Annotated in this window: 48 protein-coding genes (1 of these 48 running past the window's edge); 24 read left to right on the top strand and 24 right to left on the bottom strand. The window is 68.0% G+C overall.

Translation table 11 applies throughout. The annotated features are described in order from the left end of the window. The 10 genes in view from VI08_RS15125 to VI08_RS15080 are tightly spaced (at most 30 nt apart) and all read left to right on the top strand, a layout consistent with a single transcriptional unit that may run on beyond the window. Positions 1–4,529 carry the 3' portion of a non-ribosomal peptide synthetase gene (locus VI08_RS15125; protein WP_052697988.1) on the top strand. It extends 1,858 nt beyond the left edge of the window, so 4,529 of the gene's 6,387 nt are visible here — the last part of the coding sequence; the start codon falls outside the window, past its left edge; it ends in the stop codon at positions 4,527–4,529. A gap of 30 nt (positions 4,530–4,559) precedes the next feature. After that, positions 4,560–5,690: a glycosyltransferase family 2 protein gene (locus tag VI08_RS15120; protein WP_045830442.1), complete on the top strand. Its 1,131-nt coding sequence runs from the start codon at positions 4,560–4,562 to the stop codon at positions 5,688–5,690. A 5-nt stretch (positions 5,691–5,695) separates the two neighbouring features. Further along, positions 5,696–6,793, top strand: a complete 1,098-nt coding sequence (locus VI08_RS15115; protein WP_232309565.1) for a polysaccharide deacetylase family protein — start codon at positions 5,696–5,698, stop codon at positions 6,791–6,793. Then, complete coding sequence (locus tag VI08_RS15110) at positions 6,781–8,040, top strand: O-antigen ligase family protein (RefSeq protein ID WP_045830440.1); 1,260 nt, start codon at positions 6,781–6,783, stop codon at positions 8,038–8,040. Before VI08_RS15115 ends, VI08_RS15110 begins: the two co-directional genes overlap by 13 nt. After that, complete coding sequence (locus tag VI08_RS15105) at positions 8,037–9,392, top strand: phenylacetate--CoA ligase family protein (RefSeq protein WP_045830439.1); 1,356 nt, start codon at positions 8,037–8,039, stop codon at positions 9,390–9,392. The genes VI08_RS15110 and VI08_RS15105 overlap by 4 nt, the downstream gene beginning before the upstream one ends. Further along, positions 9,389–10,507 (top strand): glycosyltransferase, encoded by a 1,119-nt coding sequence (locus VI08_RS15100; RefSeq protein WP_045830438.1) that lies wholly within the window; start codon positions 9,389–9,391, stop codon positions 10,505–10,507. The genes VI08_RS15105 and VI08_RS15100 overlap by 4 nt, the downstream gene beginning before the upstream one ends. Continuing rightward, positions 10,504–11,676: a glycosyltransferase family 4 protein gene (locus VI08_RS15095; protein ID WP_045830437.1), complete on the top strand. Its 1,173-nt coding sequence runs from the start codon at positions 10,504–10,506 to the stop codon at positions 11,674–11,676. The genes VI08_RS15100 and VI08_RS15095 overlap by 4 nt, the downstream gene beginning before the upstream one ends. Continuing rightward, positions 11,673–12,311, top strand: coding sequence for a polysaccharide deacetylase family protein (locus VI08_RS15090; protein ID WP_045830436.1), 639 nt, complete (start codon positions 11,673–11,675; stop codon positions 12,309–12,311). Before VI08_RS15095 ends, VI08_RS15090 begins: the two co-directional genes overlap by 4 nt. Further along, positions 12,308–13,552, top strand: coding sequence for a glycosyltransferase (locus VI08_RS15085; protein WP_045830435.1), 1,245 nt, complete (start codon positions 12,308–12,310; stop codon positions 13,550–13,552). The genes VI08_RS15090 and VI08_RS15085 overlap by 4 nt, the downstream gene beginning before the upstream one ends. Further along, complete coding sequence (locus tag VI08_RS15080; protein WP_045830434.1) at positions 13,549–14,754, top strand: hypothetical protein; 1,206 nt, start codon at positions 13,549–13,551, stop codon at positions 14,752–14,754. Before VI08_RS15085 ends, VI08_RS15080 begins: the two co-directional genes overlap by 4 nt. On the opposite strand, the gene VI08_RS15075 is transcribed toward VI08_RS15080, so the two are convergent. After that, complete coding sequence (locus VI08_RS15075) at positions 14,751–15,635, bottom strand: hypothetical protein (protein ID WP_045830433.1); 885 nt, start codon at positions 15,633–15,635, stop codon at positions 14,751–14,753. The genes VI08_RS15080 and VI08_RS15075 overlap by 4 nt on opposite strands. A gap of 278 nt (positions 15,636–15,913) precedes the next feature. Here VI08_RS15075 and VI08_RS15070 point away from each other — a divergent pair, with 278 nt between their 5' ends. Continuing rightward, on the top strand, positions 15,914–16,708 hold the full coding sequence (locus VI08_RS15070; protein WP_045830432.1) for a hypothetical protein: 795 nt from the start codon (positions 15,914–15,916) through the stop codon (positions 16,706–16,708). Between the two features lie 111 nt (positions 16,709–16,819). Here the strand turns inward: VI08_RS15070 and VI08_RS15065 are convergent, their stop codons facing one another. Next, positions 16,820–19,237, bottom strand: a complete 2,418-nt coding sequence (locus VI08_RS15065) for an autotransporter outer membrane beta-barrel domain-containing protein (RefSeq protein ID WP_045830431.1) — start codon at positions 19,235–19,237, stop codon at positions 16,820–16,822. A gap of 292 nt (positions 19,238–19,529) precedes the next feature. On the opposite strand from VI08_RS15065, the gene VI08_RS15060 reads away from it, so the two are divergent. The 3 genes from VI08_RS15060 (at position 19,530) to VI08_RS15050 (ending at position 25,580) form a co-directional block, all read left to right on the top strand. Next, a complete protein-coding gene (locus tag VI08_RS15060) occupies positions 19,530–21,494 on the top strand; it encodes a hypothetical protein (protein WP_045830430.1) in 1,965 nt (654 codons plus the stop codon). 20 nt (positions 21,495–21,514) lie between these two features. Next, positions 21,515–23,584, top strand: coding sequence for a hypothetical protein (locus VI08_RS15055; protein WP_045830429.1), 2,070 nt, complete (start codon positions 21,515–21,517; stop codon positions 23,582–23,584). Between the two features lie 103 nt (positions 23,585–23,687). Next, on the top strand, positions 23,688–25,580 hold the full coding sequence (locus VI08_RS15050; RefSeq protein WP_045830428.1) for a hypothetical protein: 1,893 nt from the start codon (positions 23,688–23,690) through the stop codon (positions 25,578–25,580). A 19-nt stretch (positions 25,581–25,599) separates the two neighbouring features. Here VI08_RS15050 and VI08_RS15045 read toward each other — a convergent pair whose 3' ends face one another. From VI08_RS15045 to VI08_RS14995, 11 genes are all read right to left on the bottom strand, one after another. Beyond that, on the bottom strand, positions 25,600–26,424 hold the full coding sequence (locus tag VI08_RS15045) for a TIGR04325 family methyltransferase (RefSeq protein WP_052697987.1): 825 nt from the start codon (positions 26,422–26,424) through the stop codon (positions 25,600–25,602). Positions 26,425–26,649: 225 nt separating this feature from the next. Further along, a complete protein-coding gene (locus VI08_RS15040) occupies positions 26,650–27,783 on the bottom strand; it encodes a GNAT family N-acetyltransferase (protein ID WP_045830427.1) in 1,134 nt (377 codons plus the stop codon). Further along, complete coding sequence (locus VI08_RS15035; RefSeq protein ID WP_045830426.1) at positions 27,780–29,327, bottom strand: oligosaccharide flippase family protein; 1,548 nt, start codon at positions 29,325–29,327, stop codon at positions 27,780–27,782. The genes VI08_RS15040 and VI08_RS15035 overlap by 4 nt, the downstream gene beginning before the upstream one ends. Further along, entirely contained in the window at positions 29,324–31,018 is a 1,695-nt protein-coding gene (locus VI08_RS15030) for a hypothetical protein (RefSeq protein WP_052697986.1), read from the bottom strand. The genes VI08_RS15035 and VI08_RS15030 overlap by 4 nt, the downstream gene beginning before the upstream one ends. Then, complete coding sequence (galE, locus tag VI08_RS15025; protein WP_045830425.1) at positions 31,015–32,016, bottom strand: UDP-glucose 4-epimerase GalE; 1,002 nt, start codon at positions 32,014–32,016, stop codon at positions 31,015–31,017. Before galE ends, VI08_RS15030 begins: the two co-directional genes overlap by 4 nt. Then, the gene (locus VI08_RS15020) at positions 32,013–32,849 is read right to left on the bottom strand and encodes an alpha/beta fold hydrolase (protein ID WP_232309564.1); all 837 of its coding nucleotides are present in this window, start codon (positions 32,847–32,849) and stop codon (positions 32,013–32,015) included. Before VI08_RS15020 ends, galE begins: the two co-directional genes overlap by 4 nt. After that, positions 32,846–33,622 (bottom strand): serine aminopeptidase domain-containing protein, encoded by a 777-nt coding sequence (locus VI08_RS15015; RefSeq protein WP_052697985.1) that lies wholly within the window; start codon positions 33,620–33,622, stop codon positions 32,846–32,848. The genes VI08_RS15020 and VI08_RS15015 overlap by 4 nt, the downstream gene beginning before the upstream one ends. A gap of 5 nt (positions 33,623–33,627) precedes the next feature. Then, positions 33,628–34,995 (bottom strand): outer membrane beta-barrel protein, encoded by a 1,368-nt coding sequence (locus VI08_RS15010; protein ID WP_045830423.1) that lies wholly within the window; start codon positions 34,993–34,995, stop codon positions 33,628–33,630. Between the two features lie 23 nt (positions 34,996–35,018). Further along, the gene (locus VI08_RS15005) at positions 35,019–35,777 is read right to left on the bottom strand and encodes a polysaccharide biosynthesis protein (RefSeq protein WP_045830422.1); all 759 of its coding nucleotides are present in this window, start codon (positions 35,775–35,777) and stop codon (positions 35,019–35,021) included. 12 nt (positions 35,778–35,789) lie between these two features. After that, positions 35,790–37,322: an XrtA system polysaccharide chain length determinant gene (locus VI08_RS15000; protein WP_045830421.1), complete on the bottom strand. Its 1,533-nt coding sequence runs from the start codon at positions 37,320–37,322 to the stop codon at positions 35,790–35,792. A gap of 10 nt (positions 37,323–37,332) precedes the next feature. Continuing rightward, positions 37,333–37,956: an XrtA/PEP-CTERM system exopolysaccharide export protein gene (locus VI08_RS14995; RefSeq protein ID WP_084621545.1), complete on the bottom strand. Its 624-nt coding sequence runs from the start codon at positions 37,954–37,956 to the stop codon at positions 37,333–37,335. 158 nt (positions 37,957–38,114) lie between these two features. On the opposite strand from VI08_RS14995, the gene VI08_RS14990 reads away from it, so the two are divergent. Next, the gene (locus VI08_RS14990; RefSeq protein WP_198148964.1) at positions 38,115–38,825 is read left to right on the top strand and encodes a YdcF family protein; all 711 of its coding nucleotides are present in this window, start codon (positions 38,115–38,117) and stop codon (positions 38,823–38,825) included. Between the two features lie 9 nt (positions 38,826–38,834). Here VI08_RS14990 and VI08_RS14985 read toward each other — a convergent pair whose 3' ends face one another. Next, positions 38,835–39,149, bottom strand: coding sequence for a lipoprotein (locus VI08_RS14985; RefSeq protein ID WP_045830419.1), 315 nt, complete (start codon positions 39,147–39,149; stop codon positions 38,835–38,837). Positions 39,150–39,248: 99 nt separating this feature from the next. On the opposite strand from VI08_RS14985, the gene VI08_RS14980 reads away from it, so the two are divergent. After that, on the top strand, positions 39,249–40,784 hold the full coding sequence (locus VI08_RS14980) for a cation:proton antiporter (RefSeq protein ID WP_045830418.1): 1,536 nt from the start codon (positions 39,249–39,251) through the stop codon (positions 40,782–40,784). Positions 40,785–40,815: 31 nt separating this feature from the next. Here VI08_RS14980 and VI08_RS14975 read toward each other — a convergent pair whose 3' ends face one another. Next, positions 40,816–41,106 (bottom strand): hypothetical protein, encoded by a 291-nt coding sequence (locus VI08_RS14975; RefSeq protein ID WP_045830417.1) that lies wholly within the window; start codon positions 41,104–41,106, stop codon positions 40,816–40,818. Between the two features lie 114 nt (positions 41,107–41,220). Between VI08_RS14975 and VI08_RS14970 the strand changes: the two genes are divergently transcribed. Then, positions 41,221–41,601 (top strand): hypothetical protein, encoded by a 381-nt coding sequence (locus VI08_RS14970; protein ID WP_045830416.1) that lies wholly within the window; start codon positions 41,221–41,223, stop codon positions 41,599–41,601. Here the strand turns inward: VI08_RS14970 and VI08_RS14965 are convergent. Beyond that, positions 41,598–42,428: an aldo/keto reductase gene (locus VI08_RS14965; protein ID WP_045830415.1), complete on the bottom strand. Its 831-nt coding sequence runs from the start codon at positions 42,426–42,428 to the stop codon at positions 41,598–41,600. The genes VI08_RS14970 and VI08_RS14965 overlap by 4 nt on opposite strands. Positions 42,429–42,500: 72 nt before the next feature. Beyond that, on the bottom strand, positions 42,501–43,757 hold the full coding sequence (gene ispG, locus VI08_RS14960) for a flavodoxin-dependent (E)-4-hydroxy-3-methylbut-2-enyl-diphosphate synthase (protein WP_045830414.1): 1,257 nt from the start codon (positions 43,755–43,757) through the stop codon (positions 42,501–42,503). A gap of 178 nt (positions 43,758–43,935) precedes the next feature. Here ispG and VI08_RS14955 point away from each other — a divergent pair, with 178 nt between their 5' ends. Continuing rightward, entirely contained in the window at positions 43,936–45,405 is a 1,470-nt protein-coding gene (locus VI08_RS14955) for a phospholipase D-like domain-containing protein (protein WP_045830413.1), read from the top strand. A 122-nt stretch (positions 45,406–45,527) separates the two neighbouring features. On the opposite strand, the gene VI08_RS14950 is transcribed toward VI08_RS14955, so the two are convergent. Genes VI08_RS14950 through VI08_RS14940 form a run of 3 tightly spaced genes read right to left on the bottom strand, consistent with a single transcriptional unit; the run spans position 45,528 to position 47,904 of the window. Further along, complete coding sequence (locus VI08_RS14950) at positions 45,528–45,821, bottom strand: DUF6587 family protein (RefSeq protein ID WP_045830412.1); 294 nt, start codon at positions 45,819–45,821, stop codon at positions 45,528–45,530. After that, complete coding sequence (feoB, locus tag VI08_RS14945) at positions 45,818–47,662, bottom strand: ferrous iron transport protein B (RefSeq protein WP_045830411.1); 1,845 nt, start codon at positions 47,660–47,662, stop codon at positions 45,818–45,820. Before feoB ends, VI08_RS14950 begins: the two co-directional genes overlap by 4 nt. After that, complete coding sequence (locus VI08_RS14940) at positions 47,659–47,904, bottom strand: FeoA family protein (protein WP_045830410.1); 246 nt, start codon at positions 47,902–47,904, stop codon at positions 47,659–47,661. The genes feoB and VI08_RS14940 overlap by 4 nt, the downstream gene beginning before the upstream one ends. 122 nt (positions 47,905–48,026) lie before the next feature. Between VI08_RS14940 and VI08_RS14935 the strand changes: the two genes are divergently transcribed. Then, the gene (locus VI08_RS14935) at positions 48,027–48,812 is read left to right on the top strand and encodes an enoyl-CoA hydratase-related protein (RefSeq protein WP_045830409.1); all 786 of its coding nucleotides are present in this window, start codon (positions 48,027–48,029) and stop codon (positions 48,810–48,812) included. 119 nt (positions 48,813–48,931) lie between these two features. Further along, the gene (dacB, locus tag VI08_RS14930; protein WP_198148963.1) at positions 48,932–50,287 is read left to right on the top strand and encodes a D-alanyl-D-alanine carboxypeptidase/D-alanyl-D-alanine endopeptidase; all 1,356 of its coding nucleotides are present in this window, start codon (positions 48,932–48,934) and stop codon (positions 50,285–50,287) included. A gap of 73 nt (positions 50,288–50,360) precedes the next feature. On the opposite strand, the gene VI08_RS14925 is transcribed toward dacB, so the two are convergent. Continuing rightward, a complete protein-coding gene (locus VI08_RS14925; protein ID WP_045830408.1) occupies positions 50,361–50,843 on the bottom strand; it encodes a glutathione peroxidase in 483 nt (160 codons plus the stop codon). Between the two features lie 95 nt (positions 50,844–50,938). Between VI08_RS14925 and VI08_RS14920 the strand changes: the two genes are divergently transcribed. Genes VI08_RS14920 through VI08_RS14910 form a run of 3 tightly spaced genes read left to right on the top strand, consistent with a single transcriptional unit; the run spans position 50,939 to position 53,474 of the window. Then, positions 50,939–51,943, top strand: coding sequence for a methionine ABC transporter ATP-binding protein (locus tag VI08_RS14920; protein WP_045830407.1), 1,005 nt, complete (start codon positions 50,939–50,941; stop codon positions 51,941–51,943). Next, positions 51,940–52,614 carry a methionine ABC transporter permease gene (locus VI08_RS14915; protein ID WP_045830406.1) on the top strand — a complete coding sequence of 225 codons (675 nt, stop codon included), beginning with the start codon at positions 51,940–51,942 and terminating at the stop codon, positions 52,612–52,614. Before VI08_RS14920 ends, VI08_RS14915 begins: the two co-directional genes overlap by 4 nt. A 50-nt stretch (positions 52,615–52,664) precedes the next feature. Beyond that, entirely contained in the window at positions 52,665–53,474 is an 810-nt protein-coding gene (locus tag VI08_RS14910; protein WP_045830405.1) for a MetQ/NlpA family ABC transporter substrate-binding protein, read from the top strand. Between the two features lie 151 nt (positions 53,475–53,625). On the opposite strand, the gene pncB is transcribed toward VI08_RS14910, so the two are convergent. Next, positions 53,626–54,804: a nicotinate phosphoribosyltransferase gene (gene pncB / locus VI08_RS14905; RefSeq protein WP_045830404.1), complete on the bottom strand. Its 1,179-nt coding sequence runs from the start codon at positions 54,802–54,804 to the stop codon at positions 53,626–53,628. Next, positions 54,801–55,184 carry a thioredoxin family protein gene (locus VI08_RS14900; protein WP_045830403.1) on the bottom strand — a complete coding sequence of 128 codons (384 nt, stop codon included), beginning with the start codon at positions 55,182–55,184 and terminating at the stop codon, positions 54,801–54,803. Before VI08_RS14900 ends, pncB begins: the two co-directional genes overlap by 4 nt. Before the next feature lie 90 nt (positions 55,185–55,274). On the opposite strand from VI08_RS14900, the gene VI08_RS14895 reads away from it, so the two are divergent. Next, positions 55,275–56,072, top strand: coding sequence for a c-type cytochrome (locus VI08_RS14895; protein WP_045830402.1), 798 nt, complete (start codon positions 55,275–55,277; stop codon positions 56,070–56,072). Between the two features lie 120 nt (positions 56,073–56,192). Here VI08_RS14895 and VI08_RS14890 read toward each other — a convergent pair whose 3' ends face one another. Next, positions 56,193–57,458: a dicarboxylate/amino acid:cation symporter gene (locus VI08_RS14890; RefSeq protein ID WP_045830401.1), complete on the bottom strand. Its 1,266-nt coding sequence runs from the start codon at positions 57,456–57,458 to the stop codon at positions 56,193–56,195. Positions 57,459–57,671: the final 213 nt, after the last annotated feature.

The raw sequence follows: 57,671 nt of genomic DNA, 5'->3' as shown, positions 1-57,671 counted from the left end.
AGGCGGCGACCCCCGATTCCGTCGCCTATGTGATCTTCACCTCGGGCTCCACGGGCCGCCCCAAGGGCGTGCGCGTGCCGCATCGCGCGGCCGCCAACTTCCTCACCAGCATGCAGCGCGTGCCCGGCATCGCGCCGGACGACCGCCTGGTGGCGGTGACGACGCTGAGCTTCGATATCGCGTTCATGGAACTGCTGCTGCCGCTCACCAGCGGCGCCGAGATCGTGGTGGCCGGCCGCGACGACGTGCGCGACGGTGCGCAGCTGCGCCGGCTCATCGAGGATGTGGACGCCACGATGATGCAGGCCACGCCAGCGGGCTGGCGCCTGCTCGTGGACGCGGGCTGGCATGGCCGCCCGGCGTTCCGCGCCGTCTCCGGCGGCGAGCCGCTGCCGGTGGACCTGGCCGAAGCCCTGCTCGATCGCTGCGGCGAGGTGTGGAACGGTTACGGCCCGACCGAAACCACGGTGTATTCCACCTACTGGCGCGTCTCCGACCCGCGCGAAGGCATCTACATCGGCCGCCCCATCGCCAACACCACGGTGCACATCCTCGACGAGCAGGGCAACCACTGCCCGCTCGGCGTGCCGGGCGAGATCCACATCGGTGGCGCGGGCGTGACGCTCGGCTACCTCGAACGCCCCGACCTCACCGCCGAGCGCTTCGTGCCCGATCCCTGGTCCGAGACGCCCGACTCGCGCATGTACAGGACCGGCGACCGCGGCCGCTGGCTGGCCAACGGCCTGCTGGAGCACCTGGGCCGCCTCGATTTCCAGGTGAAGGTGCGCGGCTACCGCATCGAGCCGGGTGAAATCGAATGCGTGCTCGCCGACGTGCCTGCCGTGGCGCGCGCCGTCGTCATCGCCCGCGAGGACCGCCCCGGCGATGTGCGCCTGGTCGCCTACGTGGTGGCGCGCGAGGGCATGCCGCTGGACGAGGACATGCTGCGCGGCGCCACCCGCGCCCGCCTGCCGGATTACATGGTGCCGCAGCACATCATGCTGCTCGACGCGATCCCGCTGCTGCCCAATGGCAAGACCGATCGCAAGGCGCTGCCGGCGCCCATGGCGCACTCGCTGGCGGAAACCGGCGAGCGCGTGGCGCCGCGCAACGAGGATGAACGCCGCGTGGCCGCGGCGATGGAAGCGACGCTGTGCCTGCCGGATCTCGACGTGCGCGACGACTTCTTCGCCCTGGGTGGGCACTCGCTGCTGGCCGCCCAGCTCACCGCGCGCCTCAACCGCGAGTTCGGCATCACCCTGTCGTTCCGCACGCTGTTCGACGCCCCCACCATCGAGCAGCTGGCCGCGGCCATCGGTTCGCAGGTGGCCGCGGGCAACACGCCGCCGGCCGAGCCGATCATCCACCGCGACGAGCAGGCCCAGGTGCAGGCGCCGCTGTCACTGATGCAGCGCCGCCTGTGGGCGCTCGAGCGCCTGAACCCGGGCCGCGTCACCTATAACGCGCCGTCGGCCCACCGCCTGCGCGGCACGATGGACGAGCACGCCTTCGACATGGCCTTCCAGGCCCTGATCCAGCGCCAGCCCAGCATGCGCACCGCCATCCGCGACATGGGGGCGGACGTGATGCAGGTGGTGCAGGCGCAGCTCACCTACCCGCTGTTCCCGGCCGAGGACCTCAGCCACCTGGAGCCCACCGCGCGCGAAGAGAAACTGGCCGCGCGCCTGCGCGAGCTCACCGACACGCCGTTCGACCTGGGCACCGCGCCGCTGTTCAGCGCCCGCGTGTTTAAGCTGTCGGCCACCGAGCACGCGATGTTCTTCATGCCGCACCACATCATCTGGGACGGCTGGTCGTTCGATATCTTCTACAACGAGCTCTCGGCCCTGTACCGCGCGTTCGCCGCGGGCCAGCCTTCGCCGCTCGCACCGCTGCCGGTCACCTATGGCGATTACGCGGAGTGGCACGCGCAGTGGCTCGATTCACCGGCGTTCCAGACCCAGCTCTCGTTCTGGCGCGACCGCCTTGCCCAGGTGGGTGACGTACGCGCGCTGCCGACGGACTACCCGCGCCGCCCCGGTATGTCGGGCCTGGGCCGCACCGAGTGGATCCATGTCTCGCGCGAGCACACCGATGCGATGCACGACGTGGCCCGCCAGGCGGATGCCACGCTCAACATGACCCTGCTCGCCCTGTATTTCGCCATGCTCTCGAGCTCGGCGGGCCAGCGCGACCTGGTGGTGGGCACGCCGGTGCGCGCCCGCAACCAGGCCGAAGTCGAATCGGTGATGGGGTATTTCAATAACCTGCTGCCGCTGCACGTGCACGTGGACCCGGGCCTGTCGTTCCTGGAGTTCGTGCGCCATGTGAAGCGCACCGCCATCGATGCCTTCGGCTGCCCCGACGTGCCGCTGGAATACCTGCAGCGCGAGCTGAAGGTGGGCCATGGCGCCGGCGCCACGCTCTACCAGGCGCTGTTCTCGTTCCAGGATGCGCGCCAGCGCGCCGTGGATTGGGGTGGCCTGGACCACGAGCAGATCCTGCTGTTCCAGAGCGGCGCCACCGAAGACCTCGGCATGTGGTTCCTCGAGAGCCAGCGCGGCATGGTCGGCGGCGTCACCTATAACGCCGACCTGCTGCAGTCGAGCACCGCGAAGCTGATGCGCGAGCGCTACCTCGACATGATGCACGTGGTATCGCTGAACCCGCACATCGCCGTCGGCCAGCTCACGGCCGCCAGCACGCTCGAGCGCGACCGCATGCGCACCTGGAACGCGGGCTGCGGCGGCTCGCCGCTGCCGGCCGACCTGTTCGCGATGGTGGATGCGCAGGCGAAGGAAAGCCCGGATGCCACGGCCGTGATGCACGGCGTGCGCAAGCAGGGCTACGCGCAGCTGGTGGCGCATGCCTTGCGCATGGCCACGCTGCTGCGCGAGCGCGGCGCGGCCAACGGCTCGGTGGTCGGCTTGTGCGTCGAGCCTGGCGTCGACCGCCTAGCCGGCCTCCTCGCCATCAGCCTCACCGGCGGCACCGCCCTGCTGCTCGATCGCAACGACCCGGCCGCCCGCCTGCGCGACATCGTCACCGATGGCCGCATGACGGTGCTCATCGGCGACAGCGCGCTCGAGGCCTCGCTCGACTGGCCGCGCGCCTGCGCGCTGTGGCTGGATGCGCACCACGCCGAGCTCATGGCGGTGGAAGTGGATGCCAGCGCCTTCGGCAGCCGCGCCTGTGCCGACGCACCCGCCATCGCCTTCCACGTGCCGGGCCCCGACGGCCGCGCCGTGGGCGCCTCGCTTTCGCACGCCGCCATCGCCGGCATGGTGCATGGCCTTACCGATGGCCTGGCCATCGACGCGGGCCAGTGCCTCAGCGGCGACGCCATGCCGGCCGACCCCATGTCGGTGATCGAACCCCTGCTCGCGCTCAGCACCGGCGCGACGTGGCGGGTGCCGGCGCCACACGACCTCGCCAATGGCGAGTTGCCCGACCTCGATTGCTTCATCGCCTCGCCGGAAACCTGGAATACCCTGTTCGAAAAGGGCTGGGCGGGCGACGGCCAGCTGCGCGCCGCCATGCTCGGCGGCACGCCGACCCGCGAAACGGCCAGCCGCATCGCTGATGCCACGGCCGGCCTGTGGACGCTGTTCGGCGATGCGATGACCGCGCCGGCCGCCACCTGCGGCCGCGTCGAGCGCGCCGCCGATGCCATGCATGAAGGCCGCCCCATCGGTGGCAACTACATCTGGATCCTCGACAACGACGGCGAGCCCTGCCCCATCGGTGCCACGGGCGAGATCGCCCTGGCTGGCGAGGCGCTGTCGCAGCGTTTCGGTACCCGCGCCACGGCCGACCACGCGCCCGGTGCCGAGCACCTGCTGCGCACGGGCTACCGCGGCCGCTGGCTGGCCGAGGGCCAGGTGCAGGTGCTCGACCGCGAAGACCGCCGCATCCGCCGCCATGGCCTGGATATCGAACCGGCCGCCATCGAGGCCGTGCTGCTTGCGCAGGCGGGCGTGGTCCGCGCGCTCGCGGTGCCACGCACCAATCGCCTGGGCGAGCAGCGCATCGATGCCTACGCGGTGGGCGCGCCCGGCTTCCAGCTCGACCCGGACAGCCTGCGCGCCGCCCTTGCCGGCCAGCTGCCGGCATGGTCGATGCCCGCGCACCTGATGCTGCTCGACGCCATGCCGCTGCTCGCCACCGGCGAGCCCGACGTGGACGGCCTGCCGCTGCCGGAGGAACGTGCCGCCGCGAACGATGCCGGGATGGTCAGCGTCGAGCCCACCACCGACAGCGAGCTGCTGCTGGCCAGCGTGTGGCACGAGTTGCTGGGCATGACCCGCATCCGCACCAGCGACAACTTCTTCGACGTGGGTGGCCATTCACTGCTTGCCGTGGACATGGCCCAGCGCGTGCAGAAGCTCACCGGTATCCAGATGAACCTGCTCGACATCGCCAACGGCACGCTGGGCACCCTGGCCGCCGACCTGGCGCTGGCGACGCCGGCGGGGCCACCCCCCGCGAAACGAGGGGGCCTGTTCGGCAGGCTCTTCGGGCGCGGTTGAGCGCGACGTCGCAGGAAGGGGGAAGACGTCATGACACATCTCGCGTGGTTGGCCTGCTGGGGCTCGGCGCTGTTGCTGGTGCATGTGTTCGCCGGGTACCCGGCGATCATGTGGCTGCTGGCCCGCGTGCGGCCGCGGCCCGTGGCGAAGCAGGCGTGGCTGCCTACCGTCAGCATCGTCATCGCCGTGCACGACGGCGAGCGCTACATCCGCAACAAGCTGGCCAACCTGCAGGCGCTGGACTACCCGCCCGAACTGATCGACATCGTCATCGCCTGCGACGGCTGCCACGACCACAGCGTGGCGACGGCCCGGCGCAGCACCGACCCGCGCCTCACCGTGCTCGATTTCCCGAACCGCCGCGGCAAGGCGGCCTGCGTGAACGACGCCGTGCGGCTTACGCGCGGCGACGTGCTGTTGATGACCGACATCCGCCAGCGCCTCTCGCCCGGCGCGCTGAAGGAGCTGGTCGCCAACCTCGGCGACCCCAGCGTCGGCGCCGTGGGCGGTGAACTGCACATGGAGAATGTGCGCACCGGCTTCGCCCAGGGCGTGGATTTCTACTGGCGCTACGAGAAGCTGATCCGCCAGGCCGAGAGCAGCACCGGCTCGATGGTCGGCGTCAGCGGCGCGCTGTACGCCATGCGGCGCTCGCTGTTCACGCCGCTGCCGCCGGGTACCGTGCTCGACGACGTGCTGGTGCCCATGCGCGTCGCGGCGCAGGGCAAGCGCGTGGTGTTCGAGCCGCGCGCCATGGCCTGGGACGAACCCTCGCAGGAACCCGAGGCCGAGCGCCGCCGCAAGATCCGCACGCTGGCCGGTAATTTCCAGCTGGTGCAGCTGGCGCCGTGGCTGCTGGTGCCGTGGCGCAACCCGCTGTGGTTCCGCTTCGTGAGCCACAAGCTGCTGCGCCTGGTGGCGCCGTGGCTGATCGTGGCGCTCACCCTCGCCACGGGCTACCTGTTCAACCACCACCCGATGTACGCGCTGGCCTTCTGCGGCCTGGCCGCGGCCGCCCTGCTCGTGGGCGTGGCGCGGATGCGCCCCGGCGTGGGCACGTGGCTGCCCGCGCGCATCGTGGTGGCCTTCTTCTACCTCAACCTTTTCGCCGCGCAGGCCCTCCTGGCCTTCGCACGCAACCGCAGGCTCCACCTATGGTGATCGAGATGAACCAACGAGGCGCCCCCGGCATCCGGGGCAGGCTGGGCGAACTTTGCTACTCCAGCGGCCTGCTGCATTCGCTGCAACGCGTGCGCTCCTGGTGGCAGCGCGACCTGCGCATCCTCGCGTACCACCGGGTGATGCCGATCCCCGATCCGGCCACGTACGAGTTCGACATGGAGCTCATCAGCACGCCGCCCGAGGAATTCCGAGAGCAGATGCGCCGGCTGAAGAAGTACTTCCGCCCCATGCGCCTCACCGACATCGTCGCCGCGCTGGATGCGGGCGAGGCCCTGCCGCCGGACACGGTGGCGGTGACCTTCGACGACGGCTACGACGACAACTACCGCATCGCCGCGCCCATCCTTGACGAGGTAGGCGTGCCGGCCACGTTCTTCGTCTCCACGGGCCACATCGACTCGGGCGAGCCGTACTCGTACGACTGGCTCGTGCACATGATCCTGCTGACGAAGGCGCCACGCCTCGTGCTGCCCGAGCTCGGCATCGACGTGCCGCTGCCCGACGACCGCCTGCTCCGCCGCCGCATCGCCGGCAACGTGCTGCTACGCATGAAGTGGCTCGATGCCCATGGCCAGAGCAGCATGACCGAGCGGCTCGAGCAGGAGTGGAACATGCCGTCGGCCAGCGCCCGCCCGGTGGATTGCCGCCCCATGACCTGGGACCAGGCGCGCGAGATGGAGGCGGCGGGGCTGGAGTTCGGCTCGCACGGCGTGCACCACCGCATGCTGGCCCGCCTGCCCGTCGAGGAGATGGAAGCCGAGATCCTGGCCTCCAAGCGCACGCTGGACCGCGAGCTGCGCAACCCGGCGGTGCTCATGTCCTACCCGGTGGGCGGCGACCGCGCCTGGAACGAGGCGGTGATCGACGCGACGCGCAAGGCCGGTTTCCAGCTGGCCTGCAGCTATATATGCGGCACCAACCCGGAGCCCTCCGAGAACCGCTATTCCCTGTACCGCCTGCCGGTGGAGGCCAACATGGGCCCGGGCTGGTTCGCGGCCATGCTGGCCCTGCCCCAGCTGATGAGCTACCCCACGGCGGCGCACGAGGCGCACGGGCCGCAGGAGCAGGCATGTTCCCCCTGATCCTCCTGTATGTGGTCCTCACCATCATCCGCCCGCAGGATTACGTGCCCGGGCTGGACCTGGTGCCCATCCTGCCGGTGGTGCTGGGCCTCGCCTTCCTGGCGTGGCTTGCCTCGCGCGACAAGACGTTCGAAGCCCCGCAGTTCATCATCCTGCCCTGCTTCCTGCTGATCCTGATGGTGTCGCAGGTGAGCAACGGCTGGACCGGCGGCGCGCTCGACGAGCTGGCGCATTTCGGCCCGGTGGTCATCGCCTTCTTCGTGCTCGGCGCCTGCTGCACTACGCAGCGCCGGGTGCGCGTGGCCATGGGGGTCATCGTGGCGTGCTCCGCGGTGCTGGCCCTGCACGGCGTGGGCCAGGCCCAGACGGGCATGGGCTGGACGGGCATCCCCATCGGCGAGGGCAACCGCATCCAGTACGTCGGCATCTTCAACGACCCGAACGACCTGGGCCTGTTGTTCGCCGCCGCGCTGCCCATGGCCGTGTTCCTGGGCCGCAAGGGGGCACGCGGCCGCTGGCTGTGGCTGGCCGTCGCGGTGCTGCTGCTGTACGGCACCTACCTGACCAACTCGCGCGGCGCCATGCTGGCCGTGCTGGTGACCGCGGGCTGCTACATCTGGTACCGCAAGGGCATCGTGGTGGCCGGCACGCTGGGCATCATCGGCCTGGCCGCCCTGAAGGTGCTGTCCTCGCGCATGGAAGAGCTGGACGCGGGCGAGGAATCGGCCGCGGGCCGCGTCGACGCCTGGTACGCCGGCCTGGAGATGTTCCGCGACAGCCCCCTGCTGGGCGTGGGCCCGGGCAACTTCACCGAGTACAACGAGCTCACCGCGCATAACTCGTTCGTGCTGGCACTGGCCGAGACCGGCTTCCTGGGCTTCATCCTATGGCTAGCCTTTGTAGGCTACGGCTTCTGGATGATGTTGACGATCGTCCGCCATCCGCATACTGCCGCCAACGAACCGGGGCGGGAGGCAGAGTGGGCCATGGAGAAACAGCTGGCGCTGACGCTGTTGCTGTCGCTGTGCGGCCTGTTCGCCTGCGCGTTCTTCCTGAGCCGCACGTACATGGTGGTGCTGTACCTGATCACCGCCGTGGTGGCTGGGCATTACGTCGGCGCCCGCCGCCGCTGGCCCGAGCTGCCCACCTTCCGCTTCGCCCGCGATGGCTGGCGCTGGGTGCCGGCGGCCATGTGCAGCATCGCCGGCCTGTTCGTCCTCGTGGCCGTGCTGCTGCGCACCCAATGAGCCTGTACGAGCCCCTGTTCCGCCACGTGCTGTGGCCGGCCTACGAAGGCGGCCTGCGCCGCCGCGGCACGCCGCGCCATGTGCGTGAGTACGCGAAGGCCCAGTGGCTCCCCGCGGAGCAGATCCGCGACCTGCAGTTCAGCCGGCTGAAGCGGCTGCTCGACTGGTGCCAGCGCGAGGTGCCGTTCTACCGCGACCGCTGGGCGCAGATGGGGCTGTCGCCGGCCGATATCCGCACCCCGGCCGACGTGGCGTTGCTGCCGGTGCTCACCAAGGCCGACATCCGCGAACACGGCGACCGGCTGAAGGCCACCTCGCTGCGCGACGGCCTGGCCTACAAGGCCACCGGTGGCTCCACCGGCGAGCCCCTGCGTTTTGGCTACACGCGCGAGAGCAACGACCGGCGCGTAGCCGTGATGTGGCGCGGCTACGGCTGGGCCGGCTCGCGCATGGGCCGGCGCACGCTGTTCCTGTGGGGCGGCACGGTGGGCGAGCCCACCCGGGCGCACCAGCTGAAGGACCAGCTCTACAACGCCGTCTTCGCCCGCAAGCAGCTCAACAGCTTCGCCATGACCGAGGCGAACCTGGCGTCGTACGCCGATGCCATCGATGCGTACAAGCCCGAGGTGATCGTCGCCTACGTGGGCCCGCTGGTGCGGCTGGCGCAGTTCCTCCTCGCCACCGGGCGGCGCGTGGCGCGCCCGGCCTCGATCATCGGCGCCGCCGAAGCCCTGCACCCGTTCCAGCGCGAGCTGATCGAGCAGGCGTTCGGCGCCCCCGTGTTCAACACCTACGGCTGCCGCGAGTTCATGCTCATCGCCTCGGAATGCGAGCACCGCGATGGCCTGCACGTGAACGCGGACCACCTGATGGTGGAGACGCTCGACGCCGCCGGCACGCCCACGACGCACGGCAGCGGCGAGGTGTGCATCACCGATCTCTTCAACTACGGCATGCCCTTCATCCGCTACGTGAACGGCGACATGGCCACGCATTACCACGGCCAGTGCGCCTGCGGGCGTGGGCTGCCGCTGCTGGCCAGCGTCGACGGGCGCAAGCTTGACGCCATCCGCACGCGCGCCGGCCACGTGCTGCCGGGCGAATTCTTCCCGCACATGCTGAAGGACGTGCCGGGCCTGGCGCGCTTCCAGCTGGTGCAGCGCACGCTCGACCGGCTGGACCTCTCGATCGTGCGCGGCCAGGGCTTCGACGATGCGTCACTTTCCTATATCCAGCGCGAGGTGGCCAAGGTGCTTGGCGACAGCGCGGAACTGCATTGCCATTTCGTCGACGATATCCCGCTGACCCGTAGCGGCAAGCTGCGCGTCACCGTCTCGGAGCTCACGCCGTGAACATCACCCATGTCGTCGAAAACCTGAACCGGGGCGGCCTGGAGCGCATGGTCATCGACCTGGTGACCCAGCAGCACCGCGAGGGCCACAAGGTGCAGGTGGTCTGCCTGTTCGAGCGTGGCGCGATGGCCACCGAGCTGGAGATCAAGGGCATCCCGGTGCGCGCCTGCGACAAGCGTACGGGTTTCGACCTGCGCGCCGTGGGCCTGGCCCGCAAGTTCATCGCCGAGCACCGCACCGAGGTACTGCACACGCATAACGCCGTGGCGCACTACCAGGCCGTGCTGGCCAGCGCCGGCATGGGCATCCGCCAGGTGGTGAACACGCGGCACGGCATGGGCGCCACGCGCAAGCCAGGCCGCCGCGAGTGGCTGTTCCGCCGCGCCATGTCGGCCACCGATACCGTGGTGGCCGTGTGCGAAGCGGCGCGCCGCGATGCCGTGGGCCGGGGCATGTTCCCCGCCGGGAAGTGCTGCGTCGTGCCCAACGGCATCCGCCTCGACGGGTTCGAGGTGGCGAACGACGCCATGCACGAGCGCCTGGCCCGGCTCATCAACGTGCCCTCGCGCACGCGCATCATAGGCACCGTGGGCCGCCTGAACTGGGCGAAGGACCAGGCCAGCCTGATCCGCGCGTTCCGCGCCGTGCGCCACCTGCGCCGCGATACCGTGCTGGTGCTGATCGGCGATGGCGAGCTGCGCGAAACGCTGCGCGCGTGCGCCTTCGACGAAGGCATCGCCGGCTGCGTGCATTTCCTCGGCGACCGCGACGACGTGCACGAGTTGCTACAGGGGCTGGACCTCTTCGTGTTGTCCTCGGTCACCGAGGGCTATTCCATGGCCTTGCTGGAGGCCTGCGCCGCCGGCCTGCCCATCGTGGCCACCGACGTGGGTGGCAACGCCGAGATCGTCCGCGACCGCGCCACGGGCCGCCTGGTGCCGCCCTGCGATGCACCGGCGCTGGCCGACGCCATGGTGGAGATGCTGCACGCCTCGCAGCAGGCCAGCGCGTTCGGCCGCGCGGCCCGCTCGTGGGTGGAGCAGCACGGCTCGCTGCAGGCCATGGCGGCCCGCTACACCCGCCTGTACTTCGGGCACGTGGAGGCGCTGCCGTGAAGATCCTCGTGCTTACCAACCTGTTCCCCACGCCGTGGGACCCGCGGCGCGGCACCTTCAACCGCCAGCAGTTCGAGCGGCTGGGCGAGCGCCACGAGGTGGACGTGCTCACCGCGGTCGACTTTCGCGAAAAGATGGCCGGCGCGCGCGGGCAGGTGCACGTGCCCCACGTGAACCGCGACCATTTCACCTTCTACCACCCACCGGGCATCGGCCGCTTCCTCAATGCGCTGTGCTACGCCGCGTGCGTGATGTGGCAGCGCGGGCGCGCGCTGCGCCTGGCGCGCTACGACGTGATCCTGGCCAGCTGGGCGTTCCCCGATGCAGCCGCCGCCGCGTGGATCGCCCACCTGCTGGGCGTACCGTACGTGGTGAAGGTGCACGGCAGCGACCTCAACGTGCAGGCCGCCTCGCCCCTGCGGCGCCCGCAGATCCGCCATGCGCTGCGCTCCGCCGGTGCCGTGCTGGCGGTGAGCAAGGCCCTGGCCGCGAAGGCCGTGGAGCTCGGCGCCCGGCCCGACCAGGTGGAGACGGTCTACAACGGCGTGGACGGCAAGCTGTTCCGCCGCGGCGACCGCCGTGCGGCGCGCGAGCGGCTGGGCTTGCCGCTGGATGCGCCGGTGGTGCTGTACGCCGGCAACCTGAAGGTCACCAAGGGCTGCATGGACCTGATCGAAGCGTTCCCGTTGCTGGCCAAGCAGCGGCCGGATGCCCGGCTTTACTTCGTCGGCGACGGCCCCGACAGCGCCACGCTGGAGAACCGCGCCGCCTCGCTGTGCTGCGCGCCCGCGGTGCATTTCATGGGCTCGGCGCCGCATGCCTCGCTGCCGGACTGGTTCCGCGCCGCCGACGTGCTCTGCCTGCCCAGCCACAACGAGGGCGTGCCCAACGTGGTGCTGGAAGCCATGGCCTGCGGCACGCCGGTGGTGGCCACCGCCGTAGGCGGTATCCCCGAGGTGGTGCCGGCGTATGCCGGCACGCTGGTACCCGCCCACCACCCCGAGCTGCTGGCGCCGGCGCTGGCCGAGATGCTGGGCCGCCACGTGGACCCGGAGGCCATCGCCGCCCATGCCACCAGCTTCCGCTGGGAAGACAACATCGACCGGCTCGAGCGGATGCTCGGGCGCGTCGCCGCCGGCGCGCCGGCCCACGTGAGTATGAATGCATGATCCGCCGACCGAAGAAACACGAACTGCTGGGCCTGCTCCCCGACCACCTGCTGATGACGCGGGCGAAGAAGGACGCCACCTGCTACCTCAGCTTCGATGACGGCCCGGAGCCCGCACACACGCCCAGGCTGCTGGACGTGCTGGCCCGCCATGGCGTGAAGGCCAGCTTCTTCCTGGTGGGCGAGAAGATCGAGCAGTACCCCGAGATCGTGGCGCGCATCGTGGCCGATGGCCACATGATCGGCAACCATTCGTACAGCCACTGGTCGTTCCGCAACATGAACCTGCGCAAGCAGCTCGACGAGGTGTACCGCACCGACGCCCTGCTGCGCCTGTTCGACGACCGGCCGCACCACCGCATGCGGCCGCCGCACGGCTACGTGGGCGCACAGCTGCTCATGCATTTCGCACGGCGCAAGCGCAGCTTCGTCTACTGGTCGTACGACAGCCTGGACTACCAGGACCAGCCCACCGACTGGCTCATCAACCGCCTGCGCAACGACCCGCCCGCGCCGGGCGACATCGTGCTGATGCACGACGACAGCGACAAGGCCGCCGAAGCGCTCGATGCCATCCTGCCGGAATGGATCGCCGCCGGCATGCGCTTCGATGCCCTGCCGGGAAGCCATTCGTGAACATCCTCTACCACCACCGCACCCGGGGCCAGCACGTCGAAGGCGTGCATATCCGCGGCATCGTCAATGCCTTGCGCGAACTGGGCCACGATGTGTCGGTGATGTCGTTCCCGGGGGCCGACCCTGAGCATGGGCATGCCAAGCCGGCGGGTTCGGGTGTGGGTGCGGGTACGGCTACCGGTGCGGCCTCGGTCGCGGCCGCGCCTGCGGCGCCGGTGGCTAGCGGCGGCACGGGCCAGCGAGGGCTCGCGGCGATGGTGACGAAGCTGCCGGGCGTGGTCTTCGAGATGTTCGAGTTGCTTTACAACCTCGTCACCTTCGTCCGGATGGGGCGCGCGTGGCGCGCGACGCCGCCGCGGCTGGTGTACGAGCGCTATTCGCTGTTCCTCTTCGCCACCGTGTGGATGGCGCGGCGGCGCGGCATCCCCATCGTGCTGGAGATCAACGACTCCGCCCTCGTCGAACGCGTGCGGCCGCTGAAGATGAAGCGCCTCGCGCAGCGAGTGGAGCGCTGGTGCTTCCGCCGGGCCACGGGGCTGGTCTTCATTTCCACCTACTTCCGCGACAAGGCCGTCGAGGCCTATGGCGCCATCGCACCATCGGTGATCTCGCCGAACGCGGTGGACCTGCCCGCTTTCGACCCGGCGAAATACGACCGCGACGCCCTGCGCGCCGCCCGCGGCCTCACCGGGCGCACGGTGTGCGGGCATATCGGCGTGTTCGCGCACTGGCATGGCGTGGACGCGTTCGTCGAAGCGATCGCCAACCGCCTCGACCAAGCCCCGGGCCTTGCGCTGGTGTTCGTGGGCGATGGCAAGACCCTGCCGGCGGTTCGCGACCTGGTGGCCGCGCGCGGCCTCAGCGAGCGTGTGCTGCTGCCCGGCCGCGTGCCCCACGACGAGGTGGCCAGCTGGATCGCCTGCATGGATTACGCCGTGCTGCCCAACTCCAACCACTACGGCTCGCCCATGAAGCTGTTCGAACTCATGGGCATGGGCGTGGCCGTGGTGGCGCCCGACTACGCCCCCGTGGCCGAAGTGATCGCCGATGGCCGCACCGGCTGGCTGTTTCCGCGCGGCGACGCCGCGGCATGCGTCGAGCGCGTGCTGGCCCTGGCCAGTGAGGCCGACGAACAGCGCCGCGTCGGCGCCGCCGCCCGCGACTACATCGCCAGCGAGCGCCAGTGGCGCAACAACGCCGAACAACTCCTTACCCTGGTACCCGCGGGAGCCACCGCATGATCGCTCCCCTCCTCGTCGCGGCCTGCGCCGCCCTCGCCCTGTTCGCCGCGGCCGTGGCCTTCGCCATCCGCGCCCGCAACATGCAGTACTGGCTGTGGGGCTACCTCACCCGGCGCAAGGCGCCCAGGGTAGAAGGTACGAAACACATCATGTTCTGCTTCGTGGACCACTTCGAGCCCAACTGGGGCCGCGTGGACATGGACCGCCAGCGGCACCGCGTGGACCGCTGGTGCACGGAGTACCGCGCCATGGCTAGTCGGCACCGCGATGCCGACGGGCGGCCGCCGCAACATTGCTTCTTCTACCCCGAAGAAGAGTACGTGGAAGAGCACCTGGACAAGCTAGCCCACCTGTGTGCCGACGGCTTTGGTGAGATCGAGATCCACCTCCACCACGACGACGATACCCCCGAAAATTTCGTCGCCACCCTGGATCGGTTCAACAGGCTACTTCATCAGCGCCACGGTGCCCTTCCACGTGACCCGGTGACCGGGCAACTCAAATTCGCCTTCATCCACGGCAACTGGTGTCTCGCCAACAGCCGGCCCGATGGCCGCTGGTGCGGCATCAACAACGAGCTGGTGCTGCTGCGCGAGCTCGGCTGCTACGCCGACTTCACCCTGCCCTCCGCGCCCAGCGATACCCAGACGCGGATGTCGAACAGCATCTATTACGCGGCCGACGCCTGCGGCAAGCCCAAGGGCCACGACACGGGTGTACCCATGCGCGTGGGAGGCAAACCCAGCGGCGACCTGCTGATCATCCAGGGCGTGCTCGGCCTGAACTGGAAACAGCGGCGCTTCGGCATCATCCCGCGCATCGAGAACTCCGACATTCGCCAGGGTTGCCCGCCCACCCGCAGCCGCGTGGACCAATGGGTGGACACCGGCATCCACGTCGAGGGCCGGCCGGAGTGGATTTTCATCAAGATCCATACCCACGGCACCCAGGAACGCGACATGGATACGCTGCTGGGCAAGCCCGTCGACGACATGCACGATTACCTCGAGCAACGCTACAACGACGGCAAGGACCACGTGCTGCACTACGTGACCGCCCGCGAAATGTACAACATCGCCAAGGCCGCCGAGGCCGGCATGACCGGCAACCCCAACCTCTACCGCGACTTCGAACTGGCGCCGCCGGTGCATGCCACGGGTGCGGCCGCCGCACCAGGAACACCCGTCGCCGCCGCCTCCTAGTCGTTCGCCGGCGGCGTGCGCAGGTCGAACACCACCAGCGTGGGGGTCGACACGCTGAGCGCGCCGTATTGCTCCACCGAATAAGACGCCTCCACCGTGAAGAGCTGCGAGGCGTGGAACGACGCCATGCGCAGGATATCCTCGCGGGCGAGGATGAAGCGCATCATCGGGTCGAGCGATGCCTCGAGCTTGCCGAGGATGACCGGCTCGAAACACGCCTCGCCGATGCGGACACGGATCTCATTGCCGCCCTTGCTGGCAGGCTCCGTCGCCGGGATGTCCACCACCAGGCCATCGGAAAAGCTGCCCGGCACCACCACGCCATCGACCAGGCCCTGCACCAGGGGCGGCGGCAGGTACCGCGCCGTGGCATGCAGGTTCACGTACAACGTCGACGAAGGCGACACGATGGTGAACTCCTCCACCGCATTGCGCAGCTCATAGCGGAAATCGATATAGCCGCTCATGCCGAACGCCTCGAGCACCGAGCGCGGGAAGCGGACAACCAGCACCAGCGCCTCCTTCGTGACGACGAAGCGGCTCACCTCCACCACGGTATCGACCGCATCGTGGGTGCAGAAGAGACGCACCTCCTCGCCGGCCCGGATGTTCTGGAAGTTCGGGATGTAGCCCACCAGTTCCTCGCGCGGCATATCCGCAAGCGACGCCGCCGTGACGCCATCGAACGTGAGGCCATCGGCGAACATGATGCGGCTCGGCGTGCGCTGCGCGCGCGGCGAGAGGAACGCGGTGGCGCGGACGAGGGCGCCCTTGTTGTTACGGATCTTCCCGCGGGCACTGTAATCCTTGGTGCGGCGGGTGAGGTATTCGCGGATGTCCGCGTGTTGGATGCGGTCGGCGGGTGGGCTGCGGCGAGGCATGGGGCGTCTCCTTCGCTGGTTGATGGAGGCGACAGTTTGCAGCGGTAGGCGGGCGCACGATATCGGTGCTCGCCTACGTGGTGCGTCTGAATCTGCGCAAGGTTGTGTAGTCGGAAGCGTGCTCGATGTGCGCTCACGCCCCCTCTCACGTAGGAATGCACCTACGCGACGCGTCGAGAAAACAGCAGGTTTTGCGAGACGATCGCTGATGATTCCGACTGCCGCGATGACTACCTTGATCAAGTCCCACCCGGGGGCTACGACCAATGAGGACCATCATGGCGCACCACACGACCTTCCGATTTGAATCCATCTCGACCAGGCAAGATGAAACGAGCGACGCATATACCAAGGAAAGAGACATCGCACCCGAGTACACCCCGCTCATCCTCAACGCGTACGCGGACGGCCTTATTCCGACGGCCGCCCTCGGTCGTGGCTTGACGATCCATGCTTCGGCCATGAAATATCCTGGACGCAACACTTGGCCGAATGACGAGTTTCACGCCCTACTCAACGGCGCACCGCTCGATGGCGTGCGCGCGGTGTATGAAGGGGGCGGCGGCGTTGTGCTGCATATCCCGTCGGAGGTTTGCCATGCGTTGCCCGACGGCGTGCATGACGTCGCCTACCGCATCACGTTCAAGCCGATGGGCCACCAGACTCGCTCTGGATCCGTTCAGATTCGTATCGACAGGCAGCCGGCCGGGGGGCGCCTCTTGCCCAGGATCGAATTTCCGGAGTCGCTCTACATGGCGCCGATCACTTCCGATACGTTTGCGGCCTTTCCTGGCGAAAGGATCGTTGGGATCGTGCCGGACTACGCGTGGGTCAGCGGAGACGACACACTCCATGTCTATGTGAGGCCCACCGGTGGCGATGGCGTCCTGATTGCCTCGGTACCCGCTTCGAGCGGTGACGATCCGACGAAAATCTCTTTCGGCATGTTGGACCTGAGCCAGTCCTCGGCCGATGATCGGCTTGATATCTACTATATGGTGGAGGATCGTGCGGGGAACCTGAGCGAGCCTTCGTCCCCGTCGAAGCACACGGTCCAGCTCGATCCGAACTAGTAGCGACCCGCAAGGGGGTGGGTCTTTCCCTATCAATGACACGCCACCTGCACCGAGCGGAAAATCAATCCCGGGTTGCCAGGCGAATCGCCTGCCAACCCGGGATTTTCGTCAAAGGGTCATGCGCAGCCCCATATTTGTGCTCCAGCCCTGGAAACCACCACGACCGATGTAGTGACGGTACGCGGACTCACCAAACATCCGGATGCGTTCGCCTAGCCGCACGCTGAAGCCGGCGGACGTCACGTAGGACGCCCCGGGCGCACCCGATACGAACTGTGCCTCAACGTCATTGGCCCGCGCTTTGATGGCCACTCCACGCCCAGTACTCGCTTCCACGTTCACACGAGCGTATGGCGTGAACTTTTCATCGTGGCGAATCAGTGAAATTCCGGCCGAGTATCGACCGTAGCTCCCATGCGCGCCATCGACTGCCAATCCGTTACGACCTGCGACCTTATTTATAGAAACGGAGCGATAAGCGGCAAGGGCGCGTGGCTCGATAGTCCAGGACGGGGAAAGCGTGATCGGGAAGCCCATCTCCGCTGAAATGCTTCCAACCGCCAAGCTCTGCTTACTTACCTGACGGCCGGATACCGCAGTGTCGGTGCCGCCTCGTAGGCGATGGCTCGAGATCGCGGTATCCACCCATAGACCGGTCCCGTGTTTCCACGTCAGCCAGGCCGAGAAACCGTTGGATTTCAGTCGTGTCACGCTGTAGCCGTCCACGGCACGTGGCGTGATGGCGGTCGTACCATGGTCGATGGCCCAACCCGCCCGTAGCGCACCATTGTCACCATCAAGTGCGACCAACGAGCCACCGAACTGGACGTAGTCAGCGCTCTGGTCAAAGTTATAGCCGTACTGCGAGAAGGAGCGATTGCTTGTGTAGCGCTCCTTGGCCTGGTGCTGCCGCAGGAACCACTCCGTGCCTACATCGCCCGCGAAATCGCTGTCGCGGAGCTCGCCCATGCGCTGGTGAAGGCCGTCAGTCATGCTATCGGCGTACGAAAGGGATGCCGACGAAGCTGACAGGTAGGCAGGAATTTCCGGAGTGACAGCGGGGCGCGCTTTGTCGCCCGACCCCTTGCCAGGGTCGACTGTTTCGTCCGGACTGTCGGTCGAATCATCACCGGCTCCCTCCGTGACCATCCGGCTGGCGAGCTTGAAGTCCCAGCCGTTATCTGCGTGCCCATCTGTGGGCCCCCACGCGTACAGGGCGTACTGATATGGGCCCGCCATGACGTAGCCGTTTGCCAACTGCACCGCGTCGGCTGAAGCCTTCCCGGCCACCTGCACCAACGACAGGCCCTCGTCAGGATCAGCCCGGCCATTGCCATTCGTATCCGTCGGACCACCCTGACCCGATGCGGTAACAAATAGTCGCAATGGCGCGTCGGTGCGAAGGCTTCCATCAATGGTTAGTCGATCGCTCGTGGATACCGCCGGTGACAGGGACGCCCGAAGATGCACGTCACCACCTGATCCTTCGACGTCGCCGCTTACACGGATCTCGCGCGTGGGTGCTTCACTCTCGGTAAACCCGATCGTCCCGCCAGAGAGCGACAAGGTCCTTAGGCTAGAGTCCTGATCGGACAGCCAGGTCGATCCTGACGCGACGGTCAGATCGAGGTGACCGCGAATCGCGCCGCGAAGCGAGGCCTCGTCTTTCAGGATCGCGCGCGCCGACGCCTTGTCATCCAGAACAACGCTTCCGTCGATCGTGGAGCGAGCCACCGTCAGATCGAGATCGCCGCCACGCTCGACGTGAACGGCCTGACCCGACGCCGAGCCGACCCACGAGTGGTCGGACACCACGAACGCCGCAGCGACGTCCTTTAGCGAATGCGACTCGAGGCGGATGGCCGGCCCTGAGTCGGATGAAACCGTCGAGTTCGTCAAACTGACGCGCCCATCGCCATCCATGGGCGCATCGAAGCCGGCGTATACGGTGATGCCCGACCTTACGCCGTGAATACGGGAGCGCCCCGAAACCTGCAAAGACCCTGCACCCAGAAGAACTGCGTCCGACCCTTCTCCCGTCGAAATGACCTTTGAGTCGACGATGCTTGCATTGCCGTGCCCATCGATGTCAACGGCCCCAGCCTGCCCGCTGATCTTGCTAGAGGCCACCCTCAACCGCGACGCCCTGGTGAACACCTCGCCTCCGGCCAGGTGGAGCAGGCTCACGGCAACATTGTCGGCACTCTCTATCTGTGAGCCGCTGACAAGGAAGTCGGTACCGCGGCTACCGAAGAGGGCGATACCCGAGAGTGCAGATACCTGCGACTGGCTCACCGAGACGGTTGCCCCGTAGGCCACCACTGAAAGCGCCTTCGCGCCATCTTCCAGGCTCAGCCGGCCGCCATAGGGGGCGCGCCAAAGCTGTGGCACCCCACCCGGCCCGCGCACAAGGATGTCATCACCCTTACCGACAAACCCCGCCGATACCTCACCAGAAACACAAGCCACCAGCGCGGCAACGATCAAACGGCGCTCATACAGTCTAACGCCCTGCTTCTTAGTCACTTCATCACACCATCAACTATGCCCACGGGAACGATGGCCGAGGCTTCCACGTCGCGATCAACGTCGCGACCGAGGCATTCGAACACGCGCTTCACGTGGCGGCATGTCGTCCATCCCTGATTTTTGCGTCAGCGATACCCTCCCTCTGTGTAGTCCAAAGAGGGTCCACGTCCGCGCTTACGCACACGAATCGGCTCCGAAGGCCTTCACGACGCGTCGGAACGGACCTATACATCGCGAGCGTGGCGATCCGCAGAATCAATGCACCATCAACACAAGCGGAGGTTCCACCATGCAAAGTAACGCACCTCGAATTGCACGCATCGAAAATGGCGAGCGGGTCACCTTCGATAAGGCGCCGACCATTCCCGCTGCGCGTGGGGACGGCAAGACGCTGCCCATCGACGCGCTCAACACCGATCTTGAGATCCTGGCTCCTGTCGTCGACACGCCTGGGCTTGAGACGCAACCGGGGCATATGTTCATGCTCATCTTTGAGAACCAACTTCTCGAATCGACGGCTGTTACCGTTCGCGATCCCGTGGGTCAGTACGTCCAACTGTTGCTACCCAAGGCGACGATCCAATCGTTGGGCGACGGCCCGTATCGAATCGCCTACGAATCTCGTCGCCCCCTGGGGGCCACCATGCGGTCCCGCCATACCTTCATGGTCATTGACCGGGTAGCGCCGGTTGGACCGTCCCTTCCTCGCATCATCCTCCCCGAAGAAGTTGATTTTCATGGATTGACGATGGCTTACCTCGATCGCCAGCCGAACAAGGCGTTGCGCTGCGTGGTACCGATGCACCCGAGTGCCGCTGTCGGCGACAGAATCCACGTCCGCGTTCGTCATCGTTCGTCGGCGCGAGAGATCGAGGCCACATCGTTCGAGGTCCGCTCGGTGGAATCTGACGCCGTGCTGGAAATCCCTGCCGCCAAGCTCGTCGCACTGAAAGGCAACGGCATTCTGGATTTCTATTACTCCGTGTCGGATCTTGCCGGTAATGCGAGCCAGCCGAGCCGCATCACGTCCGCTCGTGCGCTCCTTGTTGATATCCCCATCGACATTCCGAAACCGCACGTGAACTCGGCCACCCCGGGGATCGTTCTCCACGGTGATGTGAGGCCGACCATGCTGGTCGATATCCCGCAAACGTCACCGCCCTGTGCCGAGGGCGATCTCATCGGTCTTCATCTCGGAAGCCGTGCGATCGCTCCTGTCGAAGTCCTGCCGGGCGATCTGGCCAACGCGGGGACCATGCTCTCCATCGCCGTCCCGTACAATCTGGTGTGGAACCTCGTCTCCGCCAGTGAACCCGGCGAACAAACGGTTTCGTGCCGCTACGACGTCATTCGTGACGATATGCGTTTGTCGTCGCAGGGCGAGACCATCAGGTTCAACCTGGACACCCCCGGGGGCCGCGACCCCGATCCCTCGACCGAGGTTCACGAACGGCTTGCCCTGCCTGTCCTTCGTGGCGGCGCGCGCGGTATCGACAACGTCATCACGTTGGTTGATCGCGAGCATGACGGGGTAGCCTCGATCCCCCAGGCGGACCATCCGGACGGCTTGAAGCCGGGCGACTCCATCCAGGTGTTCATCGGTCAGGCCGCCGTGGGGCTGCCGTCGATCATCGAAGACGAGGTCTACCCCCATACCGTCGCCATTCCTTCGGCTGCGCTTGAAAACTTGCCTGCCACGGCGGATGTCAGGTACCGCGTCACGAGGGATCTTGGTGATTCGGTTGGCGTCGTCAATGTCACGTCGCGTGTGCAGCGTATCCGTTGCCACCAACCGAGCGAGCTCCCTGGCGGTGGAACGACGCTCGCCGATTGCGACGCCTTGGGTGCCAGTGAGAACTTCGCGGAATACGGGGTCTACGGCATTGAGGGCGACAAGCTCCTTCGCGATCACGGCATCATCGTTCGCATGGACGCATGGCAGAACATCGCCATCGGGGATGAGGTGCGCCTTGAGTTCAAGAGCTTCGATGGCTTCGACGAAGGTCCTCACGTCCCCAGCGCATCGGGGATGATCAACACGACCATTAGCGCGGAAAACCTTGAGTCGCGATCGAATCCCGCGGGAGGACGCGAGGAAACGCAATATCTCGACGTGCTCATTCCCGCGTCCCAAGTCGACGGGCTGAAGTTCGGGCGCATCTTCCTCAGCTACGCCGTCACCAATGCCATCGGTATCGGGAAATCGTCGCCTCGCAAGATGGTCGTCGACTTCCGAACCACACCTCGACCCTGACACTGCAAGGAGAAAATCGCATGGATATCACTGAGGACGCACGCGCTACACAACTGCCGCCGCCCTATGTCCCCGGCACGGTCTATGACGGCCTCGGCTACAAGGACCTGCTTTCCAACCCCGACGCGCACATTATTGTCGGCGTCGGTCCGTGGCTTGACTTCCGGCAATACGACAAGGTGGAGGTACTGATCGGCAGGCAACGGAAGGTCGTCGCCACCGGGTTCTACGTTCCGACGGACACCCAGCAAATCCTGTTGCCGGTTGCTTGCAAGAGCTTTGTTGAGTTTGGCGATGGATTCGTCGATCTGGTTGCACGTGTGACCGGCCCGTTGGGGAGCACCGTCTTCGAATCGGAGAAGGTGACGCTCTACGTGAAGACGTCGCTGCCGGGCGGTACGGACACCCATCCTGACACGCCCTACCTCAATGAGGGGCTCGCTCGGGCGTCCATTACCCCCTCCCCCATTCCCGATGACCTCAATGGCATCAGGGTCACGATTCCCCCGTACCGTAATATGGCGGCAGGTGATCAGGCATCGGTCAGGTGGAATCACCTTTCGATCCCGTTGCCCACTGTTGCGCTTGACGACGTTGGTAGGGCACTCACGACGGCTGTTCCGAGGGAGGCCGTCACCGACGGCGCTGGCGGCGACGTCGAAGTCCGATACCAGATCTATGACCGGGTGGCGAACTGGTCCCTCTGGTCGCCGCCGGTGACGGTTGCGGTTCCACCGGATCTGGCGACGGCACCCGTCGCGCCTTGGGTGCTGGGCACCGTGGATGAACTCGGCGACGCGATCGATCTGCGCAGCATCAACCGCAGGGACGTACGCGTTCGGGTCAACCGTGACAGCGCGTGGGTGGGCAGCGCCATCACGGTTGTTTGGGCTGGCGTCACCTCGGCGGGTAAGTCGATCCATTTTGAGACGCCTCCGCTTACTGGCCCGGATTCTCAAGCGCCCGTCGAATTTGTCATCCCGTATGAGCATGTCGCCGCCCTTGCAGCGTCGACGGCCTCTGTGAGCTATCGCATTGTCCGTGAGAGCGGTGCTGCGATGAAATCGCGGGTTCGTCGGCTGAGCATCGAAGGACACGCTGCGGCCATCCTGCCGCCTACCGTCGTTGAGGCCGTCAATGACACGCTCGACCCGACCACTCTGAGCGGTGTTGCGCACGTTCTGGTGCCTGCGTGGGTCGGTATCGATGCGGGCGACCGTTGCTTCCTTGAATGGGAAGGTACGCGCGCCGACGGCTCTGCCACGTCGTTCAGCGCAGTGCTTACGGGCGCGGAGGCCGATTCGGACGGAAAGATTGTCTTCGCGGTACCGGCATCGGCTGTTGTCCAGCTCGCTGGTGGTTCCGTACGTTTGCGCTACACGATCACCTTCAACGCACCGGCGTGGCGAAACGGCGAAGTACGCAGCGAACCGATCGTCCACCTCGAGTCGCCGTGGGTGACGCTGAAAGTCCTCGAAACGGCGCCACCTTTGAGTATCAACTCATCCCTGGTCGAACTCGCCACGCCGATCTTCCGTCTGGAAAAGCCTGTAATCACGCCTCCGGATGGCGCATACGTGACGCGCGTCGCTTCCGGTGGTATTCCGCCCTATCGTTATTCGACGGCGGACGGTGCCGTGGAGGTGGATGAACACAGTGGTCGCGTGGTTTCCTTGCGCAACGGCAAGGCACGGGTGATCGTGACCGATGCCCGTGGCAGCACCGCGGCGTACGAGGTCACGGTGAGCAAGGTGAGCCATCTGGTGGATCTTGGCTCGGATCAGTTTTACCAGCACGCCACGAACCTTGCCCAGCAAGGCGGTGGCCGCCTGCCCTGGGCTGCCGAATGGGATGCCATGCGCGCACTGTATGCGGGTGCACCCGATGTCGCTCCCGCGGCCGCCTGGTGCATCGATGGTGCGGGTAACCGGTTGCAGTATTGCGTCTACCCGAATACGGGTGCGCGTGAGGTCCGCCGCTCCTACCCGGGTGTCCGCAGTGAGGTCGAGGACGATCCGGAACGCTGGATCCCCATCGGCAAGCCGATGCAGGCCGCGCGGGCCTGGATGGTCATCCTGGCGAACGCTTAACCCATATGGCGCGTGCCCACCCGTCTCGGGCACGCGCCATTTTTCATGAGACGGTTCTTGGGAGAAGAACGCCATGCATGGCAGAAGAAGGATCAATACCGCGATGCCCCCGCTGGACTTCGCGATGGCCAATGGGGATGGCCTTGGGCGCTCCGCCGTCATCGATGATGGTGGCGAGGCGTTCGTGGTTCGTGCCGGGCCGTGGCGCAGCTACAAGCCGGGTGATGAAGTCACCCTTACCCTGCAGGGGTTCGATACCGTTGTTGCCACGGGCGTCTACGATGAGACCGCGGACGAGCGTTCCATCTGCCTCCGCATCCCATTCAGCCACTTCGCGCACCGGGTGGATGGCGACTACACCGCCGTGCTCGAACTCCGCCGGGGCGGCGCGCTCGTGTCGTCGGCAAGGCGCGATGTCACGATCAAGCTCAGTACGCCGGGGGAGCCGCCGGTGAAGACCTCGCTTCCATACGGTTCGTCCGATCTCTGCGCCGCCACCGTCGAGGGCGAGATCTACGCCGGGGCCTCCGTGGCCCACGTCGTGGTCCCGCCCTACAGCCATATGTCGCCGGGCGACAGGATCACCGTGGCGTGGGGCCGTCGCTTCATCGCGTTCCCGCCGGTGACGATGGCCCAGGTGGGCTTGCCCCTGGTCACGGCCATCGACGATCCGCTGCGCGATTGCAACGGCATGCAGGAACTCCGCCTCACCTGGCAAGTACATGATGTGGTGGGCAACTGGTCGGGCTGGGCACCGCCCGCTTATGTGTCGCTCCCCTATGTCACCGCGGATGCGCCCACGCCATGGATGGAGAACACGGTGGATGATGGCGGTGCCGTGTACGACATCCGCGCGCTGAAGATGCCGAAAGCGTTTGCCCGGGCGGAGGGCCATACGGCGCTCGGCACCGAGCGCATGACCCTGCACTGGGAAGGCATCACCGGCCAGGGCAAGTTCGAGGAGTGGATCTCCCGCCCCATGGCCGTGCGCCGCGACGGCGCCACCATCGATTTCGACATGCCCACATGGCTGCTGCGCAACGCCATCGGCGGCTGCGGGTATATCCATTACCAGATCCACCGCCACCCCACGCCACCGCGGCGCTCGGCCAGGCGCATCATCGAGGTGCCAGGCGAGCCGGCGCCGCTGCCGCCGCCCAGCATCTCGCAAGCCATGGGCGCGGTGCTCGATCCCTACCATGCGCGCGGCGGCGCATCCGTCTATGTGCCGGCGTGGCCCGGCGTGGGGCCCGCCGACGAATGCCACCTCGTGTGGCTGGGCACCACGGCCGACGGGCAGCCCACCATCTATCGTGAGGTGGCGACGGGGCGAGAGGCGCCACCTTCGGGCGAGCTCATTTTCCCGGTGCCGGCGCGCGAGGTGGGGCGCCTGGACAAGGGCCACGTACGGGTCTGTTACCGGGTAAGAACCTTCGCCGACGTGGAGCACCCGGGTGGCGTGCGGCGGGAATGCGTGCACACCCTGGATTCGGAGTGGCTCGAGCTGCGTGTGCAGCTCACCCAGTCCATGCCACGCATGGTCACCGACGATCTCAACGGCCTGCCCTTCCATGCCTTCGATTGCCTCGAGCGCCCCTCGCTCATGTTTCGCGCGCTGCAGGGCGTGTGGTGCGTGCGCGGCGGCCGTGACGGCATCGAACCCTTCCACGGTGGCACGTTCCTGGCCTGCCCTGACGACAGTGCCGCCCTGCATATCGATTTCGAGCAGCCGTGCGAGAGCGTCCGCTTCGGCTATGGTGCCTCGGGGCCCGGCGGCGCGGGCTCCCTGCTCCGCGTCGATGCGCTGAATGCGCGCGCCGAAGTCATCGGCGAGTCGGTGTTCACGGTGCCCACCGCGGGCCTTCCCGGGCTGTGGGTGCAACTGAAGGCCGAGGATTTCGGCGAACGCATCGCCGCCATCGTGGTTCGCAAGGCCACCAACGGCCTGTTCCGCCGGGTCACCGCGCAGCTCGATAACTTCACGCTCACCTGGTAGCCGCCGCCGGCTGGCGGCGCTACGCCGCCAGCCGGAACGCAAAACCGAAGTAGCGATCGAGCGACAGCTCCGGGTGGAATGGCACGGTGCAATGCCGTTGCGGGTTTTCCCAACGGTCCTGCAGCTCATACCCCAGCGCCGAAAGGCTGCCCAGGAAATCGCGCTCGGCGGTCACCCGGTACGGGCAGCAGGCCACGCCGATGTTCTGCACGGTGAAATACGACTGGCTGGGATGCACGGGCACGGAGTTCAGCAGCAGGAACCTCGGGCGCCGCGGCATGGCCGCGATGGCATCGGCCAACGTGTAGTCGAGGTATTGCAGCGAGCCCGCCGCGAACAGCACGTCGCAACCGTCCGCACCGGCCAGGTCGTCGGCGAACGCAAGCCGCCGCGCCTTGTCGTGGTCGGCGGCCCAGCGGGTGCCGGCGGCGTTCACGGCGGGCACGTCCTGCACGGTCCATGTCAGGCCGGCCGGGTACGTGAGGAACCGCTGGTAGGCGTAGTAGGCGATGCCGATATGGCCGCCGATATCGAAGATGCGCCGCGCGCCCTGCTCGAGGAACCGGCCCAGCCACAGGATCATCGGGTAGTCGTTGATATAGACGCGGCGCGTGCGCTCCCGGTACAGGTCGGCGGATTCGGCGTTGTCGTAACCCGCCGTGCGCGTCGGCGGGATGCTGGCCTGCGCGGCGGCGAACGTGGGAAACACGCCGCGGTAGATGTGGTGGGTGAGCGCGGTGTGGGCAAAGAAGCGGCGGGTGTATTGGGCTTCCTGCACGGCCCGCAGCATCGGGATGCGGCTTGGCTTTCCCTGCCAGATGGGCGTGGCGATGGGCGCGTTCATGGTGACCTTCGGGGCGTCGGGATCACCGCGAATCTGCGCCGATGGGGGCGGCCTGCCCATACGCCGTTTGGGGTGGTCGTATGGATAGGTGGTGAGATATCGCGTGGGGAGCGCTTGGGGGGTGGGTTTTTGCGGGCTGCCGAACGGTGTCGTGGGCCGTTATCGCCGGCAAGCCGGCTCCCACAGGACAAGGGGGGCGTGAGAAATTTCGGAATGTGCGTGACGTCAGCCGCGCTGGCGGGCGCGCATGTCTTCGCGCACGCGGTGCAGGCCGCGGTAGAGCCAGCGCACGGGGGCATACATGTGGAAGCCCGCGGTGGCGCGGGCGCGGCGCACCACGTAGAGCGAGCCGCAGGGCTCGTTGGTCGTGGCCAGCAGGCGCTTGTACTGGTTGTCGCCGTAGCCAAAGCTGATCCGCTCGCCAGGGAAGCGGTCGAGCAGGGCCTTGATGGCCTGGAATACCGCGACGGAGCCGATACCCACCTTGGCGATCGCTTCGTCGTAGCCCAGGTCGTCGACCAGGTAGGTGCCCGCGACACGGTAACCATGCACGTAGGCCAGCGGTTCGCCATCGCGCAGCACGAGGTGGCCCACGATGTGCCCCGCCGCCGCCAGCCGCTCGAACAGGGCTACCCGCATGGGGTGGTCCCACTGGATGGGCAGCTCGGCGTGGTGCCAGGTGCGGGCGTACACCACGTTCATGAGGCGGCAGTACTCGGCCATGGCGCCGGGCGTGTCGTACGTGTGCAGCGCGGCATCGCCGCCGAGCTTGCGGTAGGCGCGGCCCACCCGTTGCGTCAGGTCGGTGCGGCGCTTCTTGTCCATCTGCGCAAGCCACTCGGCTGAGCCAGCCTGGCCGTCGATCGTCCACTGGGTCTGCTCGAGCAGGTTGGCGGGGACGATGCGCATGTCGTCACCCTTCCCCAGCGCCGCCGCGAAGGCATTCGGCAACGGGCTTTCCTGGATGCGGATGACGCGGATGGCCGTGTCGCCGTGGAGCTGCCGGACGATGGCCAGCATGACGGTGGCACGGTCGGCCTCGGCCGCCACCACGCCCGCGCCCAGCAGGCGCAACGCGGCACCGTGGTAAAGGCTGACACGGCGGCCGGCGAGATCCAGGCGCGCCGTGTGTTTCACCGACAACAGCGGCGCGTAACCCACCATCGCGCCGGCGCCGTCGCGCACCACAACCACGTGCGGCACGGTGCCGTCGTCGCGGGCTTCCACCTCGTAGGCGATCCAGTCCGGATGCTGCACGATGCCGTCGCAACCGCCCGGCAGCTCGGCGAGGGCGGCCATTTCATCGCGCGCGGCGCGCAGGGCCGCCAGGGTGGTGAGGGTCGAGCACAGGTAGTTCATGGGCTGGCCTTCGCCGCGGCGTGCGGCACGATGGCGAACACGCGCGACAACGCGCGCCCGGGCGGGCCCAGCCTGCGGCTGATGCCTGCCATCAACTGGAGGTCGTCGGCCGTCCAGTAGCGCACCCAGGCGCTACCGGGGATGTAGACGGCCATGAAGGCCACCGCGCCCACCAGGAAGCCAAGCCGCGACGGGGTGGCCTCCGTGGCCGCCCAGGCCACGCCGGTGGCGGCGAGCCCGACACCGAACAGGCGCAGCATGGCGCCCAGCGGCAGGCCGCCCTGGGTGGCCTTGCGCAGGTAGTGCACGGCCAGGGCCATCTCCACGATGCGCGTGGCGGCGTACGTGGCCACCGCGCCCGCCAGGCCTAACGGGGGAATCAACACGCCGCCCAGCACCGCGTTCGATGCCAATGCCACCACTGCGATGCGGACGCGATCATCCTGGCGGTCGACGACGGTCTGGAACGCGGCGATGCCATTACCGATCAGCAGCAGGCCGCCGAGCACCAGCGTGGCCTCGATCGCGGGGATGGCATCGACATACCGCGTGCCATACATCAGCCGCACGATCTCCGGCGTGGTGACCACGCCGAGCCCGGCGATGCAGATGCCCACCGCCCAGTAGAACCGCGTGGCCTCGGAGAGGAAACGCGCGGCCTTCGCCGTGCCGCTCTCGCCGTAGGTCTTGGCCATGTAGGGCAGCAGCGTGGACGTGAGCCCCACGGAGAACAGCTGCACGGCGCCCCGCGTCAGCGTGCCGGCGATGGCGAAGTAGCCCACCGCCACCGAGCCGGCGAACGTGTTGAGCAGGAAGACCTCGATGGTGCCGGTGCGGAACGACCCCATCAGCACCAGCGTTGCGGTGAGCTTGAGGTGGCGGTTCACCCGCGCAGCCATGGCCTCGGGGATCTCGCCGGGCGCGTACGGGCGGCACAGGCGCCGGTACATGAGGCGGTTGATGAGGTTCAGCAGCAGGCACGCCACGGTGAACAGGGCCACGAACGAAAGCAGCCCCGCGTGCGTAAACATGGCGCCCAGCACGAGCAGCATGCCGACGACGCCACCCACCACGGTGGCGACGGCCTCGGGCTCGAAGCGCTCCTGGCCCTTGCCCACGGCCACCAGCATGGCGTAATTGGCCTTGGCCACGACGGCGACCACCACCAGCAGCATGATGGGCAGCAGCGACGCATCCCACTCCGCGGGCCGGAACACCGCCGCCACCAACACGAACAGGCCGATGACCACCAGCGAGCTCCAGCCCTGGATGCGCGAGAACCGCGCGGCCAGGCTCGAGGCCAGGCGCGGGTCGCCCATGCCGTCGGCCTCCGCGATGAACTTGGTCGATGACGTGGTCAGGGCATGGTTCGAGCAGACGATGAGCCACCCGCACAACCAAACCGTGAACGCGTACCGGCCGAAGTCGGCGGGGCCCAGTGAGCGGGCGATCCACACGCTCATCAACAGGCCGAGCGCGTACTCGATGTACGTCGACACGGTGACGATGCCCACGCTGCGCAGGACGTCGAGGCGGCGCGTCATGGCGTGGCCCCCGCGGCGACGCGGTCCGGGCCCGGAACGGGCGCCTGCGTGCCGGTGGCAAGCTTGCGGCCTTCGGCGGTCTGGCCAGCACCCGCCGGCTGCGCCATCATCCACTGCGCCACGCCTGCCCCGCGGTTGTTCCAGTTGAAACGCCGCACGGTGTCGTTGATGGCCGCGCACGCGGGCGCATAGGAATCGGCGATGGCGGCAAAGCGCTTCTTCAACGCGGCGGCCTGCGTGGCGTCGGTGGTGAAGTAATGGGCCGCCGCCACGGGCAGCCCGAGCTCCACCGTGTGGCCGTCGCTGTACCAGCCCTCGCTTTCCTGGATCTTCGTGATGGCCGCCGCCGGCGCCTGTGACGATGACCAGTACCACGCGATCTGCCCACCCGGCCCGGAGCAATCATTGCGCCAGTTGTGCGGCGATACGAGCAGCCTGGCGTCGATCCAGCCGTAACGCTCAAGGTAGCGGCCGAAATCCACGACCATCGGCGGGATGCGGGCATCGCCGGTCACCAGCCACGCATGCCACAGCCCGTCCACGATGTTCTCGCTCATCCACGGTGACGCGCCGCGCACGTCATCGGCGCCATGCGGGTCGTTCTCGTGCACGTTCCAGCTGTTGCGCCACGAACCGTCGTCACCCAGGCCGTCGGGGTTGTGCTTCTGGTGGTCGAACAACCAGCCGACGCGCTGGTCGATGCGCTCGCGGTCGCGCTTGTCGCCCGTGAGTTCGAACGCGGCGACGGTCTCGATCAGGCCGAGGCCGGCCAGGCGCTCGGTGAAATAATCCTTGGGCCCGCGGTACGGCCCCGGCGTGGTGTTCCAGCCCCCGCTGGCCCACAGGTCGGCCATCTTCGCGACGGTGGCGGCGTCGTGCATGCTGTCGTCGCCGGTCAGCGCCACGGCCAGCAGAATCGGTTCGATGTACACGTACTTGACGTCGCAGGGCTTTTCATCGGGCAGCCAGCCGCCCGCGCAGGAGGGGCTCACCGGCAGGCCATCGCGCTTGATGCCCGCCATGTACCAGCGGTAGCTCGCCTCGGCGGCCGCGAGGTAATCGGCGCGGCCCGTGCGTACGTAGGCCTTGAACAGGGTGGACGGCCGGTCGAACAGCCATGCCGTGGTGTCTTTCACCGGCAGCTCGCGTGCCCAGGCGAATTGCCCGTCCACGTAACGCGCATACGCCTCGCCCTTCGCGGCCACGCTCTGCGGGCCCGCGACCAGCGAGGCGGTAAGCCACTGCGGCGTCAACGTTGCCAGCGCCGCGGGCGTGCCCTTCACGAGGCCATCGGCGTACGGCCAGCCGGGCGCCGATGCCTTGCGCGGCTCGCCAAGCGCGAAATAGTACGTACCCTGCGCGCCACGGAACTGCGCCCGCACCGCGCGCACGCTGCCGTCGCGGAAATGCCAGGCCAGCATGACCTTGATGTCGGCCGGTACCTCGGCGCCTTTCGCGTCGAGGATGCGCACGTTGCGTGCGTCCTTCAGGACGCCCGGCGGGAACGGGATGCCGACGGACACCGGCAGCGCGGCATCCCCGCCCTGCCCGGCCACGCGCTTCACGTCGATCTTTTGCGCCGGCGGCGGCATGCCTTCGGCGGCGGCCGTGTCGGGGCCGAGCACGGAGGCGAGGGCCAGCAGGCACGCCAGCAGGAACAGGAACCACCGCGTCAGCGCACCGGTGTTCATGCCACCGACGCGATGGGCGTGGCCGCGGCCAGCTGATACTCCCAGCTGAGAGCGGTACGCACGATGAAATCGAGGTCGTCGTACTTCGGCTCCCAGCCGAGCACGGCGCGCAGCTTGTCGCTGCAGGCGATGAGCTGACCGATATCGCCCTGGCGCCGGGGCAGCTCCACCACGTTCAGGGGGTGGCCACCGACGCGCGCGACGGCGTCCACCACCTCGCGCACGCTGTAGCCGTGGCCGTAACCGCAGTTGAGGGTCAGCGAATCGCCGCCACCGCGCAGGTGGTCGAGCGCACGCAGGTGGGCGGCGGCCAGGTCGTCCACGTGGATGTAATCGCGCACGCCCGTGCCATCGGGCGTGTCGTAGTCGGTGCCATAGATGGTGATGCAATGGCGCTTGCCCACCGCGTGCTCGCAGGCCACCTTGATGAGCAGCGTGGCCTGCGGCGTGGAATGGCCGATGCGGCCCTCCGGGTCGCAACCGGCCACATTGAAATAACGCAGGATCACGTGGCGCATGGCGCCGGTGGCGGTCCAGTCCCGCAGCATCTGCTCCGACATCAGCTTGGAGGTGCCGTACGGGTTGGCGGGCCGCGTGGGCGTATCCTCGTCGGCGATGCCACACGCCGTGGCGCCATAGACGGCCGCGGTGGACGAGAAGATGAACTTGCCCACGCCCGCCGCCGCGCAGCACGCCAGCAGGTTGCGCGTGTTGCAGGTGTTGTTGCCGTAGTACTTCAGCGGGTCGCTCACCGATTCGGGCACCACCGTGTGCGCCGCGAAGTGCAGCACGGCATCCACCTGGTAGGCCTCCAGGGTGCGCGCCACGAGCTCGCAGTCGCCCACGTTGCCTTCGACGAATGCCGCGCCACGCACGGCATCGCGGAAACCGGTCGAGAGGTTGTCGATCACCACGACGCGCTCGCCGCGCGCCACCAGTTGCTGCACCGTGTGGCTGCCGATGTAACCGGCGCCGCCGGTGACCAGGACCGTGCTCATGCGTGCCTCCCCGCGGCGGGCGGGAAGTTCCGCGCCAGCCAGCCGCCGATGCCATCGACGAGCCGCGCGCGGTCGCCGCTAAGGATGTAGGTGTGGTCGGTTTCCGCGCGGTAGCTCGTGGTGATGCCCGGGTGGTCCATGACCTTGCCGAAGCATTCGCGGAACTGGCGCGCGTGGTTGAAGCAGTAGCTGATGCCGCCGGAGTAAACGAGGTAGAGCTTCATGCCGCGGCCCACCATGCCGGTGAAATCGGCGATCACCTCCTCGCGCGGCGCGGGCGCCACGGCGAAGACCGGATCGGCCGCGCCCTTGGCTTCCCCGCCGCCGCCACCGGCGCGGTGGCGCAGGAAGCGTGCCCAGCGCGCGGGGTCGAGCACGCGCGGCAGGTAGTGGCGCAGCTTGTAGCCCAGCGTGCGGTACGCGTAGCCATCGAGGAACACGGCGCCGCTGACGCGCGGGTCGCTGGCCGCCACGGTGTGCGCGTTCTGCGCACCGGAGCACAGGCCCACCAGCACGAAATTCTGGCAGCCGGCGCGCTCGGAGAGCAGCTTCATCGCGTCATCCACATCGGCGCACACCTGTTGGGTACGGGTCAGGCCGCCGCCGCTGGCGCCACTGTCACCCAGCGTGGAAAGATCGAAGCGCAGCGTGGGGTAGCCCGCGGCGTTGAGCTGCCGGGTGAGGTCCACGTGCAGGCGGAACGGGCCGATGCGATGCACGAGCCCGGCGTTGAGTACGATCACACCCGTCTCGCCCCACGCGCCATCGGGCACGCCGGCGATGCCGACAAGGTGGCGGGCGCGGCCGAATCGGAAGGCTTCCTCGCGCATCATGCTTCCTCCGCCAGGCGGCCGGTCACGGCCTGGATCAGCGGGTGCGACAGGATCGCTGCCTCGAGGCGGCGCAGGTCGGTCCAGGGCGTGGGCGGCGCGATGGCCGCGACCTTGCCCCGGCGCGAGACCAGGTGTTCCCAGCGCGGTGCGCCACCGGCGGGCATGGAGTCGAGCACCAGCGTGGGCACGCTGGCCGGCTGCACGCGTAGCGCGGTGATCTGGCGGCGCAGGCTGTCGCCGATATCGAAGCCCAGCCACTGTTCGGCCACGTCGGCGTGCGAGCGCGGCTGGTTGAAGCGGTCGGCATCCTCGCGCAGCGCGGCCTGCATGGCATCGAGGGCGGCGACGTAGTCGTCGCCATCCACCACCGGGTCCCACGCGATCACCTCGGCGAAACGGGCGCGGTCGGCAGCCGCCAGCGCGATGCTGCCGCCCAGCCGCGCACCGAACGCGACGATGCGGTCCACGCCCGCGCGCGAACGCAGCTCGCCCGCCGCGGTGACCGCATCGCCCACGCAGCGGTTCCAGTCCACTTCGGCGCTGTACCCGGCTGAATCGCCGGTGCCGTGGTAATCGAAACGCAGCACCGCCACGCCCTGCGCGGCCAGTTGCTGCGCCAGCTGGCGATGCAGGCGGTGGGTACGGATCAGCTCCTGCCCCAGCGGCGGGCACATCAGCACCGCGCGGCGCGGCGGCGTGGCGGGTGCGTGGTACATGCCGAACAGGCCGCCATCGGCTCCGAAGAAGAACGGCAACTCGGGGTCGTGTCGCATGCTGCTTACCTCCTGTAGACCACGCCGACGAAGAACTCGCTTTCGCGGTAGCTCTGGCCCACGGCGTCGCTGTTGCGGCGCTCGCGTGCCACGGATGCATGCCAGCTCCAGTGGCGGTTCCACTGCTGGCCAAGGTCGAGGCCCATGCGCACCGTGTTGTCGCGGCGCGCTATCGCGTCGTAATTGAGCCGGTCGTAGGTGCCGAAGCCGGTGAGGGTCAGGGTCGGCGAGAGGCGGTAGCCCACGCCCGCGCTGATGCCCTTGCCGGTCTGGTCGAAGGTGCGGTCGTCGATGTAGCGCAGGCGGTTCCATGCCGGCGACACCGTGATGGTGAGGCGCTCGCTCTTCCAGCTCCACGTCGCGTCGAGCCGCTTTTCCTTGTAGACCTGCGACCCGATCACGGCACTGCCGATGCCGATGCCCGTCAGGCTGCCGCGGCCAAGCCCGCCGGTGTTGGCGAACGGGTCGATGGCCTCGGCACGGCTGGCGCTGTCGGCGGCGCCCAGGCCGTAGACCGTGGGCGAGGTCATGAGATCGGTGGCCGCGTCCGCGTACTGGTACGCGCCCGTGATGGTGAGCGAGTTGCGGATGGTGGGCTGCCAGCCCAGTTGCAGGCGCAGCAGCGGCGCGGAGCGGTCGCGGCCCTGGTTGAAATCCAGCCGCGTGCCGCCGGCCATGATGTTGGCGTCGAAGTGGGCCAGCTGGCTGGTATAGCGCAGGTAGGCTTCCTTGCGATCGTAATCGGCGCTGCTGGGCTGGTTGTCGAAGTTCACGTGCTGGAACTCGACATTGCCCGAGATCGTGTCGGTGGGCGTCAGGTCGCGGAACAGGCGGAACGCCGCCAGGCCGCGCTTCGAATCGAAGTCGTCCACCTTCGAGGCATAGCTGTTGATGAAGCGCAGCTCCACCTGGGCGCGCGTGGAATCGCCAAAGCGCAGCTTCAGCGTGGGCCCGAGCGCCAGCACGTTGGTCTGCTGCTGGTTATCGGGCGAATCGGCCGAGAGCTGGTCCACCGGCTGCACGCCGGCGTAGTCCTCCACCGCGAAATCCAGGCGATCGGGCATGATCGTCCAGTTGCCCTGGCCGGCCAGCTGGGTCTGGGTCTGCGAGTCGAAGTGGTTCTGCAGGTACTTGCGGTACTCGAACGTGCCGGCCACGTTGGCCTGGAACGTGGAGCCCATCTGGGTGAACTGGAACGTCGCGCCGGGCGTCAGCACGTTCTCGCTCACCGGGTTATCCGATGACAGCGCGATGTTGTTGCTGTGCTCCAGCCCCGCGTACAGCGAGTAATCCAGCGTGCCCGCCTGGCCCAGCGCCGGCAGGCACGCCAGGCCCAGCGCCACCGAACAGGTGAGCTTCTTCAAGGCCGGCATGTTCCCTCCCCTGGCCCCAAGGCTCACGGCGATTCGTTGAACACCACGCCGGCGAGCTTGGCGGGGTCGAAATTGGCGACGGCCTGGTTGATCGCCGCCGGGGTGTCGCGGCCGTAGCCGGCCACCAGCACCACGAAATCGGCCAGGTCGGAGAGGATGCGGGCATCGGGCGCGCCCTTCACCGGCGGCCCGTCGAGGAACAGGTAGCGGTCGGTGTAGCGGCAGCGCAGCGAATCCAGCACCGCGCGCATGCGGAACGACGAGAAGTACTCGCTGCTATTTTCGCGCGCCTTGCCGGCCGGGATCATGCGCAGGCGCGGCACGCCCGTCTGGTACATGATCGAGGCGATGCCGCGCGAGGGGTGCTCGAGGAAATCGACGAGGCCACCGGTGGTGGGCTCCACGCCGAGCGCCTTGTGCTGGTTCGGGTAGCGCAGGTTGGCGTCGATCAGCAGGCTGGTCTTCGACTCGTCGAAGGCGAAGGCCGTGGCCAGGTTGCGTGCGACGAAACTGCCGCCCGAGCGCGGGCTCACCGAGCACACGAGGGTGATGAAGTTGCTGTCGCCACCCATCTCGAGCAACCGCGTGCGGATGCCGCGGAACGCATCGGACTGCTGGCGGACGGATTCCTCGCGATGGATGAGGCGCTTGCGCTCGCAGTCAATCGGCGACAGGGCGCCCTGCTCCTCGCGCATCCGCGCGATGGAATGGTTCGGCGTGGCATGCGCGTCGTCGTGGGCGGTGGCGAGCACGTCGCCGATGTCGATGTTGTTCACGGCCATCTCGAATGTCCTTTAGCCCTTCAGGCGGAGCCAGATCACGAGGAGGTACACCATGCCGACGCCAAGCACGATCATGCCCAGCATCATGTTCTGCACCTGGCTGCGGCGACGGTCGCGCGGCGTCGGGTAGAACGGCACCGAGGCAAGCACGGGGAACCCGGTGGCCAGTTCCAGCTGCGCGACGGAGCGCACGCGCGGGTCGAAGCGGGCCACCATGAACAGCAGGCCCAGCGGCACGGCCAGGGCGAGCGCGAGCCCGGCGAGGCCAAAGTGCATGAAGCGCAGGCCCGAGGGCACCAGCGGCATCACGGCCGGGTTCTGCACGAGGAAGTTGAGGCCACGCTGTTCGGCATCGAGGTTCATCGACACGCGGGCGTTCTCGCGGCGCTTCAGCAGGTCCTGGTACACATCGCGGTTGACGTTGTAGTCGCGGGTGAGCTCGGCCACCACGTTCTCGGAGTTGGCGATGCGCTTGCTGCGCTCCAGCTCGGCCTGCAGCATGCCTTCGCTGGCGCTGACGCGCGAGGCGCTGGCGGCGGCGTCGGCACGGGTCTGCGCCAGCTGGATGCGCATCTGCTGGTACACCGGGTTCATGGCGACGGTGTGGTCCACCGGCGTGCCGCTGCCCACGGGGCGCGTGGCATCGGCCGTGGCCATCTGCCGGCGCACGTCCTCGATCTGGTGGCGCAGGCGCACCACGTCGGGGTATTCGTCGGTGTAGGTCAGGCGCAGCTTGTCGAGCTGGCCCTGCAGGTCGGCCAGCTGGGTCTGGTACACCCCACCCACCGTCTGCACGGCGTTGACTTCGGATTCGCCATTGAGCTGCGACGACAGCGCGCCGGCCTGCGAGACCTTCTGCATGTAATCCATGCGGTTGGATTCGATCTGCGTGCGCAGCTGGCTGATGCGCGAGTTGGTGTCGGTCTCGCTGCCCGGGCGGGCGTCGGCGTTGGCTTCGCGGTAGGCCTTCAGCTTGTCCTCGGCATCGGTCAGCTTGGTGCGGTAGGCCTCCACCTGGCTGTTGATGAACTCGTAGGCCTCGCGGCTTTCCTGCTGCTTCGACGCCAGGCTCTCGCTGATGAACAGCTGGCCGAATGCGCGGGTCACCTCGAAGGCGCGCCGCGGATCGGAGTCGAAATAGCTGATGGTGATGAGGTTGTCGCGGCTGTTGGCGATCTTGGTGCGCGCCTTGATGCCGTCGATGATCTTGTCACGCTCCACCGGCGAGGGGTGGCTGGCCGTCCAGCCGCCGGTCTTCAGCACGTCGTCGAGCACCTTCTGGCTGAAGATCACGTCGCGGGCGATGCCGGCGCGGTTCTTCGTGCCGGTGGCGGAGGCGGCGCCTTCCATCAGCGGCGTGATGATGCTGCTCTCCTGCGCCAGGATGGTCACCGAGGCCTCGTACTTCTTCGGCCAAAGCGCCCCCACCAGCAGGGCCACCAGCGCGATGCCGGCGAACACCATGCCCATGGTGAGGCGGCGGCGGCGTGCTTCGCCCACCAGGGCGGGCAGCATGCCCGTGAACGGAACGACTTCACCACTCATCGATATTTCCTCAGAAGGTGCGCTGCGGAACGGTGATCACGTCACCCGGCTGCACCGGGTAGTTATTGGCCAGGTCGCCCTGCTGCAGGATCTTTTCCAGGCGCACCGAGTACGCCTGCGTGCTGCCCTTGTCGGTGTGGCGGTAGAGCTCGGTGCGGTCGGGCGCGGCGAACTCGGTGGTACCGCCCGCGGCCAGCACCGCGTCGAGCACGGTCATGCCCTGGCGATACGGGATCGAGATGGGGCTGCGCACGGCGCCGGTGACGCGCACGCGCGAAAGGTATTCGTGGCTGCGCAGCGCGGTGAGGATCACCGCCACCTGCGGGTCGCGGATGAACTGGCCCAGCTTCTGCTGGATCTCGCTACCCACCTGGTCGGTGGTGCGGCCACCGGCGGCGATGTCGCCCACCAGCGGCACGGTGATCTTCCCGTCCGGGCGTACCGGCACGCTGACGCTCAGGTCGGGGTTATGCCAGACGGTGACCTGCAACTGGTCGTCCACGCCGATGAGATACGACTCAACCACCGGACTTTCCGCATCGGCCTTCGGCGGCGGCAGCGAGCTCCCCCCCGTGGCGCACGCTGCCAGTTGCAAGGCGGCGACGATGACGGCGACGCGATTCCAATGCTTCATGATGACCACCCGCCCCTGTGTGTTTCACTCGGCCGGTATCGTCATTTCAACCGCGTGCCGCGTCCATTCCGACAGCCCGCCTATGCCATCCGGCCGACGGTGTGCGCAGCGGCTTTGGGGGATCATGGACCTCCCCCGGGATACCGCTGGACGAGCCGGTGCCTGTACTGGAATACATCGTGGCGCGCCTGCTCCACCCTGCCGTGCAAGCCCTGCTCGTCGGCCTCGCGGCCACCGCGCTGGTGCTGCTGCGCCGGCCACGCGCGGCGCTGGCCACGGGGCTGCTGGCGGTGGCGTGGATCTGGGTGGCGTCATCGCCCGCGCTGGCGCTGGGGCTGCGCCAGGGGCTGGTGGCCCCGGCAGCGGCGCCCACGCGCGCGGGTGCCATCGTCGTGCTGGGTGGCGGTGCCATACCGGCAGGCCCGTGGTCGCGCAGCGGCACCCGCGCGGGCATGGGGCTCAACCTGTGGCGCGAGGGCTACGCGCCCCTGGTGCTGGTCTCGGGCAGCGACCAGGCACAGGCGCTGGCGGCCGGCTATACCCTATCCGGCATACCGGCGGCCGACCTGCGCGTGGAAGCCCTTAGCGCCAACACCCACGAGAACGCGCGGAATTCGGCGGCGATGCTGCGCGCGAACGGGCTGGGCGACATCGTCCTCGTCACCTCGCCCATCCACATGCGGCGGGCACAGGCGGCGTTCCGCCACGAGGGCATACGCGTGGCCCCGGCACCCGCGCCCGACGATGACGATGCCGTGCTGGCGGCCTCGGCCCGCTGGCTGCCGCGGCGCGAGGCGCTGACCATGACCGCGCGCTGCGTGCGCGAATACGCGGCGTTGTGGGTCTACGCGCGGCGGGGCTGGATTTGAAGCGAGGGGTTACGGGTCGCCCGTTTCGATCTGCAGGCTGGTCTTGCCGTCGCGGCGGATGAGGCCCGGCCCGAACTGGGTGACCTTGCCGTCCTTCAGCACCACGGTGTAATCCTTGTGCGAGAACGAGAAGCGGCCGGGGCGGCGGTCGAGCCAGCTGACCACTTCGTAGCCGATGATGCTGCGGTCGGAATCCGGGGGGCCGAGGCGGTCGAACACCTCGTCGCGGCCCATGCCCACCTCGAGCCGCGAGACCCTGGTGGCCATGCCGGCGCAACCGGCGAGCCCGGCGGCGGCGAAAGCCACGATGATCAGACGTTTCATCGGCACCCCGGTGAGCAACGGATGCCCGGATGGTAACCCACCGTCGCAAAACGATGCGAGCCGGTTAGCATGGGGGCTCGCCTGCCCCGGGGAGCCTCGATGGCGCTGTTCGAAAGCATGATCCTGCTGTCGCTGCTGGCGGTGGTGCTGCTGCGCCTGTCACGCCAGCTGGCCCTGCCCTACCCGACCATCCTGGCGGCCGCCGGCACCGCCGTGGCGGCGCTGCCCTGGGCGCCGCACATCGACATGGACCCGAAGCTGGCCCTGGTGCTGTTCATCGCGCCTGTGCTGATGGATGCCGGCTTCGACATGCCGCCACGCACGCTGCGCCGGTTCTGGCTGCCCACGGTGAGCCTGGCGGTCGTCGCCGTGGTGCTGACCACCGCCGGCGTCGCCTGGCTGGGCATGGCGTGGGCCGGCATGCCGGTGGCGGCAGCGGTCGCCCTGGGCGCCATCGTGGCCCCGCCCGACGCCGGCGCCGCCACCGCCATGCTTTCCCGGTTGCGCCTGCCCCGCCGCACCGTGCAGGTGCTCACCGCCGAGAGCCTCCTCAACGATGCCTCGGCCCTGCTTATCTTCGGCGTCGCGGTGCGCACCGCCATGGCCGGCGATGGCCTGGCGCGGACGGTGCCCATGCTGTTCCTCGCGGTGCCCGGCGGCCTGCTGCTTGGCTGGCTGCTGGGCAAGGTGCTCATCCAGCTTTCGCGCCAGCTGCGCGGCACGCTCAGCGCCACGCTATCGCAGTTCGCCGCGGTGTTCGGCGCGTGGATCATCGCCGAGCAGCTACATGTCTCGGCCATCCTCTGCGTGGTGGCCCTCGCCATGACCGTGGCCCATGTCACGCCCGGCGAAACGCCACCGCGCGATCGCGTGCACGCTTATTCCGTCTGGGCGGCGGTGGTGTTCATCTCCAACGTCATCGCCTTCCTGCTGGTGGGCCTGCAGGCGCGCACCATCGTGTCGCGGCTGGCGGGCCCCGAGCTCACCCACGCGCTGTGGTTCGCCGGCGCGGCGTTCCTGGTCTGCGTCGGCGTGCGCTTCGCGTGGGTCATGATCTACAACGCGCTGCTGCGCCGCTTCCGCAAGGGCGTGCCCAATCCCACGCCGCAGCAGGGCCTGGTGGTGGCGTGGTGCGGCATGCGCGGCCTGGTCACCCTCGCCACCGCGCTGGGCCTGCCCGATGACTTCCCGCAGCGCGACCTCATCGTGCTCACGGCGTTCGCCGTGACGGTGGGCACGCTGGTCATCCAGGGCACCACGCTGGCGTGGCTGGTGCGCGTGCTCAGGTTCCCGCCCGATACCTCGATGCAGGACGATGCCTCGCGCGTGCGCCTGCGCCTGCTCGATGCCGCGGAAGCGACGCTGGAGGGCGAAGCCAACGACGAGCCCGCGCGGCGGATCCGCGAGCACTACGCCGATGCGCGGCAGGAAGCGGAGGCCGGGCGCGATTCGGTCACCGGCACGCGCATGTCGGCGCTCAAGCGCAAGGGCCTGCAGGCGAAGCGGCACATGCTGCTGGAGATGCGCCACAAGGGCGAGATCGACGACGATGTGTTCCACCTGCTCGAGAACGAACTCGACTGGTCGGAACTGGCCGTCACCTCACCCGATGACCGCGAAATCGTCGAAGGTTGATGCTTTTGTGGGAGCTCCCACAAGCGATTGTTCACCTTGATGACGTCGGCGCCGGCAATTGGCCAACGGGCTTCCCATGCGGGTCGAGCGTATGCCCCTCGGCATCGGTATCGTGCTCGCCCGCGTTGCGCACGCGCTGGGTCACGCCCGTGGCGGGTTGCACCGGCGCAAGGCCGCGCTCGGTGGCGCCGGCATCCGACGCCGGCTTGATCGGCGCGGCGGCGGGGTTGGCCTGCATGGGAGCCGGTGCGCTCGATGGCGCAGCCTGCGCGAGCACGGCAGGCGCGGCGATGAACAGAAGCAGGGCAAGGCAAGGACGCATGGGGGCTCCCTTCACGGCGCCGGGATGGCGCGTCTTGGCATGGACCGTAGCCCCGCGCGTGTGAACGGGGTGCCTGCCTGCTAGGCTCGGGCCTTCCCGCCACGGAGACGCCCCATGCTGCTTGCGCTGTTCCTAGCCTTTGCTGGCGCCGGCCCCGCCGCCGCTGCCGACGGATTCAACGCCCGGGTGCAGGCCGCCAAGGCGCTGGAGCAAAAGCCCGACGGCAAGGCATGGCAGGCGAAGCTGTGGGACACGATAGGCAACCCGGCCACCGATGCGTTGAAAGGTTGCATCGCAAGCAACGCCCCGGCAGACAAGCGCGCGTTCTCGCTCGTGGCGAAAGTGGATGGCCAGGGCCGCTCCACCGAGGTCGCTGTGAGCCCCGCCACGCCCGTGGCGAACTGCTTCGCCGGGCAGTTCGCCAACTGGGCGCTGCCGATGCCACCGAAGGCCCCGGCACCGTATCCCATCGAGATCGATGTCTCGATGGATTAGTTCAGCTCATCCGGGTGCGGCCCCATGCGGTTGCCACGGTCGAGTTTCGCGATCGCGGCCATGTCCTCGGCCGACAGTTCGAAATCGAATACGTCGATGTTCGAACGGATGCGCTCGGGTGTCACCGATTTCGGGATCACCATGTGGCCCAGCTGCACGTGCCAGCGCAGCACCACCTGCGCGGGTGTCTTGCCATGCTTCTTGCCAAGCTGCACCAGCGTCTCGTTCTTCAGCAAATCACCGCCCTGGCCCAGCGGGCTCCAGGCTTCGGTGATGATGTCGTGCTTGCGATCCGCGGCGACCACATCGTTCTGCGCGAAATCCGGATGCAGTTCGATCTGGTTCACCACCGGCGCGACGCCGGTTTCCTTCACGATGCGATCCAGATGCGCCGGCTGGAAATTGCTGACGCCGATGGAACGGATGCGGCCCTCGTCGCGTAGCTTGATGAAGGCTTTCCACGTATCGACGTAGCGGTCGTGCTTCGGCGTCGGCCAGTGGATCAGGTACATGTCGAGGTAATCGGTGCCGAGCTTCTTCATGCTGGCGTCGAAGGCGCGCAGCGTGCTGTCGTAGCCCTGCTCCGCGTTCCACAGCTTGGTGGTGAGGAAGATATCGCCGCGCGCGATGCCAGCACCGGCCAGCGCGTGGCCCACGCCTTCCTCGTTTTTGTAGATGGCCGCGGTATCGATCGAGCGGTAGCCGGCCTGCAGCGCTTCCTCGACGGCGCGCTGGGTTTCATCGTTGGGGATCTGGAAGACGCCGAAGCCGAGCTGCGGGGCCTTGTGCCCATCGTTGAGGGTAAGAAGCGGGACGGAATGCGCCATGCCTTGTCTCCTTGGGGAGTGGGAAACCACCCGGGATGATGCCGGGTGGTGCCGCATGCAAGGCGTGATGGATCAGTCGTGGCGCGCGCTGTAATGCGTCTCGACGTAGTTGTCGAGGATGGCGACGAACTCGTTGGCGATGTTGTCGCCGCGCAGCGTGGCCTTCTTCTCGCCATCGATGAACACGGGTGCCGACGGTGCCTCGCCATTGCCCGGCAGCGAGATGCCGATGTTGGCATGCTTGGATTCGCCCGGGCCGTTGACGATGCAACCCATCACCGCCAGCGTGAGGTTCTCGACGCCGTCGTACTTCACGCGCCACTCCGGCATGCGCTCGCGCACGTGGCCCTGCACCGTCTTGGCCAGTTCCTGGAAGAACTCGCTGGTGGTGCGGCCGCAGCCGGGGCACGCGGTGACCAGCGGCGTGAACGCGCGCAGGCCCATGGTCTGCAGCAGCTCCTGCGCCACGATGACCTCGGCCGTGCGCGACTGGCCGGGCTCGGGCGTGAGCGAGATGCGGATGGTGTCGCCGATGCCTTCCTGAAGCAGCACGGCGAGCGCCGCGGCCGAGGCGGTGATGCCCTTCGAGCCCATGCCGGCCTCGGTGAGGCCCAGGTGCAGCGCGTAATCGCCACGGCGGGCCAGGTCGCGGTACACCGCGATGAGCTCCTGCACGCCCGAGACCTTGCACGACAGGATGATGCGGTCGCGGGCCAGGCCCAGGTCCTCGGCGCGAATGGCCGAATCGAGCGCGGAGCGGATGAGCGCCTCGCGGGCCACGTGGCCGGCATCCCACGGATCGGCGCGGCGGCCGTTCTCGTCCATCAGCGCCGCGACCATGCTCTGGTCGAGCGAGCCCCAGTTGGCGCCGATGCGCACGGGCTTGTCGTAGCGGATGGCCATCTCGATGATCGACGCGAACTGGCTGTCCTTCTTCTTGCCGAAGCCCACGTTGCCCGGGTTGATGCGGTACTTGGCCAGGGCCTCGGCACAGGCCGGCTCGCCCTCGAGCAGCTGGTGGCCGTTGTAGTGGAAATCGCCGATGAGGGGCACCGAGACGCCCATCATGTCCAGGCGCTCGCGGATGCGTGGCACCGCCGCGGCGGCCGCCGGGGTGTTCACCGTGATGCGGACCATTTCCGAGCCGGCGCGCGCCAGCTCGGCCACCTGTTTCGCCGTCGATACCGGGTCTTCGGTATCGGTGTTGGTCATGGACTGCACCACGATGGGCGCGCCACCACCCACCTGCACCTTGTCGATGTGGACGCCGGTGCTGGGGCGGCGGGGTTCGGCTTCCGCGGGACGCGGGCGGGTCGGGTCGTCGGTCATATCGGGGCATTTTAGCGCAACCGGATGACAAGCCGGGGGACGGCCCCGGCCAGCCCTGTGGGAGCGCGCTTGCGCGCGATGGGTGCTCGCGGCAAGCCCTATCGCGCGCAAGCGCGCTCCCACAAGGGTCGGCGGGGGTCACGCGGCGTCGATATGTGGAGTCGATACACTCGCCCCCATGAACCTGCACCGATCCACCGCCTTCTCCACCCGCCAGTTCGCCGAGCAGGCGCTTAGCCGCAGCGCGGGGGCGCCGCTGATCGGCGGCAACGCCGTCGACCTGCTCATCGACGCCCAGGCCCACTTCGATGCCTGGCTCGACGCCATCGGCAAGGCGAAGCGGCATGTGTTCCTCGAGAACTACATCGTCCGCAACGACCGCATCGGCCAGGCCTTCCTGGCCGCCCTGGTGGAGCGGGCCCGTGCCGGCGTCTTCGTGGCGGTCATCGCCGACTGGGCCGGCTGCCTGGGCCAGTCGCGCAGCAGCTTCTGGAACCCGCTGCGCGCGGCCGGGGGCGAGGTTCGCATCTACAACCCGCCGCGCCTGGGCAGCTCGTTCGGCTGGATCAGCCGCGACCACCGCAAGGTGCTGGTGGTCGACGGCGAGGTGGGCTTCCTCTCCGGCGTGTGCATCAGCGAGAAGTGGCTGGGCGAGCCGGCCCGCGACGTGCCGCCTTGGCGCGACACGGGCGTGATGCTGCGCGGCCCGGCCGTCACCGAGATCGAGCGGGCCTTTACCGACAGCTGGCGTGACGCCGGCCCGGCGGGCCTGCCGGACGACCCTCGCATCGTCCACCCCGCGCACGAGGGCACGCAGGCGGGGGACGTCGACCTGCGCGTCATCGCCACCCAGCCCAGCACGGCCGGCATGTACCGGCTCGACCAGATGGTCGCGGCCATGGCGACGAAAACCTTGTGGCTCACCGATGCCTACTTCGTGGGCGTCGCGCCTTATGTGCAGGCGTTGTCGGCCGCGTCGCGCGATGGCGTGGACGTGCGCCTGCTGGTGCCGGGCACCAGCGATATCCCGATGGTGGCCGGCATGTCCCGTTCGGGCTACCGGCCCCTGCTGAAGGCCGGCATCCGCGTGTTCGAATGGAACGGCTCCATGCTGCACGCGAAGACCGCCGTGGCGGATGGCCGGTGGGCACGCGTGGGCTCCTCCAACCTCAATATCGCCAGCTGGCTGAGCAACCGCGAGATCGATGTGGCCATCGAGAACGCCGCCTTCGCCCAACAGCTGGCCGCGCAGTACGAGGAAGACCTGGAAAACGCCACCGAGATCCTGCTACGCGGCAGCCGCCGCCGCGCGGGCAACGAACGCATGCGCAGCCGCACGCCCCGCCCGCCCCGGCCGAAACACGGCGGCGGCAGTTCCAGCCGCGCGGCGGCGGGCGCGTTGCGCATCGCGAATACCGTGGGCGCGGCCATCACCCACCACCGCGTGCTGGGCGATACCGAAAGCGGCCCCGTGCTCGCCGGCGCGCTTGCCGCCATCGTGCTGACCACGGTGGCCGTGCTGTGGCCCGCCGTCATCGCGTGGCCGCTTGCGCTGATCGGCGCGTGGTTCGCGGTGAATTTGACGGTGAACTGGTTCGCGCTGCGCCGGCACCGGCGTAAGAATGCGGCGGATGATGTGGTGCCCTGACAGGCGCCAGGGCTGTGCTTCCTGTAGGAGCCCGCTTGCGGGCGACCTCTTTCGCGATACCGCCGCAGGGCCTGTTGCGCTTGGCGAAAAGATGTCGCCCGCAAGCGGGCTCCTACAAAAAATCAGTGACGGGATTTGAAGGTCAGCGGCTGCGTGTCGGTGCGTGCCGCTGGCGTGGGGCCGCAGCTGTTGCACGAACCGCAGCCATCGCCGCAGCTGCCGGAAGCGCCCGCCGGCTGCACCTTCTTGCCGATCGCGCGCAGGATCCCCGGCCGCCCTTCATGGTTGAGGCTGGCGGACACGCCGGCCATCACGCGCGTCGAGGTTTTCGGCAGCAGCTTGCGAAAGGCCACGTAGGCGCTGGCCAGCACGATCGCGCCGATGATGACGGTTTCGATGACCTGGAAGCTGCTCACGAGAGCGCCCTCGCGATCTGGTAGGTGGCGAACGAGGCGAGGTACGCCAGGCCGAAGAGGTAGCCCGCGGCGATGGCCACGTTGCGCCAGGAGTTGGTTTCGCGGCGGATCACCGCCAGCGTCGACATGCACTGCGGCGCGAACACGTACCACGCCAGCAGCGACAGCGCGGTGGCCAGCGACCACGAGTGCGCGATGACCGGGCCCAGCTGCGAGGCGACCGTATCGTCGCTGCCCGACATGGCGTACACCGTGCCCAGCGCCGCCACGGCCACTTCGCGCGCGGCGAGGCCGGGCACCAGCGCGATGCAGATCTGCCAGTTGAAGCCGATTGGCGCGAAGATGTACTGCAGGCCACGGCCCAGCATGCCAGCCAGGCTGTAGTCGATAGCCGGCTGCGTGGCGCCGTCGGGCGGCCCCGGGAAGCTGGACAGGAACCACAGCAGCACGGTGAGCGCGGTGATGATGCCGCCCACGCGCTTCAGGAAGATCAGCGCGCGCTCCCACAGCCCCAGCGCCACGTCGCGCACGTTCGGCAGGCGGTACGAGGGCAGCTCCATGATGAGCGCGTGCTCGCTGCGATCCTTGCGGAAACGTTTCATCACGAAGGCCACGCCCAGCGCGCTGAAGATACCGGCGAAATACAGCACGAACAGCACGATGCCCTGCAGGTTGAACAAGCCCACCGCGCGGTTGGGGATGAACGCGGCGATAAGCAGCGTATACACCGGCAGGCGCGCCGAACAGGTCATGAGCGGCGCCACCAGGATGGTGGTGAGGCGGTCGCGCGGGTCGTTGATGCTGCGCGTGGCCATGATGCCGGGGATGGCGCAGGCGAAGCTCGACAGCAGCGGGATGAACGCGCGGCCGGTGAGGCCCACCTTGAACATCATGCGGTCGAGCAGGAACGCCGCGCGCGGCAGGTAGCCCGATTCCTCGAGGATGAGGATGAAGAGGAACAGGATGAGGATCTGTGGCAGGAACACCAGCACCGCGCCCAGGCCGGCGAAGACGCCATCGTTGAGCAGGCTGTGCAGCGCGCTGTCCTGGGGCAGGAACCCGGTGACCCACGCGCCGAGCGCGGCGATGCCACCCTCGATGGCATCCATCACCGGCTGCGCCCACGAGAACACGGCCTGGAAGATGAGGAACATCAGCACCGCGAGGATGCCCAGGCCGAACACCGGGTGCAGCGCCCAGCGGTCGATCGCATCGTCGATGGCCACCGTATCGCGCGACGTCGTGACGGTATCGGCGAGGATGGCGCGCACTTCGGCGTGCAGTTGCTCGACGTTCGCCGAATCGATGGCCGACGGTTGCACCTGCGGCACGACGGCGTCGATGCGTTCGATCAGCGCCTTCGCGCCCCCGCGCTGCACGGCGATGGTTTCCACCACCGGCACGCCCAGCCGGCGCGAGAGCGCGGCGGTATCGATCACCAGGCCGCGGCGGCGGGCCGCGTCCATCATGTTGAGGGCGAGCACCACGGGGCGGCCGAGCCGGCGCACTTCGAGCACGAAGCGCAGGTGCAAGCGAAGGTTGGTGGCGTCGGCCACGCAGACGATGAGGTCTGGCGCGGCCTCGCCCGGGTAGCGGCCCTGGCAGACATCGCGGGTAATGGCCTCGTCGGGGCTGGTGGCGTCGAAGCTGTACGCGCCCGGCAGGTCGAGGATATGCAGCGTGCGGCCGGAGGGCGCGGTGAAACGGCCCTCCTTGCGCTCGACGGTGACGCCGGCGTAATTGGCCACCTTCTGCCGGCCACCGGTGAGCTGGTTGAACAGCGCGGTCTTGCCGCAGTTCGGGTTGCCCACCAGGGCGATGCGCATCGTCGCGGTGCTCATGCGGCACCCTCCACCGTCACTTCCACGCGTGCCGCCTCGGTCTTGCGCAGCGCGAACCGGGTGGAACCGATCTGGATGAGCAAGGGATCGCCCCCGAGCGGCCCCCGCGCCACCAGCCGCACCGGCTCGCCCGCGACAAAGCCCAGGTCGCGCAGGCGCTGCGCGATGGGGTCGGCGGGATGGGCATCGGTGACGTTCTGGACCACGGCTTGGGCACCTTTCGGCGCGTCGGACAGGCGCACGGGATATCTCAAATAAGAACTGTTCGCAATTATAGACAAATCTGAGGCCTGCGTCTCTCCCGCAGGCCCCGTGGGGGAGACCGGGCGTTTATGATTTGCATTACGCCTTTCGGAGACCCTTCATGCCGGCTGTTGAACTGACCCGCGACGGTAGCGTCGCCCGCCTGCTCATGAACCGACCGGAGGTGCACAACGCCTTCGACGACACCCTCATCGCCGACCTCACGGCCGCCATCGACGAGGTCGACGCCGATCCCACCGTCCGCGCCGTGGTGCTCACCGGCGAGGGCGCAAGTTTTTCCGCGGGCGCCGACCTGAACTGGATGCGCGGCATGGCGAAGGCATCCGAGGCCGATAACCGCGCGGATTCCGAGCGCCTGGCGCGCCTCATGCGCCGCCTGCAGTTCCTCTCCAAGCCGACCGTGGCCCGGGTCAACGGCGCGGCGTTCGGGGGCGGCGTGGGTCTCGTCGCCTGCTGCGATATCGCCATCGCGGCGGATGGGGCCAGGTTCGCGCTCTCGGAGGTGAAGCTCGGCCTCGTGCCGGCGGTGATCTCGCCCTACGTCATCGCGGCCATCGGCCTGCGCCAGGCCCGCCGCCTGTTCATCACCGGCGAAATCATCGGCGCCGCCGCGGCGCGCGACGCCGGGCTGGTACACGAGGTGGTGCCCGCCGGGGAGCTCGACGCCGCCGTGGCCCGCGTGCTCGGCCTGCTCGCCAAGGGCGGCCCCGTGGCACAGCGCGAAGCCAAGCATCTCGCCTTGGGCATGGGCGGCATGGCCGAAGGCGACATGGAACGCGTGGATGCCGCGAACGCCGCCCTGATCGCCCGCCTGCGCGTCTCGGCCGAGGGCCAGGACGGCCTTACGGCGTTCCTGGAGAAAGGCCAGCCCGCGTGGCTACGCTAAAGGACGTCCGACCCACCGCCTGTGGGAGCTATGGGAGCTGTGGGAGCGCGCTTGCGCGCGATGGCCACGGTGTACGGCGGCGTATCGCGCGCAAGCGCGCTCCCACAAACGTGCGCTGGGTGTGGCTCACCCTCTTCCTGGCATCGGGTGTGGCCAGTGCGCAATCGCTCGCCCAGCGCATCGACCAGCACCTTGCGGCGCCGCGCTTCGCCGCGGCCTCGTGGGGCATCAGCGTGGTGGCGCTCGATGGCGGGCGCACGGTGTATGCCCACGACGACGGCAAGCTGATGCTGCCCGCGTCGACCGCCAAGCTGTTCACCGCCGCGTTCGCGCTGGACCGCCTCGGCCCGGGCTACCGCACGCACACCGACGTGCTGGCCGCGGGCGACATCCGCCGCGGCCGGCTGCGTGGCGAACTGGTGCTGCGCGGCCGCGGCGACCCGACCCTGGCAGGCGACGGCTGGGCCGGCCAGCTCGCCGACCAGGTGGCAGCCGCCGGCATCACGCGCATCGATGGCGGCATCGTCGGCGACGACACCGCCTTCGCCGGGCCGCCCATCGGCAGCGGCTGGGAAGCATCCGACCTGCAGGAGTACTACGGCGCGACGGCCAGCGGCCTCACCGTGGACGAAAACACCATGGTCGCCGACGTGCGCGACGGCCGCGTGGCGCTCATGCCGGGCGACGCGGCCACGGCCCTCGCCGAGCAGCCTGCGACGCAACCCGAGATCTACCGCGCGCCCGGCACGGCGACACTTCACGTGCTGGGCGATGCGCCGCGCAAGGCACGCCTGTCGTTGCCCGACCCGGCGCTCACCGCCGCTCGCCGCTTGCAGGCAGCGCTGGAGAAACACGGCATCACGGTGAAGCAGGAAGCCCGCAGCGTGCACTGGCCCATCGCGGCGCCGGACGGCACGCGCATCGCCACCCTGCCCTCGCCGACGCTCGCCGAGATCCTGGCATCGGGTTTGAAGCGGTCGCAGAACATGTACCTGCAGAGCGTCTTCCTGCTCGCGGGCCTCGAGGCCACCGACCAGCCGGCGGCGCACACCGAAGACCGGGCGGCCGCCGCGCTCGCTGCGTGGCTGGGGTCGCGCGGCATCGGGCCATCGGCCACGACACTGGAGGAAGGCACGGGCCTGTCGCGGCACGACCTGACCACGCCCGGCTCCCTCACGCACCTGCTGGCCGTGGTGGATTCCCCCGCGTTCCGCGCCTTGTTGCCCCAGGCGGGCATGGACGGCACGCTCGCCCGGCGCATGAAGGGCACCGCGGCGGAAGGCGCCGTGCAGGCGAAGACGGGCAGCATGAGCTACGTCAACGCGCTGGCCGGCTATGTCACGACGAAAGCAGGCCAGCGGCTGGCCTTCGCGGTGATCCTCAACAACTACAAGCCGACCCAGGGCGCGGCGGCGGTATCGGCCGAAGTGGATGCCATCGCGGTGATGCTGGCCGAAACCGATCAGCCGATGTAGGAGCCCACCCTGTGGGCGACAGCCTTTCGCGAGGAGCGGTCGCCCACGGTGTGGGCTCCTACGAGCAGCAGGCTCAGCCCAGCACTGCCGGCAAATCCTTCCCGATCTTTTCCGGTGTATCGGTCGGCGCGTAGCGTTCCACCACCTCGCCGTCGCGGTTGACGAGGAACTTGGTGAAGTTCCACTTGATGCCCTCGGTGCCGAGGAAGCCCTTCTTGGTCGACTTCAGCCACTTGTACAGCGGGTGGGCGTGCTCGCCGTTGACGTCGATCTTGGCGAACATGGGGAACGAGACATCGTAGGTGAGCGAGCAGAAGTCGCGGATCTCGGCTTCGTCGCCGGGTTCCTGGTGGCCGAACTGGTCGCAGGGGAAGCCGAGCACGTCGAAGCCCTGCGCGCCGTACTGGCGCTGCAGCTCTTCCAGGCCCTTGTACTGCGGCGTGAAGCCACACTTGGAGGCCACGTTCACCACCAGCAGGGCCTTGCCCTTCCATTCGGCCAGCGAGCGCTCGTTGCCATCGATGTCGCGGGCGGAGAAATCGTAGATGCCGGTCATGGTGCTCCTTCGTGGGCGGGCGGAAAGCGCCCAGTCTACGCCGCCCGGGGCCTTCGGCTACCATGGGCGCTTTCCACCGAAGCCCCCCACCGCCCGTGATCCGATTCGAAGCCGCCTCCAAGTCCTACAAGGTCAACGGTGCGCTCGTCCCCGCCCTGCAGCCCGTGGACCTCGCCATCGAGAAAGGCGAAGTGTTCGGCATCATCGGCCACTCCGGCGCCGGCAAATCCACGCTGCTACGCATGGTGAACCTGCTCGAGCGGCCCAGCTCGGGCAAGGTGCTGGTCGACGGCCGCGACGTGACCCATGCCGAGGGCGCCGACCTGCGCCGCCTGCGCGCGGGCATCGGCATGATCTTCCAGCATTTCAACCTGCTCTCTTCGCGCACCGTGGCCGACAACATCGCGTTCCCGCTGCGCCTGCAGGGTGGCACGCCGGAGGCGGAGATCACCGCCCGCGTCGATGAACTGCTGAAGCTGGTAGGCCTCGAGGCGCACGCGGACAAATACCCGGCGCAGCTTTCGGGCGGCCAGAAACAGCGCGTCGGCATCGCGCGCGCGCTGGCCAGCAAGCCCGGCATCCTGCTCTGCGACGAGGCCACCAGCGCGCTCGATCCGCAGACCACGGCATCGGTGCTCGAGCTGCTGGCCGACATCAACCGCCGCCTCGGCCTCACCATCGTGCTCATCACGCACGAGATGGATGTGATACGCCGCGTGTGCGATCGCGTGGCCGTCCTCGACGCGGGCAACGTCGTGGAGCTCGGCACCGTGGCCGACGTATTCCTGCACCCCCAGCACCCCACCACCCGCCGCTTCGTGGCCGAAGCGGACCACCGCGAAGGCCGGGGCCCGGAATACCCCGGCATCCCGGGCAAGCTGTTCCGCCTGTCGTTCCACGGCGATGCCACGTATTCGCCCATGCTTTCGCGCGTCGTGCGCGATACCGGCGTGGAATACAACCTGCTGTCCGGCCGCGTCGACCGCATCAAGGACACCCCCTATGGCCAGCTCACCCTGGCCATGCATGGCGAGCGGCTGGACGATGCGCTGGCCCAGCTGCGCGCCGCCGGCGTCGATATCGAAGAGGTGGTGAAGTGAGCCCGCTGCATGCGCTGTTCCCAAATATCGACTGGGCCGAGATCGCACAGGCCTGCCTCGATACGCTGCTGATGCTGGGCGGCTCCCTGCTGTTCACCCTCGTGCTCGGCCTGCCGCTGGGCATCTGGCTGTTCCTCACCGGCCGCGGCCAGCTGCATGCGAAGCCGAAGCTCTACGGCGTGCTCTCGCTCGTGGTGAACGTGCTGCGCTCCATCCCCTTCATCATCCTGATGATCCTGCTCATCCCGCTCACCAAGGCCATCACCGGTGTCAGCATCGGCATCCGCGGCGCCATCGTGCCGCTGGTCATCGGGGCGGCGCCGTTCTTCGCCCGCCTGGTGGAAACCGCCCTGCGCGAGGTCGACCGCGGCGTCATCGAGGCCAGCCAGGCCATGGGCGCCACCACCCGGCAGATCGTCACCCGCGTGCTGCTGCCCGAGGCCCGGCCTGGCCTCGTGGCCGCGACCACCGTCACCACCGTGGCCCTCGTCGGCTACACCGCCATGGGCGGCATCGTGGGCGCGGGCGGCCTGGGCGCGCTGGCCTACCAGTACGGTTACAACGGCTACAAGCCCGATTACATGGTGGTCACCGTCGCGCTGCTGGTGGTGCTGGTGCAGCTGCTGCAGATGCTGGGCGACTGGCTCGTCGGGCGGTATAGCCGTAAATAAGGCCAAGCCGGTATGCTGTCGCACCGCAGCACGCCGCCTGGACGCCACTCATGAAGAAGTACCTGCTCCCCCTGGCCACCGCCCTCGCCGTGCTCCTGGCGGGCTGTTCCAGTGGCGACACGGGTGGCACCGCCGACGCCGGCAAGCCGCTCACCATCGCCGCCACGCCCGTGCCGCACGCTGAAATCCTCAAGGAAATCAAACCGCTGCTGGCCAAGCAGGGCGTGGAGATCGAGGTCAAGGTGTTCACCGACTACGTGCAGCCGAACATGCAGGTGGCGCAGAAGCAGCTGGACGTGAACTTCTTCCAGACCGAGCCGTACCTCGACGCCTTCAACAAGGAGCACGGCACCGACCTGGTGAAGGTCGTCGGCGTGCATATCGAGCCGTTCGGCGCCTATTCGCGCAAGTTCAAGAACATCGACCAGCTGCCCGATGGCGCCAACGTGGTCATTCCGAACGACCCGAGCAACAACAGCCGCGCCCTGCTCCTGCTGGCCAGGCACAACCTCATCACCCTGAAGAACCCGGGTGACAAGCTGGCCACGCTGAAGGACATCGACCAGAACCCGAAGCACCTGAAGTTCCGCGAGCTCGAGGCGGCCATGCTGCCGCGCGTGCTCGACGAGGTGGACCTCGCCCTCATCAACACCAACTACGCCCTCGCCGCTGGCCTGAACCCGGTCAACGATGCGCTGCTGATCGAGGACAAGGATTCCCCGTACGTGAACTTCCTGGTCTCGCGCGCCGACAACAAGGACGACCCGCGCGTGCAGAAGCTCGCCGCCGCGCTCACCTCGCCCGAGGTGAAGGCCTTCATCGAAAAGACCTACCACGGCGCCGTCCTCCCAGCCTTCTAACCACACCAATGTAGGAGCCCACACCCGTGGGCGACCGCCCCTCGCCGAACATTCGATACACAGATGTGGGAGCGCGCTTGCGGGCGATGGGGTTTGACGCAAGAGCCATCGCGCGCAAGCGCGCTCCCACAGTCGGTTTTTTACCCTGCTCTCAGGCAGCGGGCAGGTCAAACACCCGCCGCAAGTACCCCAGGTACTCCGGGTCATCACACATGCTCTTCCCCGGCGAATCCGACAGCTTCGCCACGGGCTGCCCGTTGCAGCGGGTCATCTTGATGACGATGTTGATGGGATCGGGCCCGGTATCGTTCGTAAGGTTGGTACCCACGCCGAACGAGAGCAGGCAACGCCCCTCGAAGTGGCGGTAGAGTTCCATCACCTTCGGAATATCAAGGCTGTCGCTGAACACCAGCGTCTTCGTGCGCGGGTCGACGCGGTTCTTCCCGTAGTGCGCGAGCACGCGGTCGCCCCACGTGAACGGGTCGCCCGAATCATGCCGCGCGCCGTCGAACAGCTTGCAGAAGTACATGTCGAAATCGCGCAGGAAGGCGTCGAGGCCATAGACATCCGATAGCGCGATGCCCAGGTCGCCGCGGTACTCGCGCGCCCACGCCTCGAGCGCCGCCACCTGCGAATCGCGCAGGCGCGGGCCCAGCGACTGGAACGCCTGCAGGTACTCGTGCGCCATGCTGCCGATGGGTGTCATGCCCTGGCGCATGGCGAACAGCACGTTGCTGGTGCCGGCCAGTTGGCCGCCCCAGCCTTCGCGCATGATACCCAGCGCCTGCTCGTGCCAGGCACCCGAGAAGCGGCGGCGCGTGCCGTAATCGGCGATGCGCACCTTGTCGAACCCCGGCGTATCACGCAGTAGCGCGATCTTCGCGTCGAGGCGCGCGCGTGCTTCGGCCAGGTCGTGGCGTGGGTAGGCATGGCGGAAATAAAGCTCGTTGATGATGGCGAGCAGCGGCACCTCGAACAGGATGGTGTGCAGCCACGGCCCCCGGATCACCAACTCGATCTCGCCGGGGTGCGCCGCGGACGGCGCGATGCTGACGTACTTCTCGTTCAGGTGGAACAGGGCCAGGAAGTCGACGAAATCGCTGTCGATGAAGCGCATGCCGCGCAGGTAGGCCAGCTCGGCGTCGCTGAAGCGCAGCGAGCACAGGTGGGCCAGCTCTTCCTTAAGCGCCGGGATGATTGGCACGAGGTCGATGCCCGGCGTGCGGCAGCGGAAGCGGTATTCCACCTCGGCCGCGGGGTACTGGTGCAGCACCACCTGCATCATGGTGAACTTGTAGAGGTCGGTATCCAGCAGCGAGGTGATGATCATGCGCTGGCCCCCGTCATGGCGATCTGGTTTTGCACGGCCTCGACGAAGCGCTCCGTGCCCGGCCACGGCGTGATGCGGCCGAGCTTCCTGCCGCGGTGGAACAGGAAGAACGCCGGGATGCCGTGCAGGCCAAAACGCGTGGCCATCTTCGGGTCGTCGTAGACGTTGTCGTGCAGCCAGCGCACCTCGGGCCATGCGAAGCGCTCGGGCGTGAGCAGGATCTGCCGCTTCGCGATATCGCAGTTGGGGCAGTCGCGGCCCCACAGGAACAGGATGGCGATGCGGTTGTCGTCGGCCGCGAGGTCGGCGTCCAGCTCGCCGTGGGCGATCTTCGGCATGGGGAACTGCTGGAAGAACCCGGGAACGGTGGTATCGGCCATGGTGGATCCGTGAACGTGTCGAACCCACCGCATGGGGGCGATGGGGCCATAATTCGAGGGTACTGCGTCCAGCTGCCCCAGGGAGTCCCCGTGCGCTACCTCCTCGCCCTCCTGCTCGCCAGCCTTGCCAGCGTGGCCCAGGCCGCCAGCCTCACGCTCGACACCGGCCACGGCGCCACCACGCTCACCACGGCGCAGCTGCTGGCGCGCAAGGGTGCCCGCGCCATCGACGTGCCGGGCGATGTCTCCTACCACCGTGCCATGCGCTACAAGGCCGTGCCGTTGAGGGCGCTGCTGCAGGGCGTGCCTGCCGATGCACACCTGCAGTTCACGGCGCTGGACGGCTTTGCGGCGGAAATCCCCGCTTCGCTCGTGTTGGACGGCCACGGCGCGGAGGCATGGCTGGCGGTCGAGGACGCCCCGTGGCCCTCGCTGGGCGACGGCAAACCTTCGGCAGGCCCGTTCTACCTCGTGTGGCTGCACCCGGCGGCCGGCAAGGTGGGCCCCGAGCAGTGGCCGTACCAGATCGCCACCATCCGCGTGCTGGCCGACCCGGCGGCGCGCTTCCCGCTCATGCGCCCGGCGCCAGGCCTGGCGAAAGACAGCCCCGTGATGCGCGGCTTCGAGGTGTTCCAGCGCAATTGCCTCACCTGCCACACCCTCAATGGCCAGGGCGATGCGAAGCTCGGCCCCGACCTCAACATCCCGCACAGCCCCACCGAATACCTCCGCGAGGGCATGCTCCGCGTCCTCGTCCGCAACCCGCAGGATCTGCGCCACTGGCCGCAGGCGAAGATGCCCGCCTTCGGGCCGCAGGTGCTGACGGACAAGGACCTCGATGACCTCGAGGCGTACCTGAAGCACATGGCCGGCCGGAAGCCGCATTGACGCGGCGCGCCCTATCGTGGGAGCCAGCTTGCTGGCGATGAGCCTTGCCGCAGCGCCTTCGCCAGCAAGCTGGCTCCCACACGCCAGCAACCCGGCCCCCACAGTCAGGTGGTCATTCCTCTACGCAACCTGCTCGGTCACCAGCTCGCTCGACGCCCGGTTGTACACCTCCAGATCAAGGATCCCCCGCTCGCGCGCCACCAGCACCGGCACCACCATCTGCCCGGTGACGTTGGTCATCGTGCGCATCATGTCGAGCACGCGATCAATGGCGACGAGGTAGCCGATGCCTTCCAGCGGCAGGCCCGCGGAGCTGAGCACCAGCGTGACCATGACGGTGGCGGTGCCGGGTACGCCGGCCGTGCCGAACGAACCGAGCACGGAGGCCAGCAGGATGATGATGTACTGCGCCGGCTGCAGGTCGAGGTGGAAATACTGTGCGATGAACACGACCGAGATCGCCGGGTAGATCGCACCGCAACCGTCCATCTTGATGCTGGCGCCCAGCGGCACGGCGAAGGCGGCGTATTCCTCTTTCACGCCCATGTTGCGCACCACGCTGCGCAGCGCGATCGGCATGGCGGCGAAGCTCGATGAAGACGTAAAAGCCACCTGCATGGCCGGGAACGCCGCGCGGAAGAACTTCAGCGGGTTGAGGCCGTGGGCAAGGAGCAGGCCACCGTAGACGACCACGATCTGCAGCACGCAGGCGAGGTAAAGCGCACCCACGAACGTCGCCAGCGGCAGCAGCTTTTCAAAACCGTACGCGCCGACCAGTGCAGCAATGAGGCCGAACGTGCCGAACGGCGTCACTTCCAGCACGAAGCGCGTGACCTGGATCATCGCGTCGTTCGCTTCGCCGGCCAGCGCGCGCAGGCGCGCCGATTTATCGCCGATCTTCACGAAGGCCAGGCCCAGCAAACCCGCGAAGAAGATGACCTGCAGTATCTTGCCGTCCGCCAGGGCGCGGAACGGGTTCGCCGGCACGATATCCAGCAGCACCTTCACCGGCTCGGGCAGCACCCTCGGGTGCCAGCCGTTCGGCGCGGTGAGGCCCTCGACGCCCAGCCCGGGCTGCGTCGCCAGCGCGACGCCAAGGCCCACGAGCACGGCCAGCGTCGCCGTCGCGGCGAACCACAGGAACGTGCGCGAACCCAGCGCGGCCACATCCTTCACGCCATGCAGGCTGGAGACACTGTGTAGTACCGCGAAGAACACCAAGGGCACCGCGATCATCTTGATCAGCGTGACATACAGCTCGCCGAGCGGGCCAAACCACGTGGCGGCATCGGGCCCCAGGGCCCAGCCCGCGAGGGCGCCGAGCACGAAGCCAGCGGCGACACGCTTCCAGAAGCGGATGCGGAACCAGTGGGTGAGGAGCGACATGGGTTGGCCCAGCAAAACCGAATGCCCGACCTTACACCCGCGAATGGCCGTCTGGACGTCCGGTTTCGAACGCTGTGTTTCCTGTCGCGAACACCGGAACCCTTGGAATCCACCCCACGGGGCCCCTGGGCCCTGACGACCTGAACCCGCTGTTCCAACCCTTCCGTGCCGGCGACAGATTGATGGCAGGCCCCGCCCTTGTGGGAGCGCGCT

This window comes from Luteibacter yeojuensis, assembly GCF_000964085.1.
Lineage (GTDB): Bacteria > Pseudomonadota > Gammaproteobacteria > Xanthomonadales > Rhodanobacteraceae > Luteibacter > Luteibacter yeojuensis_A.
Note: the sequence above shows the minus strand (reverse complement) of the source record. Positions and strands in the feature narration are given on the sequence as shown.

Excerpts from the sequence above, each read along its gene's own strand:
- VI08_RS14965 (WP_045830415.1), bottom strand. The coding sequence starts at position 42,428 with ATGGCGCATTCCGTCCCGCTTCTTACCCTCAACGATGGGCACAAGGCC.
- VI08_RS15080 (WP_045830434.1), top strand. The coding sequence starts at position 13,549 with ATGATCGCTCCCCTCCTCGTCGCGGCCTGCGCCGCCCTCGCCCTGTTC.
- VI08_RS14925 (WP_045830408.1), bottom strand. The coding sequence starts at position 50,843 with ATGACCGGCATCTACGATTTCTCCGCCCGCGACATCGATGGCAACGAG.
- VI08_RS15110 (WP_045830440.1), top strand. The coding sequence starts at position 6,781 with ATGTTCCCCCTGATCCTCCTGTATGTGGTCCTCACCATCATCCGCCCG.
- VI08_RS15005 (WP_045830422.1), bottom strand. The coding sequence starts at position 35,777 with ATGGCCGTGAACAACATCGACATCGGCGACGTGCTCGCCACCGCCCAC.
- VI08_RS14975 (WP_045830417.1), bottom strand. The coding sequence starts at position 41,106 with ATGCGTCCTTGCCTTGCCCTGCTTCTGTTCATCGCCGCGCCTGCCGTG.
- VI08_RS15060 (WP_045830430.1), top strand. The coding sequence starts at position 19,530 with ATGCAAAGTAACGCACCTCGAATTGCACGCATCGAAAATGGCGAGCGG.
- VI08_RS14900 (WP_045830403.1), bottom strand. The coding sequence starts at position 55,184 with ATGGCCGATACCACCGTTCCCGGGTTCTTCCAGCAGTTCCCCATGCCG.
- VI08_RS14890 (WP_045830401.1), bottom strand. The coding sequence starts at position 57,458 with ATGTCGCTCCTCACCCACTGGTTCCGCATCCGCTTCTGGAAGCGTGTC.
- VI08_RS15035 (WP_045830426.1), bottom strand. The coding sequence starts at position 29,327 with ATGACGCGCCGCCTCGACGTCCTGCGCAGCGTGGGCATCGTCACCGTG.
- VI08_RS15030 (WP_052697986.1), bottom strand. The coding sequence starts at position 31,018 with ATGAACACCGGTGCGCTGACGCGGTGGTTCCTGTTCCTGCTGGCGTGC.
- galE (WP_045830425.1), bottom strand. The coding sequence starts at position 32,016 with ATGAGCACGGTCCTGGTCACCGGCGGCGCCGGTTACATCGGCAGCCAC.
- VI08_RS14955 (WP_045830413.1), top strand. The coding sequence starts at position 43,936 with ATGAACCTGCACCGATCCACCGCCTTCTCCACCCGCCAGTTCGCCGAG.
- VI08_RS14995 (WP_084621545.1), bottom strand. The coding sequence starts at position 37,956 with ATGAAGCATTGGAATCGCGTCGCCGTCATCGTCGCCGCCTTGCAACTG.
- VI08_RS15010 (WP_045830423.1), bottom strand. The coding sequence starts at position 34,995 with ATGCCGGCCTTGAAGAAGCTCACCTGTTCGGTGGCGCTGGGCCTGGCG.
- VI08_RS14910 (WP_045830405.1), top strand. The coding sequence starts at position 52,665 with ATGAAGAAGTACCTGCTCCCCCTGGCCACCGCCCTCGCCGTGCTCCTG.
- feoB (WP_045830411.1), bottom strand. The coding sequence starts at position 47,662 with ATGAGCACCGCGACGATGCGCATCGCCCTGGTGGGCAACCCGAACTGC.
- VI08_RS14980 (WP_045830418.1), top strand. The coding sequence starts at position 39,249 with ATGGCGCTGTTCGAAAGCATGATCCTGCTGTCGCTGCTGGCGGTGGTG.
- VI08_RS15050 (WP_045830428.1), top strand. The coding sequence starts at position 23,688 with ATGCCCCCGCTGGACTTCGCGATGGCCAATGGGGATGGCCTTGGGCGC.
- VI08_RS14985 (WP_045830419.1), bottom strand. The coding sequence starts at position 39,149 with ATGAAACGTCTGATCATCGTGGCTTTCGCCGCCGCCGGGCTCGCCGGT.
- VI08_RS15020 (WP_232309564.1), bottom strand. The coding sequence starts at position 32,849 with ATGATGCGCGAGGAAGCCTTCCGATTCGGCCGCGCCCGCCACCTTGTC.
- VI08_RS15045 (WP_052697987.1), bottom strand. The coding sequence starts at position 26,424 with ATGAACGCGCCCATCGCCACGCCCATCTGGCAGGGAAAGCCAAGCCGC.
- pncB (WP_045830404.1), bottom strand. The coding sequence starts at position 54,804 with ATGATCATCACCTCGCTGCTGGATACCGACCTCTACAAGTTCACCATG.
- VI08_RS15040 (WP_045830427.1), bottom strand. The coding sequence starts at position 27,783 with ATGAACTACCTGTGCTCGACCCTCACCACCCTGGCGGCCCTGCGCGCC.
- VI08_RS15115 (WP_232309565.1), top strand. The coding sequence starts at position 5,696 with ATGAACCAACGAGGCGCCCCCGGCATCCGGGGCAGGCTGGGCGAACTT.
- VI08_RS15070 (WP_045830432.1), top strand. The coding sequence starts at position 15,914 with ATGGCGCACCACACGACCTTCCGATTTGAATCCATCTCGACCAGGCAA.
- VI08_RS15000 (WP_045830421.1), bottom strand. The coding sequence starts at position 37,322 with ATGAGTGGTGAAGTCGTTCCGTTCACGGGCATGCTGCCCGCCCTGGTG.
- ispG (WP_045830414.1), bottom strand. The coding sequence starts at position 43,757 with ATGACCGACGACCCGACCCGCCCGCGTCCCGCGGAAGCCGAACCCCGC.
- VI08_RS15105 (WP_045830439.1), top strand. The coding sequence starts at position 8,037 with ATGAGCCTGTACGAGCCCCTGTTCCGCCACGTGCTGTGGCCGGCCTAC.
- VI08_RS15120 (WP_045830442.1), top strand. The coding sequence starts at position 4,560 with ATGACACATCTCGCGTGGTTGGCCTGCTGGGGCTCGGCGCTGTTGCTG.
- VI08_RS14935 (WP_045830409.1), top strand. The coding sequence starts at position 48,027 with ATGCCGGCTGTTGAACTGACCCGCGACGGTAGCGTCGCCCGCCTGCTC.
- VI08_RS15055 (WP_045830429.1), top strand. The coding sequence starts at position 21,515 with ATGGATATCACTGAGGACGCACGCGCTACACAACTGCCGCCGCCCTAT.
- VI08_RS15015 (WP_052697985.1), bottom strand. The coding sequence starts at position 33,622 with ATGCGACACGACCCCGAGTTGCCGTTCTTCTTCGGAGCCGATGGCGGC.
- VI08_RS15090 (WP_045830436.1), top strand. The coding sequence starts at position 11,673 with ATGATCCGCCGACCGAAGAAACACGAACTGCTGGGCCTGCTCCCCGAC.
- VI08_RS15075 (WP_045830433.1), bottom strand. The coding sequence starts at position 15,635 with ATGCCTCGCCGCAGCCCACCCGCCGACCGCATCCAACACGCGGACATC.
- VI08_RS14970 (WP_045830416.1), top strand. The coding sequence starts at position 41,221 with ATGCTGCTTGCGCTGTTCCTAGCCTTTGCTGGCGCCGGCCCCGCCGCC.